46 protein-coding genes, 1 tRNA gene and 1 pseudogene (1 of these 48 running past the window's edge) are annotated in these 57,671 nt (G+C 38.4%); 28 read left to right on the top strand and 20 right to left on the bottom strand.

Annotated features, from left to right (window positions below; genetic code table 11):
• Positions 1–102: the end of a cold-shock protein gene (locus ME1_RS03630; protein ID WP_004863356.1), read on the top strand. The gene continues 108 nt to the left of window position 1, outside the view; 102 of the gene's 210 nt are visible here — the last part of the coding sequence; its start codon lies beyond the left edge, outside the window; its stop codon occupies positions 100–102.
• Between the two features lie 900 nt (positions 103–1,002).
• Positions 1,003–2,205: a pyridoxal phosphate-dependent aminotransferase gene (locus tag ME1_RS03625; protein WP_004863352.1), complete on the top strand. Its 1,203-nt coding sequence runs from the start codon at positions 1,003–1,005 to the stop codon at positions 2,203–2,205.
• 686 nt (positions 2,206–2,891) lie between these two features.
• Here the strand turns inward: ME1_RS03625 and ME1_RS03615 are convergent.
• A complete protein-coding gene (locus ME1_RS03615) occupies positions 2,892–3,797 on the bottom strand; it encodes a LysR family transcriptional regulator (protein ID WP_004863348.1) in 906 nt (301 codons plus the stop codon).
• Positions 3,798–3,808: 11 nt separating this feature from the next.
• On the bottom strand, positions 3,809–4,768 hold the full coding sequence (gene trxB, locus ME1_RS03610) for a thioredoxin-disulfide reductase (RefSeq protein WP_004863345.1): 960 nt from the start codon (positions 4,766–4,768) through the stop codon (positions 3,809–3,811).
• Between the two features lie 308 nt (positions 4,769–5,076).
• On the opposite strand from trxB, the gene ME1_RS03605 reads away from it, so the two are divergent.
• Positions 5,077–6,471 (top strand): TrkH family potassium uptake protein, encoded by a 1,395-nt coding sequence (locus tag ME1_RS03605; RefSeq protein ID WP_004863343.1) that lies wholly within the window; start codon positions 5,077–5,079, stop codon positions 6,469–6,471.
• A 542-nt stretch (positions 6,472–7,013) separates the two neighbouring features.
• Here the strand turns inward: ME1_RS03605 and ME1_RS03600 are convergent.
• Both ME1_RS03600 and greA read right to left on the bottom strand, forming a co-directional pair.
• The gene (locus ME1_RS03600; protein ID WP_004863339.1) at positions 7,014–8,072 is read right to left on the bottom strand and encodes a glycosyltransferase family 4 protein; all 1,059 of its coding nucleotides are present in this window, start codon (positions 8,070–8,072) and stop codon (positions 7,014–7,016) included.
• A gap of 6 nt (positions 8,073–8,078) precedes the next feature.
• Positions 8,079–8,552, bottom strand: coding sequence for a transcription elongation factor GreA (gene greA, locus ME1_RS03595; protein ID WP_035009226.1), 474 nt, complete (start codon positions 8,550–8,552; stop codon positions 8,079–8,081).
• Between the two features lie 324 nt (positions 8,553–8,876).
• On the opposite strand from greA, the pseudogene ME1_RS03590 reads away from it, so the two are divergent.
• From ME1_RS03590 to ME1_RS03580, 3 genes and pseudogenes are all read left to right on the top strand, one after another.
• Positions 8,877–9,179: pseudogene (locus ME1_RS03590) on the top strand (SH3 domain-containing protein); the annotation flags it as partial.
• A 237-nt stretch (positions 9,180–9,416) separates the two neighbouring features.
• A complete protein-coding gene (uvrB, locus tag ME1_RS03585; RefSeq protein WP_004863329.1) occupies positions 9,417–11,585 on the top strand; it encodes an excinuclease ABC subunit UvrB in 2,169 nt (722 codons plus the stop codon).
• A 674-nt stretch (positions 11,586–12,259) separates the two neighbouring features.
• Positions 12,260–12,988 (top strand): BA14K family protein, encoded by a 729-nt coding sequence (locus ME1_RS03580; protein ID WP_004863326.1) that lies wholly within the window; start codon positions 12,260–12,262, stop codon positions 12,986–12,988.
• 71 nt (positions 12,989–13,059) lie between these two features.
• Here ME1_RS03580 and ME1_RS03575 read toward each other — a convergent pair whose 3' ends face one another.
• Complete coding sequence (locus ME1_RS03575; protein WP_004863323.1) at positions 13,060–13,704, bottom strand: MBL fold metallo-hydrolase; 645 nt, start codon at positions 13,702–13,704, stop codon at positions 13,060–13,062.
• A 142-nt stretch (positions 13,705–13,846) separates the two neighbouring features.
• On the opposite strand from ME1_RS03575, the gene ME1_RS03570 reads away from it, so the two are divergent.
• Together ME1_RS03570 and ME1_RS03565 are read left to right on the top strand one after the other, a co-directional pair.
• Positions 13,847–14,551: a response regulator gene (locus tag ME1_RS03570; RefSeq protein ID WP_004863319.1), complete on the top strand. Its 705-nt coding sequence runs from the start codon at positions 13,847–13,849 to the stop codon at positions 14,549–14,551.
• Positions 14,552–14,558: 7 nt separating this feature from the next.
• Positions 14,559–15,899, top strand: coding sequence for an ATP-binding protein (locus ME1_RS03565; RefSeq protein ID WP_004863316.1), 1,341 nt, complete (start codon positions 14,559–14,561; stop codon positions 15,897–15,899).
• 52 nt (positions 15,900–15,951) lie between these two features.
• Here the strand turns inward: ME1_RS03565 and ME1_RS03560 are convergent, their stop codons facing one another.
• Positions 15,952–16,452: a type III secretion system chaperone family protein gene (locus tag ME1_RS03560; protein WP_004863314.1), complete on the bottom strand. Its 501-nt coding sequence runs from the start codon at positions 16,450–16,452 to the stop codon at positions 15,952–15,954.
• Between the two features lie 366 nt (positions 16,453–16,818).
• The gene (locus ME1_RS03555) at positions 16,819–17,076 is read right to left on the bottom strand and encodes an accessory factor UbiK family protein (protein ID WP_004863312.1); all 258 of its coding nucleotides are present in this window, start codon (positions 17,074–17,076) and stop codon (positions 16,819–16,821) included.
• A gap of 279 nt (positions 17,077–17,355) precedes the next feature.
• Between ME1_RS03555 and lgt the strand changes: the two genes are divergently transcribed.
• The 4 genes from lgt to ME1_RS03535 all read left to right on the top strand — a co-directional run bounded on the left by lgt (position 17,356) and on the right by ME1_RS03535 (position 21,497).
• Complete coding sequence (gene lgt, locus ME1_RS03550; protein ID WP_035011634.1) at positions 17,356–18,234, top strand: prolipoprotein diacylglyceryl transferase; 879 nt, start codon at positions 17,356–17,358, stop codon at positions 18,232–18,234.
• Positions 18,209–19,288 carry a class I SAM-dependent methyltransferase gene (locus tag ME1_RS03545; RefSeq protein ID WP_004863308.1) on the top strand — a complete coding sequence of 360 codons (1,080 nt, stop codon included), beginning with the start codon at positions 18,209–18,211 and terminating at the stop codon, positions 19,286–19,288. Before lgt ends, ME1_RS03545 begins: the two co-directional genes overlap by 26 nt.
• A gap of 83 nt (positions 19,289–19,371) precedes the next feature.
• Positions 19,372–20,142 carry a peptidoglycan editing factor PgeF gene (gene pgeF / locus ME1_RS03540; RefSeq protein WP_004863305.1) on the top strand — a complete coding sequence of 257 codons (771 nt, stop codon included), beginning with the start codon at positions 19,372–19,374 and terminating at the stop codon, positions 20,140–20,142.
• Positions 20,143–20,564: 422 nt separating this feature from the next.
• Entirely contained in the window at positions 20,565–21,497 is a 933-nt protein-coding gene (locus ME1_RS03535; protein ID WP_004863302.1) for a ribose-phosphate pyrophosphokinase, read from the top strand.
• On the opposite strand, the gene ME1_RS03530 is transcribed toward ME1_RS03535, so the two are convergent.
• On the bottom strand, positions 21,494–22,993 hold the full coding sequence (locus tag ME1_RS03530; RefSeq protein ID WP_004863300.1) for a helicase HerA domain-containing protein: 1,500 nt from the start codon (positions 22,991–22,993) through the stop codon (positions 21,494–21,496). The two genes, ME1_RS03535 and ME1_RS03530, sit on opposite strands and share 4 nt — an antisense overlap.
• A 285-nt stretch (positions 22,994–23,278) precedes the next feature.
• Here ME1_RS03530 and ME1_RS03525 point away from each other — a divergent pair, with 285 nt between their 5' ends.
• Complete coding sequence (locus ME1_RS03525) at positions 23,279–23,905, top strand: 50S ribosomal protein L25/general stress protein Ctc (RefSeq protein ID WP_004863297.1); 627 nt, start codon at positions 23,279–23,281, stop codon at positions 23,903–23,905.
• Between the two features lie 78 nt (positions 23,906–23,983).
• Positions 23,984–24,568 carry an aminoacyl-tRNA hydrolase gene (gene pth, locus ME1_RS03520; protein WP_004863294.1) on the top strand — a complete coding sequence of 195 codons (585 nt, stop codon included), beginning with the start codon at positions 23,984–23,986 and terminating at the stop codon, positions 24,566–24,568.
• Positions 24,569–24,701: 133 nt separating this feature from the next.
• Here pth and ME1_RS03515 read toward each other — a convergent pair whose 3' ends face one another.
• Complete coding sequence (locus tag ME1_RS03515; RefSeq protein ID WP_004863291.1) at positions 24,702–25,445, bottom strand: L,D-transpeptidase; 744 nt, start codon at positions 25,443–25,445, stop codon at positions 24,702–24,704.
• 273 nt (positions 25,446–25,718) lie between these two features.
• Here ME1_RS03515 and ychF point away from each other — a divergent pair, with 273 nt between their 5' ends.
• Entirely contained in the window at positions 25,719–26,822 is a 1,104-nt protein-coding gene (gene ychF, locus ME1_RS03510) for a redox-regulated ATPase YchF (protein WP_004863287.1), read from the top strand.
• Positions 26,823–26,959: 137 nt separating this feature from the next.
• Here the strand turns inward: ychF and ME1_RS03505 are convergent, their stop codons facing one another.
• The 4 genes from ME1_RS03505 to petA all read right to left on the bottom strand — a co-directional run bounded on the left by ME1_RS03505 (position 26,960) and on the right by petA (position 30,193).
• Complete coding sequence (locus ME1_RS03505) at positions 26,960–27,400, bottom strand: PRC-barrel domain-containing protein (protein ID WP_004863285.1); 441 nt, start codon at positions 27,398–27,400, stop codon at positions 26,960–26,962.
• Positions 27,401–27,511: 111 nt separating this feature from the next.
• Complete coding sequence (locus tag ME1_RS03500) at positions 27,512–28,390, bottom strand: cytochrome c1 (RefSeq protein WP_004863283.1); 879 nt, start codon at positions 28,388–28,390, stop codon at positions 27,512–27,514.
• Positions 28,384–29,640 (bottom strand): cytochrome b, encoded by a 1,257-nt coding sequence (locus ME1_RS03495; protein WP_004863276.1) that lies wholly within the window; start codon positions 29,638–29,640, stop codon positions 28,384–28,386. The genes ME1_RS03500 and ME1_RS03495 overlap by 7 nt, the downstream gene beginning before the upstream one ends.
• Before the next feature lie 4 nt (positions 29,641–29,644).
• Positions 29,645–30,193 (bottom strand): ubiquinol-cytochrome c reductase iron-sulfur subunit, encoded by a 549-nt coding sequence (gene petA / locus ME1_RS03490; RefSeq protein ID WP_004863273.1) that lies wholly within the window; start codon positions 30,191–30,193, stop codon positions 29,645–29,647.
• 823 nt (positions 30,194–31,016) lie between these two features.
• Between petA and ME1_RS03485 the strand changes: the two genes are divergently transcribed.
• A complete protein-coding gene (locus ME1_RS03485) occupies positions 31,017–31,493 on the top strand; it encodes a tRNA (cytidine(34)-2'-O)-methyltransferase (protein WP_004863267.1) in 477 nt (158 codons plus the stop codon).
• A 314-nt stretch (positions 31,494–31,807) separates the two neighbouring features.
• Here the strand turns inward: ME1_RS03485 and ME1_RS03480 are convergent, their stop codons facing one another.
• The gene (locus tag ME1_RS03480) at positions 31,808–33,061 is read right to left on the bottom strand and encodes a CCA tRNA nucleotidyltransferase (protein WP_004863265.1); all 1,254 of its coding nucleotides are present in this window, start codon (positions 33,059–33,061) and stop codon (positions 31,808–31,810) included.
• 235 nt (positions 33,062–33,296) lie between these two features.
• Here ME1_RS03480 and ME1_RS03475 point away from each other — a divergent pair, with 235 nt between their 5' ends.
• The 5 genes from ME1_RS03475 (at position 33,297) to ME1_RS03455 (ending at position 41,281) form a co-directional block, all read left to right on the top strand.
• Positions 33,297–34,328: an AAA family ATPase gene (locus ME1_RS03475; RefSeq protein ID WP_004863263.1), complete on the top strand. Its 1,032-nt coding sequence runs from the start codon at positions 33,297–33,299 to the stop codon at positions 34,326–34,328.
• On the top strand, positions 34,329–35,240 hold the full coding sequence (locus tag ME1_RS03470; protein ID WP_004863261.1) for a DUF58 domain-containing protein: 912 nt from the start codon (positions 34,329–34,331) through the stop codon (positions 35,238–35,240).
• Positions 35,237–38,044, top strand: coding sequence for a DUF4159 domain-containing protein (locus ME1_RS03465; RefSeq protein WP_004863258.1), 2,808 nt, complete (start codon positions 35,237–35,239; stop codon positions 38,042–38,044). The genes ME1_RS03470 and ME1_RS03465 overlap by 4 nt, the downstream gene beginning before the upstream one ends.
• Positions 38,041–40,137, top strand: a complete 2,097-nt coding sequence (locus ME1_RS03460) for a hypothetical protein (RefSeq protein WP_004863256.1) — start codon at positions 38,041–38,043, stop codon at positions 40,135–40,137. The genes ME1_RS03465 and ME1_RS03460 overlap by 4 nt, the downstream gene beginning before the upstream one ends.
• Positions 40,138–40,384: 247 nt before the next feature.
• Positions 40,385–41,281: a metallophosphoesterase family protein gene (locus ME1_RS03455; protein WP_004863254.1), complete on the top strand. Its 897-nt coding sequence runs from the start codon at positions 40,385–40,387 to the stop codon at positions 41,279–41,281.
• Positions 41,282–41,655: 374 nt separating this feature from the next.
• Here the strand turns inward: ME1_RS03455 and ME1_RS03450 are convergent, their stop codons facing one another.
• Positions 41,656–42,564, bottom strand: coding sequence for a cation diffusion facilitator family transporter (locus ME1_RS03450; RefSeq protein ID WP_004863252.1), 909 nt, complete (start codon positions 42,562–42,564; stop codon positions 41,656–41,658).
• Positions 42,565–43,348: 784 nt separating this feature from the next.
• Here ME1_RS03450 and ME1_RS03445 point away from each other — a divergent pair.
• Positions 43,349–44,164, top strand: coding sequence for a TrmH family RNA methyltransferase (locus ME1_RS03445; RefSeq protein ID WP_004863248.1), 816 nt, complete (start codon positions 43,349–43,351; stop codon positions 44,162–44,164).
• A gap of 71 nt (positions 44,165–44,235) precedes the next feature.
• Here ME1_RS03445 and mnmA read toward each other — a convergent pair whose 3' ends face one another.
• Entirely contained in the window at positions 44,236–45,444 is a 1,209-nt protein-coding gene (mnmA, locus tag ME1_RS03440; protein ID WP_004863246.1) for a tRNA 2-thiouridine(34) synthase MnmA, read from the bottom strand.
• 322 nt (positions 45,445–45,766) lie between these two features.
• Between mnmA and sciP the strand changes: the two genes are divergently transcribed.
• Positions 45,767–46,042 carry a CtrA inhibitor SciP gene (gene sciP / locus ME1_RS03435; protein WP_004863244.1) on the top strand — a complete coding sequence of 92 codons (276 nt, stop codon included), beginning with the start codon at positions 45,767–45,769 and terminating at the stop codon, positions 46,040–46,042.
• 132 nt (positions 46,043–46,174) lie between these two features.
• Here sciP and ME1_RS03430 read toward each other — a convergent pair whose 3' ends face one another.
• Positions 46,175–46,555 carry a hypothetical protein gene (locus tag ME1_RS03430; protein ID WP_004863242.1) on the bottom strand — a complete coding sequence of 127 codons (381 nt, stop codon included), beginning with the start codon at positions 46,553–46,555 and terminating at the stop codon, positions 46,175–46,177.
• Between the two features lie 567 nt (positions 46,556–47,122).
• Here ME1_RS03430 and ctrA point away from each other — a divergent pair.
• The gene (ctrA, locus tag ME1_RS03425; protein ID WP_004863240.1) at positions 47,123–47,824 is read left to right on the top strand and encodes a response regulator transcription factor CtrA; all 702 of its coding nucleotides are present in this window, start codon (positions 47,123–47,125) and stop codon (positions 47,822–47,824) included.
• Between the two features lie 193 nt (positions 47,825–48,017).
• On the opposite strand, the gene chpT is transcribed toward ctrA, so the two are convergent.
• Complete coding sequence (gene chpT, locus ME1_RS03420; protein ID WP_004863238.1) at positions 48,018–48,656, bottom strand: histidine phosphotransferase ChpT; 639 nt, start codon at positions 48,654–48,656, stop codon at positions 48,018–48,020.
• Between the two features lie 216 nt (positions 48,657–48,872).
• Here chpT and ME1_RS03415 point away from each other — a divergent pair, with 216 nt between their 5' ends.
• Positions 48,873–49,469, top strand: coding sequence for a DUF1134 domain-containing protein (locus ME1_RS03415; protein WP_004863236.1), 597 nt, complete (start codon positions 48,873–48,875; stop codon positions 49,467–49,469).
• A 26-nt stretch (positions 49,470–49,495) separates the two neighbouring features.
• Positions 49,496–50,143 carry a hypothetical protein gene (locus ME1_RS03410; RefSeq protein ID WP_035009306.1) on the top strand — a complete coding sequence of 216 codons (648 nt, stop codon included), beginning with the start codon at positions 49,496–49,498 and terminating at the stop codon, positions 50,141–50,143.
• Between the two features lie 196 nt (positions 50,144–50,339).
• On the opposite strand, the gene ME1_RS03405 is transcribed toward ME1_RS03410, so the two are convergent.
• Both ME1_RS03405 and ME1_RS03400 read right to left on the bottom strand, forming a co-directional pair.
• Positions 50,340–51,458 (bottom strand): DegT/DnrJ/EryC1/StrS family aminotransferase, encoded by a 1,119-nt coding sequence (locus ME1_RS03405; RefSeq protein WP_004863232.1) that lies wholly within the window; start codon positions 51,456–51,458, stop codon positions 50,340–50,342.
• Positions 51,459–51,494: 36 nt separating this feature from the next.
• Complete coding sequence (locus ME1_RS03400) at positions 51,495–52,460, bottom strand: Gfo/Idh/MocA family protein (protein WP_004863230.1); 966 nt, start codon at positions 52,458–52,460, stop codon at positions 51,495–51,497.
• A gap of 172 nt (positions 52,461–52,632) precedes the next feature.
• Between ME1_RS03400 and ME1_RS03395 the strand changes: the two genes are divergently transcribed.
• Both ME1_RS03395 and ME1_RS08235 read left to right on the top strand, forming a co-directional pair.
• Positions 52,633–52,709, top strand: a tRNA-Met gene (locus ME1_RS03395).
• A gap of 969 nt (positions 52,710–53,678) precedes the next feature.
• A partial coding sequence (locus tag ME1_RS08235; protein WP_004863228.1) for an autotransporter outer membrane beta-barrel domain-containing protein occupies positions 53,679–57,671 on the top strand: 3,993 nt, incomplete at its 3' end.

Genomic DNA, 57,671 nt, shown 5'->3' with positions numbered 1-57,671 from the left:
TCTGGTTTAAATAACCTTAATGAAGGGCAAAAAATTTCTTATGACGTTCTTCAAGATCGTCGTTCTGGGAAATTTGCCGCCAGCAACCTTGCAGCACTTTAATCTTTTAATTCTGCAATATTAAAAAAAACCTTCGTCTGTAAAGACGAAGGTTTTTTTACTTTTTATAAAGCGCAATTTACCTTTATAAAATCAAAAACAAATTCTCTATAATATAATGCTTTTTCCCTCTTTAATCTTCCATAATCACCGCGGTTGACTCTTTCTTGTAAAACCTCAAAAAGCTACAGTACACATGTTACTTTGAAACAAAAATTCCTCAGCTCACTCCATATATCACTCTAAACAAAAGGAGGACTGAAGCGTAATTCAAAAACCTCACAAAAGAAAAAACTTTTTTATCAAATCCCTAGAAAAAACGTTTAACCTGTCTGATTTTATTGCACAAACATCCAATAAAATATCCCTCTTTGTGAACGTATTCATTATAGTTATTCACTGTTTTTCATTTGAAGGAGAAAAAATGGTAGGCATGGTATAAACAAAAGGAGTATTAAACATTACAGTTTCACACTCACAGCTCTTGGTAACTTTTTCTAAGTCTGATGTCAGTCCTCTAGCCTTATACAAAGAGACATAACATGTCCTGAAATTATACCATATGCCAAACAAAAGAGAAAATTTAACCATTGATCTCTTGTTTTAAAAATCAAATGAATAACTTCAACAAAACAACAAGGAAAGTTTTCTGTCTGTACGCAAATTCCAGAATTTTTTTCAATAAACCATATCCCCTGTCAATCTTTACTCTTGAGATAAAATCTCTCTATGCTATCGCTCCTGTTATCCATAAATGGAATACATCACCCATTCACCTTTCTATCATTACTTAAGAGAAAAAAGTTTGAGAATTTTTCTGCAATTTTTTATTGCATACAACATAATCTCTTATAGAATAGTTTTAAATCAATAATTGTTTTCTGATATATAAGGATTGAAACTATGGCATTTATCGCCGACCGGCTTTCCCATATCAAACCTTCTGCAACAATTGCTGTTTCCCAAAAAGCACGTAATTTGAAAGCATTAGGTCGTGATGTTATTGCTTTAAGTGCTGGAGAACCGGATTTTGATACACCAGACAATATCAAAAATGCCGCTATTGAAGCTATTCGACGTGGAGAAACAAAGTATACTCCCATATCTGGTATTCCAGAATTGCGCCAAGCAATTGCAGCAAAGTTTAAAAGAGAAAATAATCTTATCTATCAACCAGAGCAAATTATTGTTGGTACCGGTGGTAAACAAATCCTCTTTAATGCGTTGATGTCCACTTTAAATAAAGGGGATGAAGTTATCATTCCATCTCCTTATTGGGTCAGTTATCCAGAAATGGTTACTCTCAATGGTGGAATACCTGTCTTTGCGGAAACAAAAGCCGAATTTTCTTATAAACTTCAACCACAAGAGCTAGAAGCTGCTATTACCCCCAAAACAAAGTGGTTCATCTTTAACTCTCCTTCAAATCCATCAGGTGCCGCTTATACGTATGATGAATTAAAAAAGCTAACAGATGTTTTAGTAGAATATCCTCATATTTATATTCTCACCGATGATATATATGAACATCTCACATACGAAGGTTTTACCTTTGTCACTCCAGCAGAGGTAGAACCAAAACTTTATGACCGTACACTCACAATGAACGGTGTCTCTAAAGCTTATTCCATGACGGGTTGGCGAATCGGTTACGCAGGGGGACCGCAAGAATTAATTAAAGCCATGGATACCATTCAAGGCCAGCAAACATCCGGCACAAGTTCTATTTCACAATGGGCAGCTGTCGAAGCACTCAATGGTCCACAAGATTTTATTACTCAAAACAAAAGTATCTTCCAAGCACGCCGTGATCTCGTCGTTTCTATGTTAAACCAAGCTCCTGGCATTCACTGTCCAACACCTGAAGGTGCCTTCTATGTTTATCCTTCCTGTGCGGAACTCATTGGAAAGAAAACACCTGAAGGTAAAGTAATCTCTCATGATGAAGACTTTGTAATAGAACTTCTGGAAGCAGAATCAATTGCTGTCGTTCATGGATCTGCTTTTGGACTCGGACCAGCTTTTCGTATCTCTTATGCAACATCAGAAAAGTTACTTGAAGAAGCTTGCTTACGTATCCAACGCTTTTGTAATAATTTACTTTAAAAACTTTGAGCATCATCTACTGTTATAGTTTTTTTTGTAGATCAGTTTATCTGAGAGATTTTCATCCGTAAGATTATGGCATGAATAAAGAGGCTTTTTAGAAAATAGTACTAGTGAAGCGATATATCTATCGAAAACAGAAACAAAAAATGAAATATCCTATTTCGCCTTGTGAAAAACAAGAAATTTTAAAAATGAGTCTCTTATATAACGTACTCTTTCAAAGCTTTTTATAGCTCGTAAAGTCCATACTTATTCATTAAATTTGTATAGCTAAAGAAACTGTGGTCACTTACTAAGTACTATGCTTCCTTATCAAACCTTACTTATTGCGCAATGATCATCATAATTCAAATAATCTTCAAAGCTATCATACCTTGATGTACCTAGAAAAAACGTTGGATATCCATAAAAGTTATATTTTTTTTATCATCTGCCAAGAGATCTGCATTTTGGGATACTATTCTAGAATCAAAAAAAAAGCCGGACAAACTGCCCGGCAAATTTGGAAAATCCCCAGAGATAAAATCAATCTGACAGACTTTCGTAAGGGAACACTCAAGAAAATGCAATGGGAGGCAACATAATCAAGAGATAATACTCTATGTCATTTTATAAGAAAAAGCACAATAAAGACTTCAGCGTATCTGCTATGCAATAAACACATAGCTTAAAATGTTACACCATTAAAAAGACCACTGACGCGCTTTTAAAAAAATATAATCTCGAAAAGCTTTCAACTTAGCCAAATTTTTTAAAGCGTAAGGATAACAAAAAAAAGTATCAAAAGAAGGAATATCAACTATATCAGGGAAAAGACGTACGAGTCGTTCATCATTATTTACAATATAATCAGGAAGCACAGCAATACCAAGATCACACATAATTGCATTCTTGATTGAGATGATATTGTTGATTCGTAATACTGAAAGACGCAAAGACCCATCATTTCTACCAGCCTTTTCCAACCAATTTAAACCAGATAAATAAGATGGAACAGGTTCACCGAATGAAATAATACGATGCGCATCCAGCTCAGACAGTGTTTCTGGCTTGCCATAATTTGTAATATAATTTTCCGAAGCATAAACATGCATATGAATTGTAAAGAGCTTTCTTTGTATAAGATCAGGCTGTTGAGGCTGATGTAAACGAACAGCACAGTCTGCGTGCCCCATTGTCAAATCAAGTTCTTTATCATCAAACAAGAGTTGAACTTGTATATCTGGATAAAGACTCAGAAATTCTGGCATACGCTCCACAAGCCATCCTGCCCCTACTCCAAAGGTCGATGTAACACGTAAACTCCCTGTTGGCTTTTCACAACTTTCACTTAATTGCGAGCGTGCACTCTCAAGCTTCATCAAAACTTCATGGGTTGTACGATAAAGAATTTCTCCTTGCTCAGTTAAGATTAACCCACGAGCATGACGCTGAAACAAGGATACACCCACCTCCTGCTCTAAAGCGGAAACCTGCCGTGAAATCGCTGATTGAGATAAATAAAGCTTTTGGGCTGCATGGGTAAAAGAACCTGCCTCTGCCGCAGCATGAAAAACCCTTAGCTTATCCCAATCCAACGGTGATGTCACAATTTAGCCTCCTATTTTTGCGCTTGCAAATCTAAAAAACGTTCCGCTTCCAACGCCGCCATACATCCTCTTCCCGCCGCGGTTACAGCTTGACGGAATACCTCATCTGCAACATCCCCTGCAGCAAAAACACCAGCAATGCTTGTTGCTGTTGAATCTGGTACAGTCCATAAATAGCCCCCTTGTTTTTGTTTCAATTGTCCTTCAAACAAAGAAACAGCAGGATCATGACCAATGGCAATAAATATTCCCTCGGCATTTACCTTAATTTCTTGACCAGTCTTAACATTCTTAAGCCGCGCACCTGTCACAACAGCCCCTCTTGAATCTTGCGCTGGCAAACCAACAATTTCTTCTACCACATGATCCCAAAGAACACGTACATTATCACGAGCAAGCAATCTATCTTGCAAAATTTTCTCTGCCCGAAAATAACCTCTCCGATGAACCACACTTACACTCTTTGCCAAATGTGATAAATAAAGCGCTTCTTCAATAGCTGTATTTCCCCCTCCCACCACAATGACATCCTTATCACGATAAAAAAATCCATCACACGTAGCGCAAGCAGAAACACCACCGCCCATAAAAGTCTGTTCACTTTCCAAACCAAGCCAACGTGCCTGCGCCCCTGTTGCAATAATGAGGGCATCACAACAATATTGCGTTCCTGAATCTCCATATAAGATAAAAGGGTACTTTAATAAATCAGCCTTTATAATACTATCATAGACAATTTTTGTACCCATATTTTCAGCTTGTTTTGCCATTTGTTCCATCAACCATGGTCCTTGAATTGAATCAGCAAAACCTGGATAATTTTCAACATCCGTTGTAATCGTCAACTGTCCACCTTGCTGCAAACCAGTAACCAAAACGGGCTTGAGCATTGCTCTTGCTGCATAAATCGCCGCTGTATAACCAGCTGGACCTGAGCCAATGATAAGCAAACGAATATGCGACGGTACCATAGAATCCCCTTCATTTTTTCTTATTTAATTATTATAAATTACAACGAAATGGAGCTTTTTTAAAAAAACATTTTTCAACAATTTAAATTATTGTGTATATGTAACCCTTTTGAAGTTTAGTAAAAAGATCATCGTCAATTCATCAAGGCACGTATAATATAGAAATTAATCTTTATCCTATAAAGAAAAAAACGTAAATTCTTATGAACATAAAATCTTAACAAAAAGTCATACAAAGATAGGTAACGGTCATTTTTCAGTTTATTATCAATGTCTGTGCACGTTTTGCATTAATCATGGGAGGAGCAATGCTTCTGCCAATTTTTGTGGATTTGCACGACAACAATCATAATTGGGTAATCTTTCTCTACTCTTGTGCCATAACTACCATGCTAGCAACGCTGATTCTTTTAGCAACGAGTGGTGCTACCTGTCGTTTTTCGGCACGGCTTGGCTTTATGCTTACCGTTTGTCTTTGGCTAACAGGGAGTGTCGTAGGCGCCCTTCCCCTTTATCTTTCTCCTCTACCAATTTCGCTAGCAGGAGCAATCTTTGAATCCGTCTCTGGAATTACAACCACAGGCTCCACAGTACTCACTGGTCTTGACAATTTATCACGAAGTATTTTGTTATGGCGTTCACTTATATGTTGGATTGGAGGTATTGGCTTTATCGGTTTAGCATTGTTGCTTTTGCCTTCACTGCGTGTTGGTGGAGTGCGACTATTTCATATGGAATCATCAGATAAATCTGAAAAAATATTGCCGCGCATCAACCAAATTGCTAACGGAATTATCATAGCTTATGTTGGGCTAACATTGGCTTGCATGCTTTCCTATTTTGCTTCAGGCATGAGCTTATTTGATGCCATCAACCATGCAATGAGCACAGTAGCGACAGCTGGTTTCTCAACCCATGACGCTTCTTTTGGCCATTTTTCTGATAAACCAGCTATCTTGATTGTTTCAACAATCTTTATGTTACTCTCTGCCTTACCCTTTGTGCTCTATGTTAAATTAGTGCTTCCAGGTCACTCCAAACGCTTCATTGATCCCCAAGTAATTGTTTTTCTCAATATCGTTTTTTTCTTCAGCTTTGTCTTAGCAGCATGGTTGCGTCTTCATGACCATCGCACCTTTCACTGGATTTTCCTCGATGTTATTTTTCACCTTTCATCTATTATAAGCACCACTGGCTATAGCGCAGAAGATTACCAACTTTGGGGACCTTTGGCACTTGGAATTTTTTTCATTATTTCTTTTACAGGGGGATGTGCAGGCTCTACCTCTGGTGGTATGAAAATCAATCGCCTCATTATCCTTTGGCGTATCACACAAACCAATATAGCAAAACTTCTTTCGCCTAATGTTATCGTAAAAACGCACTATGATCATTCAAATATATCGAACGACGTTGCCAAAGCAGTTTTGTTTTTTGTATGCCTTTACATGTTCTGTCTTGTTATCGGCACTGCGCTTTTGCTCACAACTGGTCTTGATTTTACGTCTGCATTTACCGGAGTTTTAACCGCCCTTTCAAATATTGGTCCAGGTTTTGGAGATATCATTGGTCCTGCTGGTAATTTCTCTACAATTAATGATAACGCACTATGGATTTTAAGTTTTCTTATGCTCGCTGGACGTCTTGAAATTATAACCATATTCGTACTTTTTATCCCCGCTTTTTGGCGTGAACAATTTTAATGAATAGCATTTGTTTCTGTAATGATCAGAAATTACACGATAAATAATGTAGATTATAAACTTCGGCTTCAATTCAGTTTATTGAATAGTCTTTAAAAACTTCACGCACTTCAGCTAAATTATTTTAACAATGGCTTCTTATTTAGAATAACAATCGATTATTTTACAAAGACTTCTTCTACTATGGCACACTTCATAAAATTTTTATTATTGAAAAATGCACGACCATTGCTCTCTAGGAGCAATACAAAACAGCTTCAAGAGTCCAGCCCCATAGTAAAGAACACCACTCTCTCTTTTTAAAAAACATTAAAAAGTAAGAAATAACCACCTTTTTACCTGTAATCCCCATCACTCTAAAAGCATAAAATGGCAGCTCTTTTGTGAAAAACTTTGAGAGTTTATCATTGCATTACTTCAAAAACACATCTCAATCTTGTGACACAAGATTTGTTATTAAACTGTTATCTTGATAAGATTTTTTATAGAAATTTTTAGAGCTACGCATACTCTGAGCTTCTCAGGAAGATTTCTTTATATATTTAAAATGTTTTCTCCGCAAACATTTCCGCGTAAACACTTCCGATTGCTGCCGCCTCCTTTTCCAAAGGGAAATGGGTGCGAACATGCGTTAATGCTTTTTGTCCTGCTTTTAAGGTTTTTTCTAAATCAGCAAAATAAGGTTCAATCGCTTCTGTTAAAGCATCTCCATCTCCTACTTTAACAACCGTTCCTGTTCCCTCTACCACCAATTCTTTAAAGATTCCCACATCACTGGTCACTACAGCTGTTTGCGACGCCATTGCCTCCAATGGAGTTAAACCAAAACCTTCCATACGAGAAGGCGCCACATAAAGCGACAAGCGACGATACCACACAGGTGTATTCAGCACCTCACCAAGAAAAATAATACGGTCATTCAAACCGGCTTCAGTAATCTTCTGACGTAATTTTTTTTCAAACTGATAATGTTGTTCCGTCGTACGACCAGCAATAAGTGCTGTCCACTCAGGATAGCGTGGCAATAATGTTATCATTGCATCGACAAACAAATCGATGCCCTTTAAATAACGCACACGCCCAAAACACCCGACAGCATATTTTCCGGGAAACCCCGACGAAGCAAAATGATCTTCAACAGTTTGTGGTGGAGAAAAACGCCTAACATCCACCCCATGCATAATAACTTGGTGAGGCACCTCTAGGTAAGTCCCCGTGCATGCACTGGTAGCAATCACCTTATCCATACGACGCAACAACCATTTAGTAAAAGGCTTATGATGACGTCGAGAAGCTGATGTAAAGATGAGCTTTAGCTTCATCCGCAAAACATCACGTAAAAAGACTCCACAAAGCATTTCAATATTGCGTCGTGCATGCCAAATACGAAAGGGCCTGCCCTTCGGACTTTTCCAAAGTCCGAAAAGATCTTTAAAAGCAAGAGCGGGCAAATTTTTAGGTAATCCAAAACCAAAAGTGGATATACACACACCTTGCTTACGCTGTAATGGAATAAGCTGAATAACTGTAGACGTTACGCCCGATAAACGCTTTTTAAAATGAGGAGCAATGATCTCAGTCTCTTTTAAAGATACACGCATAACAGTTTAGATATACTGAACTTCAATAATTTCATAATTATGCGCTCCACCAGGTGCATTCACTTCAATCACATCCCCCTCTTGCTTCCCAATAAGTGCACGTGCAATAGGTGAGGAAATAGAGATTTTACCGGTTTTTACGTCAGCTTCTTGATCACCAACAATCTGATAAACCTTTTTTTCTTCAGTATCCTCGTCCAAAAGCTTGATAGTGGCACCAAATTTAATTTTGTCGCCTGAAAGACGCGAGACATTAATAACTTCCGCCCGTGCAATATAATCTTCAAGCTCATTGATACGCCCCTCATTATGACTTTGCGCTTCTTTAGCGGCATGATATTCAGCATTTTCTGAAAGATCCCCATGCGCACGCGCCTCAGAAATTGCTTCAATAATTCGTGGACGTTCCTGTTGCTGACGCCAACGCAACTCCTCTTTAAGACTTTCAAAACCAGCTGTAGTCATCGGAACTTTTTTCATAATCCGTCCCTTTCTGTTACACGGAAGGCTCAATAAAAACATAAAAAACGGCTCCCAAAATCACTTTTGGAATCCGAAAACCACAATTTATAATTATATAGTACCGCATCCTTATTTTCCATATAAAAATAACAAGGAAGACAAAGCACTCACCAAATTTTGTTTAAATAATTCCAATATTGGTAAACTAAAATATTCAACTAAGCTCCTATAATCAAAAGCTTAAAGAAGAAACAATTGTATTTTTTTTACTTTATCATAATATAGTGAAGGAGATCTCATAGGAAGTGAAGAGAAATCTCTGAAGGGACCCTCTGTGGAAAAATGAAAAACTTAATATTTTTTTTTGTGTTTAGCTTTCTCTCTCTCAACACAACGGTATCCAGAGCAGCAGATGCTTTTGTTGTAAGCAATCTTAATTTTAGAGCAGGACCAAGCATACAACATGCACTTCGTGGTCTTATTCCCGCAGGAAAAGTGGTCTTTGTCCGAACCTGTGAAGGAAACTGGTGTCATATCAGATATAACGCTCAAACAGGTTGGGTATCATCTCGTTACCTCTCCTTTAAAGAGGGAAATGATCTTTATCATACATACGCAATGCCTCTAGAAACAAATTGTAATATGTATGGCCTCAATGTCCGTAATCAGCGTGGTGAAGATCTTTATGGTATAAACGAAAGAAGCTGTCATCACACTAAAAACGTCAAAAGAAACGCTTCAGAGAACTAATAAATATCCTATGAAATACTCAATAAGCCGAAATAGAACTGCTAAATAACGCTTTATCGTTCTTTTAATCAAACTGGTGAATGGGATATTTTCTTAAAAAAAACATATATTTCTATATCCAAGGAAGAATGAATGAAAAATGGTGTTACAGCAACAGTTGAAGCTCTTTCCGCACTGATTGCCTCGGGCAATCCTCTTTTTAAAAATGGAGCCTTATGGACACCCCACCGTCCTGTTCGTCCTGAAAAATCTGAAGGTGGCATTTCCTTTCAACTCGAGACATCCTTTAAACCAGCAGGAGATCAGCCTAAAGCAATCAAAACTCTGGTTGAAGGAATTGAAAAAAATGAACGTACGCAAGTGCTTTTGGGAGTTACTGGATCAGGAAAAACTTACACAATGGCTAAAATCATTGAAAAAACGCAGCGTCCAGCTTTGATCTTAGCCCCCAATAAAACTCTAGCAGCACAACTTTACGGAGAATTTAAAAACTTTTTTCCCCACAATGCCGTAGAATATTTTGTTTCCTATTATGACTATTATCAGCCAGAAGCCTACGTTGCACGCTCTGACACCTATATTGAAAAAGAATCCTCAATTAATGAACAAATCGACCGTATGCGCCATGCTGCAACACGCGCTGTCCTTGAACGTGATGATGTCATTATTGTTGCATCTGTATCCTGTATTTACGGGATTGGTTCAGTAGAAACCTATACTGCTATGACTTTCAAAATAGAAAAAGGTGACAAACTCAATCAACGAAAATTACTGACTGATTTAGTTTCTCAACATTATCGTCGACAAGATATCAATTTCATTCGCGGTTCCTTTCGTGTCCGAGGGGATACAATCGAAATCTTCCCTGCTCACCTTGAAGATCGTGCCTGGCGTCTCTCTCTATTTGGTGATGAAGTGGAAACAATTACCGAATTTGATCCTCTCACAGGTCAAAAAACAGATAATCTTCAATCTATTAAAATTTATGCCAATTCGCACTATGTAACACCACGACCAACGCTCAATCAAGCGATGAAATCAATCAAAATGGAACTCGTTCAACGTCTTGATGAGTTGAATGCTGCTGGACGTCTTTTAGAGGCACAACGTTTAGAACAGCGTACAATTTTCGATTTAGAAATGTTGGAAACAACCGGATCTTGCCCCGGAATTGAAAATTATTCACGCTACTTAACAGGAAGAAAACCCGGAGAACCACCACCAACCTTGTTTGAATATATTCCAAACAATGCTCTTGTTTTTATTGATGAAAGCCATGTAACGATTCCCCAAATTGGAGGCATGTATCGAGGAGACTTTCGAAGAAAAGCAACCCTAGCAGAATACGGATTTCGCCTCCCTTCCTGTATGGATAATCGTCCTTTGCGCTTTGAAGAATGGGATGCCATGCGCCCACAAACTATTGCTGTCTCCGCAACACCTGGACGCTGGGAAATGGAACAATCTCAAGGCATTTTTGCTGAACAAATTATTCGTCCAACAGGCCTTATTGATCCCTCAACAGAAGTTCGTCCAGCAGGCAATCAGGTTGATGATGTTGTGAACGAAATTCGCAAAACAACTCATAAAGGCTACCGTACATTGGTAACTGTTCTGACCAAGCGTATGGCCGAAGATTTGACAGAATATCTCCACGAACAAGGTATCCGCGTACGCTATATGCATTCTGATATTGATACATTAGAACGCATTGAAATTCTACGTGATCTTCGGCTTGGCACCTTTGATGTCCTCATTGGCATCAACCTGCTTCGAGAAGGTTTAGATATTCCAGAATGTGGTTTTGTCGCCATTCTAGATGCCGATAAAGAGGGTTTTTTGCGCTCTGAAACTTCACTCATACAAACAATCGGACGTGCTGCACGTAATGTAGATGGGCGTGTTATCCTCTATGCAGATACAATGACGGGTTCCATAGAACGAGCTTTACATGAAACACAAAGACGTCGACAAAAACAAATCGCCTATAATGAAGAACACCATATTACACCAACCAGTATCAAAAAAAATATCAGCGATATTCTTAATTTAGGATGCGAAAATGACCGTACTCCTACAAATATTTCTGATTTTATGATGCAAAATAATAAGGTTGGCAACAATTTAGCACTTCAGATTCAACAACTCGAAAAATCAATGCGTGAAGCAGCAGCTAACCTTAACTTTGAAGAAGCAGCACGCCTTCGTGATGAAATCAAACAACTACAGAAAATCGAATTGGCAATTGCGGATGATCCCTTAACCCATCACAGCGAACAATCCATCCATGAAACTACATGATAAAATAAAATCTTTTTGCCCAAAAATATTTTTCTAAATAAGATGACAATAAAACAAAGAAAATTTTACCCAATCCATGACCAAAAGATCTCAAACTGTCCAAAATAAATCTTATCTGAAATCACTGAGAAAATGATCAGGAAACAGCATTTTCTATAAATGGTGCCCTAAACATCAATCATGCTTCAATTAAGCTAAAAAATAAGTTAAAGAGAATATTTCTTATATATATTATCCGTATACAACTGCACTATGATAGCTTATCAACCCAAAAGCAATCAAACAGGACAGTGCGCTATAATGCAAAGAGGTAAAATTAAGATTTTATTACCATTCTATAAGTCTATGATGATAAAACCAATGCTCTTTGTTCACACCTCTTTTTTCCAGTCTATATTTTCCTAAATGATATGAAGAAAGTATTTATGCAGAGAATTTTTCCTTCATAATAAAAAATCAGTTGCTATCTATAAAAGCTTATAACTTAATCTGAGCAGAATATATTTTTAAAAAACAAATTTTTGTCACGATATTATTTTATGATTTTGTAATATATACTCAACTAAATGGCTTTTTATTCGTTTGCCACAGTAAAGCCTAAAATTGTTCAGGCTCTATTCAGTTTGATACGTGTAGGATGTGAAAAAATACGAATTTATATAAGGAATATCGCTATGCAAAAAGTGATTAGGCTAACAGTATTATCCGCAATATCAACAGCAAGTGTTTTGATGCCACTAGAAACAACACTTGCAGATATGTCATGGACTAATGGTGACCATATTTCAAGAGAAATAGATAGACGAATGCAGAGTGTCAATAGAAGAATAGATGATACGATGAGGAACATGTGGGCAGGCACCCCTTCTCACAACTCTAGCATCCGTTCTAATCATTCTAGCTCTCATGCAACTCTTCAAAAGTCTCACCCTTTTCATTCTTCTGTGAAACATCATCATCACCATAATGTTAACCATGTTGGCCATAGAAGGACAGAACAAAGTCATTATCATGTTGAACGCAAGACACATCATTATGTGGAACGTCATACGACAACGCAGCGTAATGTTCATGTGAATTCCGGAAACTCAGGTGAAGCTTTAGTTGTAGGTGTTTTAGGGCTTGCGGCAGCTGCAGTTTTAGGTAAAATGCTCACAAAATCAGAACAGCCTAAAATTATCTATCAAACCCCACCACAAAATAAGATAATTTATCAAAATAGTCCACAAAAGCAGGTGATTTATAACGTACAGCCATCAGTGCAAAATCTGCCACTCGACCAAGCTTCGAAAGCTAAATGGCTTGAATATTGCACAAAAAAATACCGTTCATTCAACCCTAAAACAGGAACTTTTCGAGGTCATGATGGCTTAGATCATCCCTGCTATGCTCCGATAGATTGAATTAACTTGGTAAATTAAATTAACATTCTAAAGAAAACCCGCTCTAAGGCGGGTTTTTATGCATTTCTCTCTTAAATTCCTTGAAGAAAAGGATTATTTTGACGCTCATAGCCTATACGGCTTCCTGGACCATGGCCGCAAATAAAACAAACATCATCACCTAAAGGCAAAACTTTTTCTCGAAGAGATTTCATTAACTTTTCATGAGAGCAGAATGGAAAATCAGTGCGTCCAATAGAACCACGAAAGAGGACATCACCCAAGAGGGCAAAACGTTCTTTTTCATTGAAATAAATAATATGACCAGGAGAATGTCCGGGTGTATGAAAAACCTTGAAGATATGTTCAGCAAAATGAACGCACTCGCTATCTTCTAACCATTGATCAGGAACACAAATGCATGTGTCAGTAATGCCATATTTTTTTGCACTTTCTCTTGCCGCATCCATCACAGGCTTATCATCACGATGGGAACCAATAATTTTAACACCAAGCACTTGTTTTGCTTGCATCGCTGCTCCCACATGATCAAAATGACCATGTGTTATCCAAATAGCTTCAACAATAACACCACTCTTTTCGATCACTTCTTGAATGCGAAACCAATCACCACCAGGATCAACGAGAACACCCACTTTTTTTTCATTATCAAAAAGCAAAGTGCAATTTTGTTGAAAAGGCGTAACCGGAATAATATATGTGCTAAGCTTCCCCATGATATCCTTTTCAAAAGTAAGATTTCTCAACTCACAAGGAGCATTCCTCTCCTTTGTAGGAAAATAGCCTTCTCGACAGCTTTATGCAAGTTATGTAAAGTTGGGCTTTATGTAAACTAAATTTTTGTCAAGGTTTTGAAGAATGACCGATCACATTCAAGTTTTATGTGACGACGCCCCTCACCTTCTTGTGATTGATGATGATACTCGTATTCGCAATCTTTTATCTCAATTTCTCATGAAAAATGGATTTCGTGTTTCAGTCTCAGCCAATGCTGATGAAGTAAGACGACAGCTCGCAAGCTTAGATTTTGATCTTCTGATAGTTGATATCATGATGCCCGGCGAAAATGGCATCGATCTCACCTCCTCACTGCGTCAAACAAAAGATGTTCCCATTCTCATGCTCACAGCTTTATCAGAAATAGACAATCGTATCGATGGCCTAGAAGCCGGAGCAGATGATTATCTCGCTAAGCCGTTTGATCCTCGTGAACTTCTCCTTCGTATCAATGCCATTTTGCGTCGTGGTTTTCCCCTGAATCAACCCAAAATTGAGCAGATCGTTTTTGGACCTTACATATTTTCAATTTCACGGCGCGAACTTAAAAAAGGAGGAGAAATTATTAAATTGACAGAGAGAGAACAAGACATGATGGTCATTTTTGCCGAAAATGCGGGTAATACAATTCCACGCCATAAATTTGCAGCGGATGACAGCAATATCAGTGAACGTTCTATTGATGTACAAATCAATCGTCTTCGCCGTAAGATCGAAAAAAATCCAACAATCCCCATATGGCTCCAAACTGTGCGAGGAATAGGTTATAAACTCACAATTGAATAGACATATAATGATCAAATCTTTAAGAAAATTTGTCCGATGGTTAACAAAGAAAATGCCTAAACGGCTTTATGCCCGCTCTTTGATCATTATTATCGCTCCTATGGTACTCCTGCAAACAGTGATTGGCTACATCTTTATGGAACGTCACTGGCAAATGGTAACTGAACGCCTTTCAACCGCCGTTGTCCATGATATTTCCGCAATTATTGATATTATTGAAACCTATCCGCAACAAGATAACTATGAAGAGATCAAGCGTATTGCACAACAGCGCATGGGGTTAAACATATCTATCCTACCCCCAGCTCCTCTTCCCTCTCCAGGGCCTAAACCATTTTTTGCCATCCTTGATTATTTTCTCAGTGAGGAAATTACCCACCAAATTAACCGTCCCTTCTGGATTGATACAGTAGGCGATTCTGATCTTGTAGAAATCCGCATTCACCTTGGTCATAATATCTTACGTGTCTTTGCATTGCGCAGCCAAGCCTACGCTTCTAATACCTCTATTTTTTTAAGTTGGATGGTAGGCACAGCTCTCGTTTTATTGCTGATAGCTATTTACTTCTTGCGCAATCAAATTAAACCAATTCAACAATTAGCTGAAGCAGCAGAAAGTTTTGGACGTGGTCGTCCTTTACCAAAAGGATTTCAACCACAAGGCGCTGATGAAGTCCGTCGTGCTGGCATTGCTTTTTTACGCATGCGTGAACGTATTGAACGCCAAATCGAACAACGCACGATGATGCTCTCAGGTGTAAGTCATGATTTAAGAACTATTCTTACACGTTTTAAACTTCAACTAGCGTTAGCAAATACTGATTTTGATATGAAACCACTTGAGCAAGATGTGAGCGACATGCAAAATATGCTAGAAGATTATCTTGCTTTTGCTCGTGGCGAAGGAAGTGAAAGTGTTAAAATCTTTGATTTAGATGCTCTTATGCAAAAATTCTCCGCCGATGCCCATCTCCACAAACGTCAATTTTCCTATAGTATTGAAGGTCCTACACACATACAAGTACGCCCTCGTGCCTTCACCCGCCTCGTCAACAATCTTGTATCAAATGCATTTTGTTATGCTAACACTGTCCAACTAACAGCCATATCCAAACAAGAATCCTTTATCATGACTATCGACGATGATGGTCCTGGAATTCATGAAAATATGCGTACAGAAGTTTTTAAACCGTTTTTTAGAATCGATAAAGCACGCAATCAAGATGCAAGTGGAACGGGTCTTGGACTTTCTATTGCACAAGATATAGCACGTAGCCATGGAGGCAACATTCAATTAAACGATAGCCCTCTAGGGGGATTGCGCGCCATTCTTGATATCCCCCTCTAAAAATATTAGACAAATTGTCTATCCCCAAAAACTGTAAAACAAACTTGATAATTTAGGCATTTCCTACAGTTTCAAACAAAGTGTATTGCAGTGCCTTACAAGCACTTTCCCCGCACAAAGCAACCATCTGAAATGCAACATAATAGCTTTCACAGACTTTAAGCGCATGTATCAACAATGTTTCAACCTGTACATGAGATGGATGCACCCCACCAGCCAGAAGAAGCCCCTGCCGATAAATAACCGAATTATTCCCTTGCCAGTAATCAAAATGTCCCAGCAGCAATTTTTCATTAATTGTCAGCAATAAGCGATGCATTTCTGCTGTCCGAGCACTTTCAATAGAAAGATCAAATGCACAAGCTAAATGAAGTGCCTCCTGCTCTTCCATCCATGAAAAAGCGAGGCGATAATTTGTCCGCTTTCCTTCCACACAAACACTGATCTCATCTTGTGCATCCCGCTCAAATGACCAATCATATTTGCAGGCAATCTGTTCAATAAAATCAACAGGATGCTCTTCCCTTTCTGTGGCGCAAAATGCAAGCCTCATCATAAACCCTCAATTATATTAAAACATTGTCAACAGAACATAAAGCGCCTAAATTGTAACAACATTTTGCTACAACCAAAGCTTTTACACCAAACAAATACACATTAAAAACAATCGACAGTACACAACTACCCAGAACACAAGAGTGCTCTCTAAGGCAGCCTGATAATAACAAAACGAATCATCAAGCTCTTCCAGTGTATTGATACAATTTCAGAGTACTAGCCCCCCTGATTGAAAAAAAATGTTTTCTACAAAAAACAAATCAAAAAATAAAGGGTAAATCTGCTCTAACAGACTCAGGATTAAGCATTTTTTAGTTTAACGCATCACATTGAAAAATTGGGGATATTTTTTCTAAGTTTCTTATTTTTTTTGTTTCTTTACTTTTTCTAACGCATCAAGACGTTTTTTCAAATCAGCATTATCGGCATGTGCTTTCAGTACCATTTCCTTAAAAGTCTCAAACTCTTCACGTGAAACAAGATCAAGTTTATTAGCTATCTTTTCAGCTTGCGAACGAAAAGCTGTTCCTGCTTCACGTTGTATACCTTGTACAACGCCAGCTGCATCAGTTGCTAATTTTGCTAATTCATCAAGAATACGATTTGATCCGTTACGCATGAGATTTTCCTTTAATTGAAATGACTGACACACGCATTATAGCGTATTTTTATAACATTTAGATATGATTTTTGTTCCTTTGTATCTTACAGATTTTATTTTACCACGCAGATTTTACTCTAAGTTTTTTTACACTTCTTTTACCATCATAAAGCTGTAGCTCTAAAATCCAGTGGAAACCTACTACTCTCCTAGCTTGACCATTGCGCATTCATCTGTCATTCCTGTGTTATTCCTAACTACCATCTATACTCTATATAATGTGAAATGCTTAACTCTATGAACAATCTTTCTTGTCCAGCCATTGCTTTTCCATCTTTTCTCGATCCCGTCATTATACATTTAGGCCCCGTATCGCTCCATTGGTACGGACTTGGCTACGTAGTAGGCATTCTTTTTGCTTGGTGGTATGCACAAAAATTATTAAGAAAACAATCTCTATGGTATGCAAATCATCCTCCTATGAATGAAGAAAAAATAGGGGACTTTGTTGTCTGGTCTGCCATCAGTGTCGTTGTTGGTGGTCGCTTAGGACAAGTGCTTGTATGGGATCCCGTTTATTATTTTAGCCATCCAAGCGCCATCGTTGCAGTATGGGATGGAGGGATGTCCTTTCATGGAGGATTAATAGGCATTATCATTGCGATGATCTGGTTTGCCAGCAAAAACAATATCAATATACGCGCAATGTTTGATATAGTTGCTGCAGGTGCTCCTATTGGTATTGGTATTGTAAGAATATGCAACTTCATTAACCAAGAACTATGGGGCAACACTACCACAATGCCTTGGGCGGTTTGCTTTCCCCTAGATCCCCGCTATCTACCGCGCCATCCAAGTCAACTTTACGAAGCATTCATGGAAGGGTTTCTTCTTTTTACCATTTTATCCCTTATTATTTTTGCTTTCAAAGCATTAAAACTCCCTGGCACAGTAGCAGGGACATTTATTATAGGCTATGCAATAGCACGGAGTATTTCAGAAGTTTACCGCGCGCCTCAAGAAGATCCAGAATGGTTTTCTACCCTGTTTCATTCTACTGGATTTACCTATGGTATGGCTTTATCTCTTCCTATGCTTTTTATAGGATTTTATCTGCTTCTCAAAGCCTTTAAACACAAGTCTACAAAAAATGGTTACCCTCAAAGAAAAAATTAAAGAAATTATTGCACACAATGGACCAATCACAGTCAGTCAATATATGACCTTAGCCCTGACTGATTCCCAATTTGGCTATTATCAAACACAAAAACCCTTTGGACGTAACGGTGACTTCATCACAGCACCTGAAATAAGCCAATTGTTTGGAGAGATGATTGGCATTTGGACCCTTGCAAGCTGGAAAGCTCAAGGTTGCCCTCAACCTTTCATTCTCGCTGAAATAGGCCCAGGACGTGGAACGCTCATGGATGATATTTTGCGTACCATTCAAAAATTATCTCCAGAAGCATTTCATGCTGCTGAAATTTTTCTTATTGAAATAAGTAAAAAGCTCGCCGAAGAACAAAAAAAGCGTCTTTCTTCATATCAAAAAAAAATCTATAGCATTAAAAACTTTGACCAAATCCCCTTAAAACCTCTCTTCTTAATTGCCAATGAATTCTTCGATACACTTCCCATCAACCAATATATTAAAATCAATGGAAAATGGAAAGAACGCCGTATTTCAGTAAATCAAGATGGAGACTTCATCTTTATTGCTGCTCCAGATAAACTTCCCTCTTCTTGCTTACAGTCCTATTGTTCTGAAATCCCTGATGGAACAATTTTTGAACACGCGCCTACACGACATCAATTAATGCAACAGATAAGTCACCACTTAGTCCAAGTAAAAGGTTCTGCTTTGCTTATCGATTATGGCGCTTCTGATCTCGCATTTGGTGATACACTACAAGCCGTCTCAAAACATAAATTCCGTGATATTTTTGACGCTCCCGGCGAACATGATTTAACATCCCATGTTGGTTTTTCTTTTTTAAAAAAAATAGCCCTTGAAGAAAGCTGTTTTGCTGAAATTCTAGAACAAGGAGAATTCCTTTTAAAAATGGGGTTACTGGAACGCGCAAAACAGCTTGGAGCAGGTAAAAGCGCTACACAGCAAGACAAAATCCGCCAAGATATCGAACGATTAGCTGGTCCAGATCAAATGGGCAAATTGTTTAAAGTCTTATATGTCTGTGATAAAAATATACCTTTGCCTCCTCAATTTTAATGACCCACAATAATGCTTATTGACAAATGCATCTCACACACCATTCTTACTTTGAAAATAGCTATCCTTATTAAGGCACTTTTATGAATCCCGTCCCTGTTCCTATCCTTGCAAAAGATCTTTCTGCTTTACGCTTGCACGGGATAAAGCATGGTTTTTTCACACGTCAAGGTGGTGTTTCACAAAGCCTTAATGTTGGCAAAGGTTCAAATGATCAATCTGAACATATTGCACAAAATCGTCTTTTGATTGCTGATTATTTTGGTGTTGAAGTTCAAAATTTAGTGACTGTCAATCAAATACATTCTTGTGACGTTGTCGTCGTTAATCAAGCTTTTATTGGTGCACCTCCCAAAGCAGATGCTCTTGTTACCACCACACAAGGGCTCCTTATCGGCATTCTGACAGCAGATTGTGGTCCAGTTCTCTTTGCTGATCCACAAGCAGGTGTCATCGCTGCAGCACATGCTGGTTGGCGAGGAAGTTTAAATGGCATTATAGAAAAAACAATTTCTGTTATGGAAGAACAAGGAGCCAAAAGACAATCAATCACAGCAGTCCTTGGACCTTGTATTGGTCCTTGTCACTACGAAGTAACAAGCGAATTTTACAACCAATTTATTGATTGCCACAGCAAGTTCGAAAAACATTTTTTAAAAACAGACGATCACCTTCGCTTTAACCTATGGGCATTCATTATGGAGCAATTAAAAGAAGCAGGAGTTCATGCTTCTTGTGTAGAGATTTGTACCTATCAAGAGGAACAGCGCTTTTTCTCCTATCGTCGTGCAATACACCGCAACGAACCTGATTACGGACGGCAAATTTCTGCTATTTTACTGAAAAATGGATGAGCGCCTTTTTGACCAAAAAAACAAAAACTGCACAATGTTTTTTTATCTCAATAAAACAAGAAGCTCTCTTATACTGTGCCTCTTTATAAAAAATGATCTCTTAACTTATAGAATCCGAATACTTACATTTGTATGATTTTCAGTATTGAGTTGTGATAGCAAATAAAAAAATCACATATTAAGACAATACACATATTGAAACCATTCTTTTTAAAGCAAAAAGCTTTATACAGATGTATTTCTTTCCCTCATGATCAAAAAACTTTTCTCTTAAAATAACAAAATTTTGGAAAAAGCAAAAACCCAACGCATAACTCTTTAACAATGAGAGATAAAATTGTAATGCTTTTGTAATTGTTTCCTTGGCTTTGGTAACAAGAAGTTAAAAACTGTCTCTACCGTGATCATTCAGAGGTTCTACTATGAAACTTTTCTGCGGCAATTCCAACCCACGCCTTGCTGAAGATGTTACAAATTATTTAAATATTCCCTTAGGCAAAGCAACCGTGAAACGCTTTGCTGATCAAGAAATCTTCGTAGAATTGCATGAAAATGTACGCGGACAAGACGTGTTTGTTTTGCAATCTACATCTTATCCAGCAAACGATCACCTGATGGAATTGCTCATCATGATTGATGCTCTTCGCCGTTCTTCAGCACGTCGTATCACAGCTGTTATACCCTATTTTGGTTACGCCCGCCAAGATCGCAAACCTGGACCACGGACCCCCATTTCCGCAAAACTTGTGGCCAATCTCATTACTGAAGCAGGAGCACATCGCGTTTTAACATTGGATCTCCATGCAGGACAAATTCAAGGTTTCTTTGATATTCCAACGGATAATCTCTATGCTGTTCCGGTTATTGCACGGGATGTCAAAATGCATTACTCTCTTGAAAATGTTATTGTTGTTTCTCCTGATGTTGGTGGTGTGGTACGTGCGCGTTCCCTCGCTAAACGATTGAACAGTCTGCTCGCCATTGTTGATAAACGTCGTGAGCGTCCTGGTGAGTCAGAAGTTATGAATATCATTGGAGATGTATGCGGAAAAGATTGTCTTTTGCTCGATGATATTGTTGACTCAGGTGGAACCCTCTGTAATGCAGCAAGCGCTCTCCTTAAACACGGTGCCAATAGTGTTACGGCTTACATTACACATGGTGTTCTTTCTGGAAGTGCTATCGAACGCATTACCAACTCAGAAATGAAAGAATTGGTTATTACAGATTCAATTATGCCAACAAAAGCAATTGAAAATGCGCATAATATTCGTGTTTTACCAATTGCTGACCTCATTGGAGAAGCAATTGCAAGAACAGCAGCAGAACAATCTGTCTCAAGCTTATTTGGTTAAGCTGGTTCCTTGGGATCTCCTGGCGCCGTTTCTACACCAAGTTCAGGGAAAGCTATAATGCGCTGACCGTTAAAATGTGTATGGATAACAATAAATCCGCGTTCTTCAAAATAAGTTAAAAGTCGGCGGGCACGACTTAAAGAATGTGTCCCATAAAGGCGTGCCAAAAATGCGTCTGATGGGCATGGTTTTCCACCTAAAGCAGCCTGTGCTACATTCAAGAAAACGCCTTGGACATCATCTTCCAAGCTTTCTGATAGATGCAAAATGCGTTTCCAATTTTCACTTACCGCGGTTTCTTCGTCAACGAAAGCCTGAGCAATAGCCAATTTGCGCCGAAATTGCGAAAGATTTAAAAGATTCCCTGAGAGACCATGAATACGACAACGAACCAAGAAATCTTGATAAAGCACTGCTGTTGAACGATAAAAAGCTTCAGGATCATCAAGAATCTCTCGAATAACACGTTCTGCTTGAATATCACGATCAACAACAGAAAGTTCAGGAAATAAGCTTGGTTCTTCTTCTAACACTTCTTGTTTTTTATGAACAGCCTCTTCTAGCATCTCATGAATTGATTTTTCTCTCACCGGCTCTCGTGATTGCTTAAAAGGAATTAAAACCTCTTCCGGCGAAGCAGTAAAAACGAGTTCCTTTGCATCAGCCCGCTCTGTTGGAAGAGGCATTAATTTGGGGCTAGAAGACCGTGCCAATGTTTCGACAGCACCAATGATAATTGGTAAAGGACGTCGTGATAAAGCGGGACCTAAAGCTATAAAATGCCCTCGCTCAAGATCTCTAAACATTTCCGCTTGGCGTCGCTCCATTCCCAAAAGATCAGCCGCACGCACCATATCAATATCTAAAAAAGTCCGCCCTATTAAAAAATTTGATGCTTCAGCAGCTACGTTTTTGGCAAGTTTAGCTAAACGCTGAGTCGCAATGACACCAGCAAGACCACGTTTGCGCCCCCGACACATAAGATTGGTCATAGCACTAAGTGAAATCTTACGCGCTTCATCAGAAACCTCTCCTGCCGCAGTTGGAGCAAACAATTGTGCTTCATCGACAACAACAAGCATGGGATACCAATAATCACGTTCCACATCAAACAATGCACCAAGAAAAGCACCCACAGCGCGCATCTGTTGTTCAGTCTCCAAACCTTCAAGATTGAACACCACCGAAACCCGATGTTGGCGAATGCGATGGGCTATACGTGTCAATTCGAGTTCGCTGCGTTGTGCTTCAACAATAACATGACCAAATTTATCTGCTAAAGTTACAAAATCACCCTCTGGATCAATCACACAATGTTGCACCCATGAAGCACTTTGTTCAAGAAGACGACGAAGAAGATGTGATTTTCCTGAACCGGAATTGCCTTGAACAAGAAGACGAGTCGCTAATAATTCTTCCAGATCAACAAATGCTGGCGCAGCTTTACGCAAAGCATTACATTCTGCCGTCTCACCCAAGGCAATCTCAACCTTCATAACATCTCCAGTATTTGATTTTGAATATATCGGCTAGGATTTATTTATTCTCCATCACAACCATGCTTGTAACATTTCCTTTTATTCAACGATAGAAATCATAGATTTTTCCCACAACTCTTGCATCTGTGAAGAGTTTGAATTATAGAAAAACCTTCTGCGTAGACACCCTTGGAGGCAGCGCAGGATGGAGCAATCGCTACTTAACAGCGTATATCTTCATATTCATACAAAAACTGCTGTTGGTTTTTGATGGATCTCCAATCATATAAAAGGACTTAAATTATGAGCAAAAGCTATACTCTTAAGGCCGAAATACGCGAGCGGGTTGGTAAGGGGTCCTCCCGTGAACTTCGTCGCAACGGTCTTATTCCTGCTATCATTTATGGTGAAAAGCAGCCCCCTTTGGCAATCACAGTTCCCTATAAAGAAATTTTCTACAAAATTCATGCTGGTGGCTTTCGTACTACCATTGCAACTCTTGTCATTGGCAAACAAAAAATTACGGTATTACCAAAAGATTACCAACTCGATCCCGTGCGTGATTTTCCCCTCCATGTAGATTTTCTACGTATTTCAGCGAAATCTGTTGTGGAAGTGAATATTCCTGTGCACTTCCTCAATGAAGACACAGCTCCCGGACTTAAAAAGGGAGGCGTTCTCAATATTGTCCGCCACGAAATTGAATGTACCGCTCCAGCAAATGCTATTCCTGAAGCGATTGAGATTGATCTCGCCAGCTATTCTATTGGTGATTCTATCCATATTTCAGCGGTGCAGCTGCCAGAAGGGGTTACTCCAGTCATCCAAGATCGAGACTTTACCATTGCAACTATTGCAGCGCCTGCTGGTCTGGATATCGGTGATGAGGCTCCTGAACAAGAAAATGAAGAAAACAACGAAAAAAGTTAATAATTTCAGCAGGCGGGAATTTTCCCGCCTTACCTTATAAGACATTTATTAATCCCTCACACTTTATTGAAGGTGCACATGTGGCTTATTGCTGGTCTTGGCAATCCTGGTTCACAATATCAAAATAACCGCCATAATATCGGTTTCATGGCTATTGATGCCATTTATCAGACCTTCTCTTTTTCTCCATGGTCAAAAAAATTTCAAGCCGAAATCTCCAATGGTTTTATAAATAATGAAAAAACCCTTCTTATAAAACCTCAAACTTTCATGAATCTCTCTGGCCAAGCCATTGGTGAAGCCTTGCGGTTTTATAAATTAGATTTGAAGAATTTGATCGTCATTTATGACGAGTTAGACTTACCACCGGGGAAAATACGTGTAAAAATTGGTGGAGGAAATAATGGACATAACGGTATAAAATCCATTGATGCCCATTGCGGTACTGATTATTGCCGTATACGCTTAGGAGTTGGACGCCCCAGTTCAAAAGAACTTGTTCATCAGCATGTTTTAGGAAACTTTACAAAATCCGACCAAGAATGGCTTCCCCCTCTTTTAGAGGCAATTGCAAAAAACATTACTCTTCTCATAAAAGGTAATCAATGCCTTTTTATGAATGAAGTTGCACAAGTGATCAAAAACAAAGATTCGCTCTCATAGCCCATTCTCTAGGAGAAAAATAAATCACATTGTGCAATTGTTGTACACTGTGCTCTCTTTATTTTGATAAAAAGAGCCTTGAAAAAAAACAAAAACCATCAAATGACGCTAACCGAACGAATCCTACTTGGAATTAAAAAAATCCATCTGGATTAATAGTAGACTGTAGCGGATCATACATATTTGATTGTTGACTTAAAACTTTTGATGAAGCGTCATTATGTTGCAATACCACCACGCGCGCGCCAGCAGGAACACGATCATAAAGATCAATGATATCTTGATTAAGCAAACGAATACATCCGCTTGAAATAGCACGACCAATTGACCATGACTCATGTGAACCATGAATGCGGAAAAGTGTATCCTGCCCATTTTTGAAAAGGTAAAGTGCTCGTGCCCCCAATGGATTATCAGGTCCTGGTGGCATTCCTTTCCCCAAATGACCATAACGTTCTGGCTCTCGCGCCATCATTGCTGCCGTAGGAGCCCAATTTGGCCACCGGCGCTTGCGCTGCACAACCCCCTCACCTTCAAAAGCTAGTCCTTCCTTACCAACCCCAATACCGTAACGCAAAGCTCTTCCATTTTCACCAATAAGGTAAAGAAAACACTCCTGAGTATCTATAACCAATGTCCCAGGTGGATAAGACGTATAATAAAGCACCTCTTGACGCCAAAATTTTGGATCAATAGTTGAAAGATCGATAGCAGGTAATAAGTAAGGCTCATTGGTTACAGGTCCATACAAAGCCAGCATTTCTGCTGGAATATATCGAACTTGTTGAGAAGGAGCAAACGACATATCTGAATGACGTGTAGCACATCCAATTAAAGCCAAAGGTACTGCAATTAAAAAAGCATGACGAGATAACACTCTTATATTTTCTCCAATTAATTCTTTATGCAGATTGGCATACTATGAAAAACTTAGCGTATTATTAACGTTAATTTTAAAATCCCTTATTATGAGAGAGAGGGTCTTTAAACATGATAAAAAAAGCAAAATCTCTTTTTAACATAGACTTTTTTCTTCTCTACAGCAACAGGAGACTATGACTCTTCTTAAAATGTGCTATAAAAACACCTTATCTTGACAAAAAAATCAATAGCAATCTCGATCATAAAATTAATAGAAAAGAAGACAATCATGGGTTTTAAATGCGGTATTGTGGGATTACCTAATGTTGGTAAATCAACTCTTTTTAATGCATTGACAAAAACAGCTACAGCACAAGCTGCCAATTATCCTTTTTGTACAATCGAACCCAATACCGGTGAAGTCGCTGTTCCAGATTTACGAATGGAAAAAATTGCATCTATCGCTGGTTCAAAAGAAATTATTCCCACACGCATCAGTTTTGTTGATATTGCTGGACTCGTACGTGGTGCTTCAAAAGGTGAAGGTTTAGGTAATAAATTTTTAGCCAATATCCGTGAAGTAGACGCAATTGTCCACGTTTTACGCTGCTTCCAAGATGATGATATTACCCATGTAGAAGGACGCATTGATCCTGTTTCTGATGCCACAACTGTTGAAACAGAACTTATGCTTGCAGATCTTGAAAGTCTTGAGCGACGAATCGTACAAATTCGTAAACGTGCAACCGGAAAAGATAAAGAAGCTCTCACAATTCTGCCCATGATGGAAGCAGCATTAAATCTATTGCAGAAAGGAAGCCCTGTCCGATTACTCCTTAAAGAAATTTCTTCCGATGAACGTCGCATTCTTGATAATTTGAATCTGTTAACCTCAAAACCCGTACTTTATGTATGCAATGTGAGCGAAAATGACGCTGCTCACGGAAATAATTTTACAAAAATGGTTGAAAAAATGGCAACAGAGCAAAATGCTCAAAGCATTATTATTTCTGCTGCTATCGAAGCTGAGATCACCCAACTTAATGATGTAGAAGCTTCCGAATATCTTCATGCTCTAGAGCTCTTTGAACCGAGTCTCAATCGCCTCATTCGCGCTGGCTACTCTTTGCTTGACCTCATTACTTATTTCACCTGTGGACCTAAAGAAACACGAGCATGGACAATTACGCGTGGTACTAAAGCTCCCCAAGCAGCTGGTGTTATCCATTCAGACTTTGAACGTGGCTTTATTCGTGCCCAAACTATCAGCTACGATGATTATATTGCTCTAGGTGGAGAAAACGGTGCAAAAGAAGCGGGCAAAGCCCGTGATGAAGGAAAAGAATACATTGTACAAGACGGCGATATCATGTTGTTTAAGCATAATACTTAAACCCCACCTTGTCTCAATATTTCCATCTTAAATGATTATAACAATTTCATAGGGAAAGCTGTTGTATGACTATAAAAAACAGTGCCATCATATATTATGGTAGCACTGTTCTCTTGTTAGGGAATGAAAATACAAAGTTAGCGCGTCCAACGTCCTTCATACTTAAATGTTGGAGCTTCCTTTAAAGAATCCTTTGTTGCATTGGTAATAAGCTTCCATTTGCCATAATCATTGATCATCTGGATTGTTTCTGGAGAAATAACCACATAACTCTCTCCTAAACCAAGGAAACCACCAACAGCAATAACAAATCCTGCAATGTTATTTTCACGCAAGATAATATCTTTTACTTCGCCAATATTTTCATTTTCTATATTGTATATATTCGCACCAATAAGGCTTGAAGCAACAAAATCCGTTGCTAAAGGTGTAACATAACGCACAGACATATCTGACCCCACCTGTACGATACCCGTCGAAGAAATCATTTCAGATTCAGAAGGTACTGCAAAAGACTGAGCATACGCACTAGAAGCCATCAAAACCGACATAAGAGTAGCACATACAATTTTCTTCATGTTTAACATCTCCGTTTTCATTTTGCTTTTATTTTTATAAAACTCAATGCATCATAAAAAGATTTGTTCCCTCCGCTCTTTCAAGATCAGTATCTCTAGCCTTTTCTTCTTTCAGTCTTTCGTCTTTTCTCCCAATTTTTCTTCTAAACCACGCCAGATTCGGACTTTTAAAATATAAATAAGCCCTCCAAAAATGATTAAAAATAAAATAACACGAAAACCCGTTTTTTTCCGAACTTCCATATGGGGATCAGCAGCCCACATTAAAAAAGCAGAGACATCACGCGCATAATGTTCAACCGTTTCAGGTGTTCCATCCTCATAAGAAACAACACCATCACTCAATGCAGGAGCCATAGCTAAAGAAGTCCCTGCAATAAAATAAGGATTATACCAATAACCCTCAGCAATTTTTGTGTTCTCTGGCGCCTTTTGATATCCTGTTAAAAGAGCTGTAATATAATCTGGACCAGCAGTATTATAATGATTCAGCATATCGAAGATAACAGCAGGAAATGGCAAAGATATGGCACGTGCACGTGCCATGAGTGATAAATCTGGAGGATAAGCACCATGAAGAATAAATCTTGCTTCTTCTTCATTAACAAAGGGAGAAGGAAAACTATCTGTTGCAACACCAGCGCGTTTAAAAAATTTTCCTTCTCGATTAGGGCCATCGCTCACTTCATATTGTTTAGCAAAATCTTGAATCTGTTGCTGATCATAGCCTAGTGCCTTTAAATCACGAAAAGCCACATATTTCAGCCCATGGCAACTGGAACAAACCTGTTTATAAACCTTTAACCCACGCCGCAGCTGTGCCTTATCATAAAGCCCAAATGGTCCTGAAAAACTCCATTCTTGTTTTTTAGGAACCTGTAAGGGAAAAGAAATAAACTCTTCTTCTTTATCAGAGGTATGGTTAGCAACACTCTGAAAAGAAAAGCTTATCACTGCAAGAAAAATCAAACCAATAAAAGCATTCACCATAACTTATTTTTTTTCTGTTTCAGATCTTCAGTAATTGAAGAAGGAAGAGAACGCTCCTTTTCAAAAGTCGGTAGAACTGGCAAAACAATTAAAAAGAATATAAAATAATAAGCCGTGGCCAATTGCGTCCATAAAAGAGTGTTGTCACTGATTTCTCTTGACCCAAGCCAACCAAGAAAAACGACATCAATAATGAATGCCCAAAAGAAAATCTTATAAACAGGCCTATATCTTGCGGAGCATATTTTAGAGCGATCTAACCATGGAACAAAAATCAAAACGAAAACTGAGCCAGCTAATATCACAACGCCCAAAAAAGTTGATGAAAAAGCACCAATATTAAAAGTGATAGCACGCAGCATCGCATAAAAAGGTAAAAAATACCACTCTGGCACTACACGAAGAGGAGCCCTTAAAGGATCAGCAACACTATAATTTTCAGCCTGTCCCATATAATCGGGCATATAAAACAAAAACCAAGAAAAAAAGATTAAAAAAACAATAATGGCAAAAATATCTTTGATAAGCGCATAAGGTGCAAAAGGAACAATTTCCTTCTCTGATTGTATTGCAAGACCGGTTGGATTACCCTGTCCAACTTGGTGAAGTGCCCAAATATGCAGCCCCACTAGAAAAAGCAAAACAAATGACAAAAAATAATGAAAAACATAAAAACGGTTCAACGTCGGTTGTCCTACGCTATAACCACCAAGAAGTGCCTCATGTAGCCCCGTTCCTACCAAAGGAATAGCTTTTACAAGTCCAGCAACCACTGAAGCCGCAGAAACAGACATCATCCCCCAAACCAGCACATAACCAAAAAATGCTGTTGCCATCATGACTATATAGATACAAATGCCTGTAACCCAAACCATTTCTCGCATATTCTTATAAGAACCATAATAAAGTCCACGTGCTAAATGGATATAAACAGCAATAAAAAAGAACGAAGATCCTACACAATGCCATGGACGAAAAAGCCAACCAAACTGCCCCTCACGCCTAAATCGTTCACCAGTTTCAAAAGCCAAATGAACATCTGGCACATAATGCAGTGCCAAGACAATACCGGTCAAAAGTTGTGATAAAAGCATAACGGTCAAAATACCGCCAAATGTATAAAAATAATTAAGATTACGGGGAACAGGAAAAATAACAAATGCATTGTAAAAAAAACGGGGAATAGGTAAACGCTTATCAAACCAACGGGCAACAGCATTTTTAGGAACATAGGGAGAAAATTTGGGCATCCTCTTATCCTATTTTCAGCAAAGTATCAGAAAGGAATTGATAAGGTGGAATAGCTAAATTACGGTTAGCTGGCCCTGAGCGTACTCTTCCAGCTGTATCGTAAACAGATCCATGACATGGACACAACCACCCTCCAAATTTCCCTGATTGCCCAAGTGTTACACAACCTAGATGCGTACAAAGATTAATAATAATAAGCCAATTCTCACGCCCTTTCCCTGCTGAACGCGCGAAATCCGTCGCGTCTTCTTCACTTTCAAGATTAGGGTTGCGCGCTTGACGATCTCTCAGAATACTCAATTCAGTAGCACGCGCTTCAGCAATTTCTTTTGCAGTGCGGTTGCGGATAACGACAGGCTGTCCCCGCCACTTAACCGTCACCGACATACCCTCTTCAATTCCCGAAAGATCCACCTCAACAGAAGAAGATGCCAAAACAGCCTCATCTGGAGACAGCTGACGAATAAAAGGCCATGCAACGGCACCCAATCCAACTGCCCCTGTAAGACCTGTTACCAAAAACAGAAAATCGCGCCTTGTTTGCTCACTCATTACCTTAACTAAAGAGCTCTTTCTCCAAAATATTCTTTTACTACACCCTCCTTCATTGCACAATCCCTGATCATTCAGTTCTCTGAATCATGAAAAAATTCCCCCAAAAAAACTTCCTACCATTTTTGTGTTCTGCCTTCTCTCATAAAGAACTTTATGTCGCTCACTCCCCAAAATGGTGCCTCCTCTCCCCTATTTCTTATGCTTTCCGACTTCACCCTCCTCAAATATAAGAGAATATCATCAAATATATTCTCTACTATCACTTATTTTGAAAACCAAAAATCTTTTAACTCAAGCAACGTTTCAACCATCCATTCTCAACCCAAAAGTCTTTGTTCATAGAAAACGATTACAAACCCCTTTCACAACCAAACCTCTACAAACAAGACTTAAATTTTGCATTCAATGTAATGCCTCGTCGAAAGCATAGAGTTTAGGCTTCCATTGGTACTGGTAAAGAAAAATGCTTATTTTAAATCGCTATTCCCCCACACGTTATTTTAATTACAATAGAGTTCTTGCTCTCATAAGCATTCTCCCCATGCAATAAAGTTGCACAAATAAAATAGTTCTGAATACTTTTTAAAGAGAACGCGTTCTTCTAATAAATTATCATTTGTATCGAAACGCATTAATTCCTGTCATCTTTCATTGATGACATTCTGTGCATCTCATAATAAACTTTGGAGCGTAACTTTTCCCTACAATCCAGAATAAAATGGTTGTGAAAAGCAAAAACTCCGCGCTTCTCAATTATATTTTTCGAATAAGCAACACAGCTTCTTTACAAACATAAAGAAAAAATCATACCATAGAGCATATGACACTTCACATTGCTCTTTTTCAACCTGATATTGCTGGTAACACAGGAACAATTTTGCGTCTTAGCGCCTGTTTTGGTTTACATGTACATATTATTGAACCAGCAGGCTTTAATCTGTCGGACCGCAACCTTAAGCGCGCGGGGTTGGACTATCTTGAATACGCTTCGCTAGAAAGACACATGGATTGGCAACATTTTATGCACACCATGAAATGCTGTAACCGTCGTCTTTTGCTTTTAAGCACAAAAGCACAAACATGCTATACGCAAATATGCTACCAAAAAAATGATGTTTTACTTTTTGGTCGTGAATCAGCAGGGGTTCCCGATTATGTTCATGAAGCTGTTGATGTCGCATTGAAAATTCCCATGCAACCCCATACGCGCTCTTTAAATTTGGCAATGAGTGTAGCTATGACGACAGGAGAAGCACTTCGCCAAATTGGTTATTATGAAAAAAGAGAAACTTTATAAAAAAGACAAAAATCCTATTAAAGAATTCAATCTATTGATAGAAATGCCAATGCTCTGCATATAAGAAAGAGTTTTTAAAAGAGTGAAATCATCATATTTTTAGAATTTGAGAATAGCATTAAAATCTTACACTTCTCAATGATGCTTCTAGAATAAGTGACTGAACGCCTTTATAAACCATCAGGAAAACTACGAAGAGTTCAATAAACTTAGAGTTTGCAATACTTCATCGCACCATTTCCACTACCAATAATCAAGATACTATAAATACCCCTCCTATAAAAATGACAAAAGCTTTTTTATAAAAGTCTATATTACACATTAATTTTTTCTAACAATGCATTACGATCCATTAAAAATCCACTTTCAATCCATATCATCTCTAGTTCTTTAAGCTTTTTTCCTAAAAGCACTCCTTTAGACAAACCTTTCTCCATCAAATCCTTGCCATTAATAGGAAAAGTAGGAACCTGCCATTTTTGAGCAAGATGATAAAGCCTTGTATAATTTTCTGCTTTTCGCAAAGCCTCCTCTCTTTCCTGAGCATCCACATGTGCTGCTGCCATATGCAAGGATAATTGATCCAAAACTGGCTGACGACCATGAAAATAAATTAGTTTTTTCACCTCCCCCTCTGAACAGTTTTGGTGAATTATTTTTAACTCTGCCCATTCCTTTAATCGCGTTGTTTCCTTATGAGAAAAACGCAAACGCTGTGCCATTTCATGAAGACGTATAGGATCAGGAGGAAGAAGACTTTCCAATCGTAACAATGGATCGATTTTCCAGCCAAGAGCCTTCTCTGCTTTTACCAATGAGTGAATTGCATCAATGCCCCATTTTTCTGTTTCCGGAAAAATGCGTGTTAAAACTCCACTTTGCCGCATCCATAAAAGAGCACGTGTTGGATCTGAAGCAGCGAGAAGTTTTTTCATCTCAGCCCAAATACGCTCAGAGGAAAGTTTTTGTAGACCCTCTTTTAAACTAACACATGCTTTTAATCCTTGCACATCGGGGCGTCCGGCTCCATACCAAGCAAAAAAGCGAAAAAACCGCAAAATACGTAAATAATCTTCGCGAATACGATTTTCTGCAATACCGATAAAACGTACTGTTCGGCTGGCAATATCATTCAAGCCTCCAACATCATCATAAAGACAGCCAGCAGCATCACAATAAAGTGCATTAATCGTAAAATCCCGCCGTTCAGCATCTTTTTGCCAATCACGACCGAATGCCACTTTTGCATGACGACCATCCGTTTCAATATCACAGCGAAGCGTTGTTACCTCATAAGAACATGAAGGAGAGACGACTGTTACTGTACCAAATGCAATCCCTGTAGGAATGGCCTTAAATCCTGCTTCTTCTACACGCATTATAATCTGTTGTGGCAAACAGGTTGTCGCAATATCAATATCACTAATAGGTTGCCCTAACAGCTGATTGCGTACAGCGCCTCCAACAATACGGGCCTCTTCATCACCCAAAGATAAAACACGAAGAAGTGTTTGGATGTCACTATGCTGCAACCATTCTACTTGTTTGAAATTTTGTCTTCTATTCACCCTTTAGCCTTTCAAAAATTGCTTTCATTGCTTTAAACAGATACTCTCATGAGAATTTTCTAAGAGAGTCTTCAACATACCTGTTTATTCCCCCAAAAAATGCTCTGTATATGAGAATATGAAAAAACAACATATTACACTTCTTTTCTTCTCATTTTCTGCTACAAATTATAAAATATTCATTATCATGCAGAAAAAATTACCGATTTTGCGACAAACGCCTTAAGGAAGCAATATGAACCAACGTGATACATCAACCAATTCTCTTAAAAAGGCCAATATCAAGGATGAAGCCCAAGCGATCATTGAAGATATTGATGCAGCACATAAAGAATTGAACATTCTACAACAGGAAATTGACAAAGTCATTTTTGGGCAAAATCATGTAATTGAATATGCTTTAACAGCTATTTTTGCTGGTGGACACGCTCTGCTTGTTGGTGCTCCAGGACTTGCTAAAACACGTCTTGTCCAAACATTGGCAACAGTATTGGGACTTGATGAAAAACGCATTCAATTTACCCCAGATTTAATGCCTTCAGACATTATCGGTTCTGAGATTATGGATTCGGATAAAAGCGGTAAACGTTCTTTCCGCTACGTTAAAGGTCCTATTTTTACCCAACTTCTTATGGCTGATGAAATTAATCGTGCCTCTCCTCGAACACAATCCGCTCTTTTACAAGCCATGCAAGAATACCATGTCACCGTTGCTGGTACTCGTTACGATTTGCCACAACCTTTTCATGTGCTTGCAACGCAAAATCCTCTTGAACAGGAAGGAACCTATCCCCTTCCGGAAGCACAATTAGATCGCTTTTTGATGAAAATTGATATTGATTATCCTGATCTAACAACAGAACGTCGTATTATTTTAGAAACAACAAAAGAAAAAAACCAAAATGCAAAACCAATTTTGTCAACAGAAAAACTACAAAAAATTCAAAAAATCGTTCGTAAAATGCCCCTCTCAGAAAATGTTGTAGAAGCCATTTTAAAGATTGTCCGTTTGGCCCGCCCTCATAAAGAAAACACTCTTGCAAATACTTATGTGACTTGGGGGCCTGGCCCACGTGCATCACAAGCACTTTCACTTTGTGTGCGTGCACGTGCACTTTATTATGGGCGTTTAGCACCTTCACTTGATGATGTTAAAGCATTGGCTTATCCCGTATTACAACACCGCATGGCACTTAATTTTTCTGCACACGCAGAAGACATCACCGTAAAAGATATTATTAATAATCTCATGAAAGACGTTCTCTAAATGGCTATTGGCAAAAAAGTTTCCCCAAAGCCTCCCATATCACTTGCTGCTAAACTGCATGAAGATGTTGCAAAAATGCCGTCTTTTCTTCTACAAGCACGTCGGATTGCAAATACACTCATCACTGGATGGCATGGACAACGTAAACGGGGAAACGGGGAAAATTTTTGGCAATTTCGACCTTATGTTGAAGGAGAATCTATTACACGCATTGACTGGCGTCGCTCCGCACGTGATGAACATACTTACCTACGCGAAAATGAATGGCAAGTAACACAGACAGTTTGGCTTTGTCCTGATCAAAGTGCCTCTATGCATTACTGTTCACGCTTTTCTAAAATCCCTAAGGGAGATTATGCCATCATTCTTACCCTCATCTTGGCATCACTGCTTACACATAGCGGCGAACATATAGCTATCCCTAACCTCATGCCTCCCACAAGAGCATCCAATGTATTAGAACGCATGGCACTAGCTTTAGCAAATCATCAAAGTGAAAATCCATTTGCAAATTTTTCAACTCTTACGCGTTTTTCACACGCCATTATAATAAGTGACTTTCTCGATCATCCTGAAAAAATCATCGAACATTTAACCCTTTTATCCACAAAACAGGTCACGGCTCATTTAATTGAAATTGCTGATCCTGCAGAAGAAAACTTTCCCTACACAGGCCGTACAGAATTTTTTGATCCTGAAACAAAAGAAAAGCATATTTTCGGCAAAGCAGAGAATCTTCGTAAACACTATCGCAAGCTATATCAAGCAAGACGACAAGAATTAGCAAACTTTTGCACACGCCAAGGATGGACTTATCACGTGAGTGAAACAAATCAACCCTTCACAGAGGCCATTTTGTATCTTGCAAACAAAATGGGGAGCTCTCCATCTCACTCTAGGAGGTTGCCTTGAGTTTTTCTGCTCCCTTGCTTTTACTAGGACTTTTATTTTTACCCGTCATTTGGTGGTTGTTACGGATAACACCTCCATCCCCGCATAAAGAACCCTTTCCTCCTTTGCGCTTTCTACCAAAACCAACGCATCAACAGGAAAACGCAAAACATACACCTTGGTGGTTACTGTTATTACGCTTAATCATAGCTGCGCTCATTATCATCGCTTTGGCACGCCCCACTTGGAATCAAAAACCAATTATACTTTCTGGCTCTCAACCACTTGCACTCATTATTGATAACGGATGGGCATCAGTGAAAGAATGGAAAAAACGCCTTTCTATTGCCGAAGTCCTCCTTACACAAGCAGAAAGACAGCAAAAAGATATTTATTTTCTTGCCACAGCTGAAAATGACACCTCCAATATAGGTCCCCTTCCTGCAAAAACCATAAAACAACATTTAATGCATTTGCAACCTCGTCCTTGGCCTGTCAATCGTACGGATGCATTAAAAAAACTGATTGAAAGAACCAAAGGAAAACCTCTTGATATTGCATATTTAAGTGATGGGTTACAAACAAATGAAAATGATAAAACTTTTGCACTGATTGAACAATTAAAACCCAAAACATTTTTATGGTACTTATCTGATATTTCTGATTTAACTGCCATAACAGCCATAGAAAACAACAATGGAAATATGGTAGCGCGTATCATCCGTTCAACAACATACGGCAAGGCTCCCGTCACACTGAACCTTTACGATGCAAACAATCAACTTCTTGGTCATTTTACAAAAGACTTCCCTGAAGGAGAAACAACGACGCTTGTTCCTTTTAATGTACCACTTGAACTGCGCAATGACATTGCTTGGATAAAAATTAACAACCAAAACCATGCTGCTGCTACCTTCTTAGTGGACAGCCATAATAAAATGAGTCGCGTTGCTCTCCTTTCACCCAATACCAGTGAAATGGCACAACCTTTGCTTTCTCCATTTTACTATATTATCAAAGCGTTACAAGGCACTACACAGCTTATAACAGCTGGAGGAAGAGAACTTTCAACTGATCTTGATCATTTACTCAAACAAAATCCTTCTGCTATCATTATAGGTGACATTGTAAACATGTCAGAAAAAGCAGAAAAAAAGCTGTCTGATTTTGTCAATGAAGGGGGAACACTCATCCGCTTTGCAGGAGAAAATCTGAGTACGGCAGAACACTATGATAGTCTGCTTCCGGTACCACTGCGTCAGGGTCAACGTTCACTTGGCAGTATTATGTCTTGGACGAAACCACAAAAACTTGCACCATTTGCAAAAAATAGCTTATTCTTTGATCTTCCTTTTCCAGAAGGAGTCACTGTCTCACGCCAAATTTTAGCAGAACCAAGCCAAGATCTTTTTGAAAAAACGTGGCTCAGTCTTTCTGATGGTACCCCCCTCATTACAGCGGCTAAACGTAGCAAAGGAACACTCATTCTTATTCACGTTGCTCCCGACCCCACATGGTCAAACCTTCCACTTTCTGGTTTTTTTGCACAAATGTTGCAAAAACTGATCACATTGAGTGCCTATCAAAATACAAATCCAACACACATAAAAAAAGAAACAACAATACAAAACCCTTGGCGAACAATAACCACTGATGGACAATTACAAATGCCTCCCTCTTCTGTTGTTCCACTAGTCCTTGATACCCAAAATCCACCCCGTCCCTCCTATCGTACTCCACCTGGACTTTACGGTGCAAAAAATAATTTTTATGCGCTTAACCTCCTCAACGATTCATCACACTTGATGAAACAATCATCGCTTTCCTCCTCCTTAAGTAAGAGTCCTTTATCTTACGATACAAAAGAAAAGCATCTTATTGGTCCACTTTTAGGATTAGCTATCTTATTATTTGCTTTTGATAATTTTCTCATTTTATGGATGGGGGGTGCTTTTTTCCTTAACCGCCAGCGCAATGTGCTTCTTTTCCTCCCCCTTGCAATAGGTTTCATTGCCTTTTTTCTCCATGACTCAAGAGTTTATGCACAAGGTATAGAAAATCATAATGAAGACATAATTCAAGCAGCTGGCACAACGCATCTTGCTTACGTTGTCACACATAATCACGAAATTGATACAACGAGCAAGAGTGGCCTAGAAGCACTCAGTCAATTTATCGCAGAACGTACAATGCTCTCGCCCAGCTCAGTGAAAGCACTTGATCTCGATAAAGATGAACTTGCCTTCTATCCTCTCATTTATTGGCCCATTGATGAGAACAGTCCTCTCCCAACACAAAAGAGCCTTGAAAAAATAAATAGCTTTATGAAACACGGAGGCACAATTTTATTTGACACGCGCGATCAGATAAAGAGCAACCTTAATCTTGAAGGCGCAGCAACCCCAGCCACACAAAGACTACGGATCATTTTAAAGGGATTAAATATTCCAGCCATTGAACCAGCATCAACAGATCATGTTGTTGCACGCTCTTTTTATATTATGCCAGATTTTCCCGGTCTCTATCGTGGTTCCCCTTTGTGGGTTGAATCATCATCAACCAACAAAAAAGAAAAAAATTCTCTCGGCTTCGGTGATAATGTAAGTTCTCTCCTGATTACCGCAAATAATTTTGCTGGTGCTTGGGCCTTAGATGAAAAAGGCATGTGGAAATACCCCCTTATTCCCAATGACCCAATACAACGCCTATGGGCATTTCGTGCAGGATTAAATATTGTTATCTACGTGCTTACAGGAAACTATAAAGCTGACCAAGTTCATGTTCCAGCACTCTTAGAACGTTTTAAAAGAGAAAGAAGGCAATGATATCATTTTTCACTTTTCAGCCTTTTTTGCCTCTCTCTTGGATTCTCTTCTTAGGGGGAATATCTGCCCTTTTTGTCATTATTGGTCTCATTACACAGCGTAAAGGATCTTTATTACGCCTCATGGCACTGGCGTCACTCATCCTTGCTTTGCTGAATCCAATGATTATAAAAGAGCAGCGTGAACCACTTAAAAGCACGGTAGGCATTGTCATTGATCGCAGCAAAAGCCAAACATTTGCTACACGCACAAACGATACTGATAAAGCACGCGCGCAATTAACCAATACCTTATCGCATTATCCACAATTTGAACCACGCTTTATTGAAGCTGGAAAACTTGCCGATCATCAATATGCACCCTCAACAGATTTATTTCATGCTTTAACACAAGCACTCTCTGACGTCCCACCGTCACGTTATGCAGGAACAATTTTGATCACCGATGGACAAGTACATGACATTCCTCAAATTTCAGACCTTCATCATAAAGCGCCTGTCAATGCTCTTATAACAGGGAGAGCAGATGAATTTGACCGCCAAATCAAAATCATTTCTCCTCCTCGCTTTGCCCTTGTCAATAAACCACAAATGCTCTCCATCTTGGTAGAAGATAAAGGGCACCCTCAAGAATCCCTACCAACGCAAGCAAATGTTACTGTAAGTGTCAATGGACAAGAAGTTGGCCACTATTCTGTAACCCCTGGTATTATTTTTCAAACTGAAATCACTCTTCCCCATGCTGAAAAAAATATCATTCAAGTTGCTACTGATGTGCATAAAGGTGAATTAAGCTTTGAAAACAACCGCGCCGTAGCAATTATTGAAGGAATCAGAGAAAACTTACGTGTCCTTCTTATCTCAGGCGCGCCTTACAATGGTGAACGGACATGGCGTGATCTTTTGAAAGGTGACTCCAATATTGATCTTATTCATTTTACTATCTTGCGTCCCCCCAACAAAGCAGACAATACACCAGCAAGCCAATTGTCACTTGTGATCTTTCCCACAAGAAAGCTTTTTGTCGAAGAGATTGATAATTTTGATCTCGTCATTCTTGATGGTTACCAGCATTCTAGCGTTCTCCCATTAATCTATTATGATTATATTGCTCAATATGTCCAAAAGGGTGGTGCTTTGCTGATAGTAACCGGACCCGAATTTACCAAAGAAAACTCGCTGGCGAAAACACCTTTAATCAGTGTCCTACCTGCATTACCGGATGGTGTTATTCTTCAAAAGCCTTTTCGCCCTCAATTAACCAAAGAGGGTGAACGTCATCCCGTTACAAGAGATCTTGCAACCCCTGCTTATCCAGCTTCTCAATGGGGACAATGGCTACGACAAATCGCCATTCAAAATCCACACAAAGGCACTGCTCTCATGAAAGGTGCTGACGAACAACCACTCTTACTTCTTTCCCATGTTGGTAAAGGGCGTGTAGGCATGCTACTTTCCGATGAAAGCTGGCTTTGGGCAAGAGGTTTCGAAGGTGGCGGCCCTTATGCAGCGCTTTATCGCCGCATTGCTCATTGGCTTATGAAAGAACCGGAACTTGAAGAGGAAAAATTAACTGCTACCAGCAACCATAATCATTTAACGATTCGTCGCCAAACACTCAAAGATCAACCAGAACAAGCCGAAATAACTTTTCCTTCTGGAAAAAAAGAAAATATCATTCTTACAAAAGAGCAGGAAGGCGTCTTTACAGCGGCTATTAATACTGATGAAATAGGGATTTTTACCATCCAAAACGGTGATTTAACAGCACTTTCTTCTGTAGGGATCGTTGATAATCTCGAATTGTTTGATTTAATTTCAACGACAGAAAAACTCACTCCCATCAGTAAAAACACGGGGGGATATACCATGCGTTTACACAACAAAGAAAAAGATGACTTTTATCTTCCTCCACTTAAAGTTATTCAATCGCAAACAGACCGAATATCTTCTCTTACTCATTCAATTGTTCTGAAAGACGCAACAGAAAGCCGTTTAATCGATCGTTTCTATTTTGCGATCTTTTCTGGTTTTTTTGCGCTCATTTGTTGTCTTCTACTCTTGAACAGCATGTGGTATCGTGAAAGCCGTTAAGAAACCTTGAGAATTTATGCCACCCTTGTTAGAATACAGCGTATCTTACAAAAAATTATACCCTGATAAGATAAAGAATAACGTAGTGCATGATGCCATCTTTTGGTTATTCAAAACTATGAAGCATAAATTTCCCTCACGCTTTCTTACATTTTCGACAAATTGTTTTTTATTTTACAATTCTCTCTTGTTTCAAAAATGCTCTCACTTGTCTTATATTCTTATTGCCTAAATCGTTTTCAACGCTATGCTATCGTCTATGTTTTACCTTGCCCATATATCAGATGTGCACCTTTCACCTCTGCCACAACCTTCTTTATTTGAACTTTGTGGGAAACGCCTTACCGGCTATCTTAATTGGCAAAAAAAACGCAAACACAAAATGGCAACGAATGTTCTTGAAACTTTAATGGATGCCTTAAAAAAAACAAATCCTGATCACCTTGTCATCTCTGGGGATCTTGTTAATCTTGCTCTAGATAAAGAATTTGAACAAGCACACAATTGGTTGCTTACCCAAGGCCAGCCTCAAAATATTTCTTTAATTTTTGGCAATCATGACGCCTATGTTCGTGGAACATTTCAAAAAGCCTGTACTTTCTTTCAACCGTGGATTACAGATGATTTCCCTCAAAATCCTCTCTTTCCTTACATGCGCATTCGCAAAAATGTCGCCATTATAGGAACTTCCTCAGCTATTGCTACACCACCTTTTCTAGCTTCTGGTTATTTTGGCAAAAGGCAAGCGCAAGCTTTATCAAAACTTTTAAATGAGGCAGCAACACGCAATCTTTTTCGTGTCGTTATGATACATCATCCTCCCTTTCACCACGCAACGCCTTGGCATAAAAAATTATGGGGCATCAAGCGTTTTCTAGATGTTATCAAACACCACGGTTGTGAACTCGTTCTTCACGGACATACCCATCTGCCCACATTGCATACTATTAAAGGAACAATGGGAACAATTCCCATTGTTGGTGTTTCTTCTGCATCGCAAGCTTTTGGTGATAAAAAACCACCTGCAGGCTTCAACTTATTTGCTATTGAAGGCTCTCACCATCAATGGAGCTGCCAATTACAACGTTATAGTCTTATCAATCAAAATAATGAAATAGCCTGCACTGAAACAATTAATCTTTAAACGCTTTGTAAAAATAATCCCAAAGCTACCAAAATAATCAAAAAAAAAATATTTTTGCTTTATATCCCTTTAAATAATAGCTTTGTCTCCCCCTTATTCTAAGGTAAAAAATCTTAAACCACCAAAATCATGACGGATCAATTTCTCTCGAGATTATGTTCCATCTTCTGGACACTGATGTGATTCACGCCATAAGCTCACTGAAAAAGTCCTGATCAAAAATATTCCATTTAACTTCACTTTTCTCTGCTTAGTTGATGCAAAAGAACACAAAAACGAGATACAGACAGCCATTATTTACATATGATGTATCCTTATATCTCTCTTCCGCAACACAATATTTTACAGTGCTACAGACAATGAGAAGAAATTTTTTATATAAAAGGAACAACCGTTGTACCTAGAGGCAACTTAGCCTCATTTTCAGGCTCAACATGAATAGAAATACGCACATTATCAAATTCTTCTTGAAGAACAGCTTCAATTTTATCACAAATCTGATGCGCTTCTCCTACAGACATTGCAGCTGGTACAACCAAATGAAACTCTATAAAAGTGACTCTCCCAGCAACACGTGTAAGCAAATCATGGACTTCAAGTGCACCCTGTGCATTTGCAGAAATAAGTTCACGAATCCGCATGGTTTCATTCAACTCAACTCCAACATCCATCAACCCTTGTACGGCACTCCTAATCACCTTCCACCCTTGCAAAAGAATATTAACAGCAACAATGATTGCTAAAATCGGATCTAAAATACTCCATCCCCCCATAAAACCAGCAACCAAACCAATTAAAATGGCAACAGAAGTAAAAACATCCGTTATGAAATGCACTCCATCAGCTTTAAGAGCCGGTGAACGGTGGATATTTCCCTGTCGAATTAAAACCCACCCCCATAGATAATTAATGACACTTGCAACAAGATGAATAACCAGCCATATACCGGGTTTTTGTAATAATTTAACGGTCGAAAGAGCTATCCATGCTTCTCTTAAAATAATAATTGCCGCAATAATGATCAGGATTCCTTCAAGAATCGCAGAAAAATATTCCGCCTTATGATGTCCGAAAGGATGATCATGATCCGCCGGCTTCATACTTACTTTAACAGCCCACCACGCTGCCAATGTAGCAAGTATATTTACGATTGATTCCAATGCATCAGAATAAAGCGCAACTGAACCGGTAATGTGATATGCCCAATATTTCAAAGCAAAAACGATACAAGCAACGAAAATAGAGTATAAAGTTAAGCTTTGTATATTGGTTTTTACATTCATAACCATACCCTCTTCTTCACTCAATAAGAAAGAACACTTTCAACCACATACTCTATGATATTTTTGAAATGTTACCAATATTTTCTCAATATCACAAAAGCTGACTATACAATAAACGGCTCCCGCAACGCATCATTGTTTCGCAAAAACAGCCAAGCTATAAGATATAACATAACAAATAGAGTAATGTGGATATGTCTCAAACAAGAAAAAAATTCTCTAAAAGAAAACAACCCCACTACCCTCATGATTAATAAATTTTTGAGTGGCTTAATACCGATAGGTTCCTATAATCGCAAAAATATCTGTTATCTTTCCTCAACCGTATTTATTCATATACCGTTTATCAAACTTTTATGCGTATCAAACGCATCAAGAGAGCAGTATAATTGCACACAGCAAAAAAAATCGCTTAGACAAGCTTATACTTTAACGTGTCAAAAAGTATGACCGCGAAAACAATATGAAAACTATTTTCAGAAAAAAAGAAAGACAATCACTCCCCAAAAAGAATCTGGGCATTGGGGACCCAGATTCTTTTCCCTTAGAAATTTAAGGATATGCAGAGTTTAGGAAATAGCGGGGACCTAAAACCCTGCACCCGACACGAGAACAAAACTAATTGCATCGCACTCGGTATCTCATTAGTATACTAATAGTTGCATTGTGTCAACATAAATTCTACCATAGGTTTAAATAATATTTTTTTCGTTTTTCTTATTCAAAATAAAGCAAACATTTAACATCTAGCAATTTAAAAAAAAGAGCACTAAAAATTCCCCCTATGCATTTGAATATTACAACAATCTCCGAAATTGATGACACACGTTTGAGAGACTATCAGAACATCCGTGAAAAAGATCTTGTTGGTCGGCAACGACAATTTATTGCTGAAGGTAAAGTAATATTGTCAGCATTACTGCATTCGAAAGAATTTTCTACTCTCTCCCTGTTAATAGTGACAGAACGCCTTCCTGGACTTATGCCCCTTTTAGAGCAAACACAGCCAACATGTCCTATTTATTGCGTTCCGCAAAAAATTATGGACAATATTGTAGGCTTCCATGTTCATCGTGGTATACTCGGTATAGGCAAACGCAGAATATTACCGTCATTACAAAAATTTTTACACGATTTACCAGAAGAAGCTTTGATTCTCATTTTATGCGGTATCTCTAACCATGATAATATGGGCTCTATTTTTCGCAACGCAGCAGCCTTTGCTATTAATGGTATTATCGTTGACAAAACCTCATGCGATCCGCTTTACCGTAAATCAATCAGAGTTTCTGCTGGCGCAGCTCTAAAAGTACCCTATACGCAAGGTGCTGATATTAATAACATTCTAGAAACTCTCCATGATGCAGATTTTCATACTTATGCACTTTCCCCCTCTGCTTCATGCACTCTCAAGCAAGCAAAAACATCCAAAAGAACAGCGCTTATTTTTGGAACCGAAGGTGATGGTTTGCCATCCCATGTACTAGAAAAATCAGAAACCTTACGTATTCCCATGGCCCGCGGTTTTGATAGCCTCAATGTTGCCACAGCCTCAGGTATTGCACTCGCTCACTTTTGTGATTTTGCTAAACTTCACTAACAATAATAACAATTCAAGTGGAGGAAAATATCTCCCACCCGAGCATGTCATTTTTATTTATAAAAGGCGGTTTAAGTTTGAAAAGTAACGGCCGTTTTTGTTTCCAGATTACACAAAACGCGCTTTAACATCATTTCAGTATCAGCAGCACGTTCCGAATGAGTTACAAATCCACCGCCCAGAACACGTGCGGCATCACCATTCCCATCATAAAGAACACAAGCTTGCCCTGGTGCTACACCATTCTCACGTTCCAACAAGTCAACGGAAAAAACACCTTCTTGATAATGTAAGCGCGCAAGATGTGGAGGGCGCGTTGAACGAACTTTTACAGCCACTTCAACACCATCGGGAGGAAAATTATCCAACCGCTCATCCCCAAGCCAATTTACATCACGCAAAAAAAGCTTATGTGTTTCCAGCATTTCACGCGGACCAACAATAACACGCGCATTTTCTACATCGAGATAAACCACATAAAGTGGTTCACCCGTTGCAACACCAATACCGCGACGTTGACCAACAGTATAATTAACAATCCCTGAATGTTTTCCTAAAACCTGCCCATCAATATGCACAATAACTCCAGGATTAGCAGCTTCCGGACGCAATTTTGTGATAACATCAGAATATTTGCCTTGTGGAACAAAACAAATATCTTGGCTGTCATGTTTATTAGCAACAACAAAGCCCATTTCTGCCGCTATTTCACGAACACGTGCTTTCGGAAGATCACCAAGTGGAAAACGCAAATAATCAATCTGCTCTTGTGTTGTTGCAAAAAGAAAATAACTCTGATCACGATCATTATCGAGAGGACGAAACAGTGCCCGATGCACACCATGGGGGCGCGAACGAATATAATGTCCTGTTGCCAAAGCATCTGCACCTAATTCGCGCGCAGTCGCTAATAAATCAGCAAACTTGACAGTCTGATTGCATGCAACACAGGGCACTGGTGTCTCCCCATGTGCATAACTTTCTGCAAAAGGATCAATCACCGCTTCACGAAATCGCTTTTCATAATCAAGAACATAATGAGGTATCCCCAATGTCTCTGCTACACGGCGGGCATCTTCAATATCTTGCCCAGCACAACACGCCCCTACCCGATGTGTTGCAGCACCATGATCATAAAGCTGTAACGTGATCCCAATGACATCATACCCTTCCTTTTTCAAAAGGCCTGCAACAACTGATGAATCAACTCCTCCCGACATTGCTACAACAATGCGAGAATTCTCAGGTTGTCCTGGTAAATCAAGACTGTTTAAAAACATATATTCATTCTCTATTAATGGATACCCATTCCTTCATGTTCTTATGGGTGCTCTTCATTATCCGCTTATATTGTTTTTTTATCCTTTTCACAACCAAGAGCATCATTTTCTTAAAAATGCCTGCAAACAAAAAAAGAGTGATAGAAATAAGGCATAATAAAAATCCGATAAAATATTGCAATAAGCTCTTCTATGCACTTCACTTTGCACTCATTTTTATACGCTGACTTACTTTATTAATTTTTTTTCAACGGGTTTAGTTCTTTTTTAAATTTCATGTTTTACAAACGAATCAAGTCCTTGACTCAAGGTAGAGGATACAATGACCAATTTGATAAAAACACAAATGAAATATGTTATTGGGCCAGATGGAAGTCCACTTACAATCGCCGATCTACCGCCGAAAACAACAAGGCGCTGGGTAATCCGTCGCAAAGCTGAAGTTGTTGCGGCTGTTAGAGGTGGATTGTTAAGTCTTGATGAAGCGTGTCAGCGCTATACTTTGACCGTAGAAGAATTTCTTTCATGGCAAAGTTTAATTGATGAACACGGTTTAGCTGGATTGCGAACGACCAGAATCCAACATTACAGGCACTAGTTGCCATTGATAATGTTTCGATAGCGGCTCAAAAACACTTTAAAAACAGCCAAACTTTTAAAAAGTTTGGCTGTTTTTTGTGCTTTCAGTATTAAGCATCTCAAAGAACTTATTTCTAAAATCTCACTTTTATTATCCAGTCATTGAGTGAGAATGAATTGAATCATCATCTGCAATTGCTTTCTTTTCCCGTGCCTCAAGAAGCTGTGCATGTTGCAACTCTGTATTAATTTCATGGAGAGCAATTTCAGCATTTGTTTTTTGAATCTGCAAATCACGAATCGAATTTATAAGATTATCACGCCTTTGCCGCGCCGCACGGGCAAAAGCAGAATAAGCAAAATGGTGCACATCATTGTTTCCAGATTTGCGCTCTTCGTTAATAATTTGTGCTTCCAGTTCTAACACCATTCGCTCAAATTCTGCGATCATCATTTCAAGCTGTGCAATTTCACGACGCTTTCCACGCGCTTGAAACATCCTTAATCGCACCATACTTTCCCGTGGCTTCATACTCACTACTCCTCGATTGCGCCAACTCAAAACGCGTATTCGCATTCTTACATGAACTTCTCGTTATGCTCTTTCTAACGAAAACAGTCCTTTTGGTTATTTAAAACTATAATTTCTCGACATCCTTAAAGCGTTTGTGAACACAACTTACTTTAAAAAGATATAACTCTTTCTTTACTTTTCACCTGCACTATAGAGTGAAGAGGTTTAAAGCTCAGTAAATAAAAACTGAAATTGTAAAAAAGTAATTTAAAATGATCTCTTATAAGATTTTTTTTAAGTTAAAGATTAAGTAAAAAAATGCTGCATTTTTCATTAAATGAAAAGATATGCGGTTATTTCTAAAATAATTTTTTAACCTCTTTCAAAAATAAAAATATTTTGTTAACCACTATCGCAGATAGTGGGAAATGCAGTAGTGATTGTTACGCGTACTACTGAAATATTCATAGACACTTTATATTATAAGTGTTTGATTTCATGAATTGTTTTTATCACGGCTGGTAAACCCGCTATTGATAAAAAAATGCTCCTTTTGATTCGGAGGAGCAAAGTGAGGGATCTAAAATGCGCGTATTATTAATTGAAGACGATAAAGCGATGACTCAAAGCATTGAATTAATGCTAAAGTCAGCAAACTTTAATGTTTATATCACTGATCTAGGTGAAGAAGGTGTCGATTTAGGTAAGCTTTATGACTATGATATTATTTTGCTTGATCTCAATCTCCCTGATATATCAGGTTATGATGTCTTAAGGACTCTAAGATTAGCAAAAATAAAGACCCCTGTCCTCATTCTTTCCGGTATGAATGCCATTGAAGATAAAGTTCGTGGTTTTGGCTTTGGTGCAGATGATTATATGACGAAGCCATTCCATAAAGATGAGCTTATTGCGCGTATTCATGCGGTTGTTCGTCGCTCGAAAGGGCATGCGCAATCAGTTATTGTTACCGGCGATCTCACCGTTAACCTTGACGCAAAAACAGTAGAAGTTGCTGGGCATCCTGTGCATTTAACTGGTAAAGAGTATCAAATGCTAGAGCTTCTCTCTCTACGTAAAGGTACTACACTCACCAAGGAAATGTTTCTCAATCATCTCTATGGTGGAATGGATGAACCAGAACTTAAAATTATTGATGTCTTTATCTGTAAACTGCGGAAGAAATTGGAAGCAATCTCTTCTAATGTAAACTACATTGATACCGTTTGGGGACGTGGTTATGTGTTACGTGATCCAATTGAAGAGAACGTTCGTAAAACCGCTTAAGCAGTGAAATGCACATTGTAAAATCTCGGAGTGTAGCGGGCCGAGATTTTTTCTCTGTTATAATAAACGGCTCGCACACAAATAATCTCTTGTATATAGAGAATGCTTAAGGCTTTAATAGTCCAAACGTCCGGTTTGCAGATACAATCTAAGCCGTCTTTTCTTTAGCATGGTTTAAGTGCTTCTCTTTTTTTCAAAGCTTCTTTATACTTTCTAAAATAATACAGCCTTCAGTTTCATCGATATTTATTTGCATATCTGTTATCTCAGCAAGTAACAGTGTGTAATAAAATTGGATGGCATGAGCATCGACAAATTCTTCTTGAACGTCTCCTTTATATAACGCAATAAAATGAGGCGGAAGACGTAAAATTTTACCGCAAATCTCAAATCGAAAAGAACGCTTCTCTTCATCTTGCAAAATCATAACAACGATTTCTCCCTCACGAAAAACTGTTGCGTTTGCAATCAATAATAAATTAAGCAAAAGCTTAACTTCATTTTTTGGTAAAAGCAGAGAGGGTGCTTTCCATTTTAAAATTGCTTTTTCTTCTTTCATATATTGTTGTGCAACTTGCTCAGCAGAACGTGTATCTATTTGTCCCCCACTTGCTCCTGCAAAACCGAAAGCCAATCGCGCAAATTGTAGACGCGCAGAGGCACTCGCAACAGACAAACGCACCAATTGCAAAGCATCTTCTTCAGCTCCTCCTTCATCATAGAGCTCCATTGCATTTTGAATAGCGCCAACAGGTGAAACCAAATCATGGCAAATACGACTACAAAGCAAAGCAGCAAGATCAGTAGGATTTAAAGAAATAGCTAAAGTCATAATTATTGAGAACTCCTCGATTTAAAAATAAACTTCATTTTAAAGAAAAACTCTTAACATCCAATGCATACATACAAGGAAACTTTAACAATCAGGATATTTTTTTCAGAAACAAATTCAAAAATCGAAATAAATTTACTTCTTATTTTTTATTTGAATAGAATAAAAATCCTAATATTATCTTTTTGTTTCTAACTAATAAAAGGGAAAAACTCTATGGCTCTCTCTCTTCTCATACGCTGGTACAAAAATATTGTATCTGTCATCTTCCTTTTATTCGTCATCATAAATACTGCAAATGCTCACCTCCGACCAATAGAACAAAATGAACCCCACTATTCGTTGCAAGAAATTATCGATTCTGGTCATACTTTTTTTGGAAAAACTGCCAGCGGTATAGCAGTAGCAATTCAAAATATTTTTTCACAATACGGTTATCCCAATGCCTATATATTAGGAGAAGAAGCTTCTGGTGCTTTTTTTGCTGGCTTAACCTATGGTGAAGGAAAACTTTTTACCAAAAACTACGGTCAGCATAAAGTTTTTTGGCAAGGTCCCTCTGTGGGATGGGATCTTGGCGGACAAGGTTCTCGTTTAATGGTGTTAGTTTACGATCTTAATACTATAAATAATTTATGGGGACGCTATGGCGGTATTTCAGGTTCGGCCTATTTAATTGCAGGTGTTGGTTTTCATGTTCTTAAACGCCACAATGTTTTATTAGTTCCAATACGTACAGGCATTGGCGCACGTCTTGGTATTAATGTGGGATATTTAAAATTAACGCCCACACCAACATGGAACCCGTTTTAAATGAACTTTTACTAAAAAGAGGTTTTATGCTTATCCAATCGTTTCTTTTTTTTATTTTTGGAGTTGCTTTTACCTCTTGGTTACTCGTGCTTTTTGCTCCTCTTATTTGGCGCAGAGCTGTTCATTTTGCGCATAAAGATATTTCTGCACAAATCCCGTTATCATATACTGAAATACAAGCGAACTACGATTTTCTTCGCGCACAACATGCTGTGGAACAAGCGCACAATGAACAAAAATACGACTGTTTGCAAAAAAAATATGCTCAACAGAAAATACAACTTAGCCAAGTAACAGAACAGCTTTATCGATTATGTCTTCCCATACCAGATACATCTTCCTCCCCAAAAGAAGCACTCATAATCGAACAAAGTTCTGATGCGACAAATATTTTTATAATGGAAATGAAAACTATGCATGAAAAAATTGCACATTATCAGCAATGTTTAGAAAAAATTCAAACCAACGAGCTTGACAGCACAAAGAACCAAAAACTCCTAAATGAATTGCGTGAAGAAACAAAGGAATTAGCAGCAATGTTAGCTGCTCAAATAGCATTACAAGAGGGTGAATCATCCCCTATCAACATATTGACAAAAAATTCTAAAAGTAAAAATGACCTAGCATCGCTTATTCAGAAAAAAATAGCCTCCACCAAAAAAATACCTCTTTAAATTGTCTTTTAAAACCACTTAAGTGAAGATCTAGAATAATAAACACTGACGATCTTTATAGAGAGGTAAGCTATTCTCTTAGCAAAAGAACTGCTCATTCTGACTTTATTTTTTAATCACAAATCAAAAATACTTTCCAAGATAAAACCAAAAACAAAATTCATTCTTAAACAGCTTTAAGAAATAAAACATTCCATCAAGAATGATAAAAATCCCTTATTTTCTGAATAACCATATCCTGATCAGTGTGCGTTAAATAAGGGTGCATCGGTAAACTTAAAACACAGTTTCCCAAAGATTCAGAAACAGAAAGAGAATTTTTTACAGAAGGGAAGTGTTTATAAGCGGGCTGTTGATGCAATGGAGTTTTATAATAAACCATTGTAGGAATAGATTCTTTCTGTAAATAATCCTTTAATTTGTCACGTTCTTTCACCTTAATCGTATATTGTGCATAGGCACACCGCACATCCTCTGCCACTTCTGGAACTGTGACAATATCTCTTAAACCCTCGGAATAACGTCGAGCAATTGCCACTCGCTTTTCCATTTCATCTTCAAAGATCTCAAGTTTTTCTAGCAAAATTGCAGCCTGAATAGTATCCAGACGTGAATTCATGCCGATACGTATATTATCATATTGCGTTTCACCTTTACCATGAAACAAAATAGAACGTAAAAGTGTTGCCAAATTATCATCATTGGTCATCATAGCACCTCCATCGCCATAACATCCCAATGGTTTTGCAGGATAAAAGCTTGTCGCGGCAACATTACCAAAAGCTCCGCACATAATATTACCGCTTCTTCCCCCCATCGATTGAGCAGCATCTTCAATAACAAAAAGATTTTCCTTTACTGCTACTTTAGCAATTTGTGCATAATCAGCAGGAAGCCCAAATAAATCCACAGCAATAATTGCCTTTGGTTTAAGACGCCCCTCTTTTTTAATCATTTTGATTGCTTCACAAAGTTTTTCAACATCAATATTGAATGTGTCAGGCAGAACATCAATAAAAACCGGCTCAGCTCCTACTAAAGCGACAACTTCAGCGGTTGCGGAAAATGTGAAACTAGGACAAAAAACAGCATCCCCTGGACCGACATTATGAGCCATAAGAGGCATTTTCAATGCATCAGTTCCATTAGCGCATGCAACCACATGTTTAACACCAAGATAATCTGCTAATCGTTCTTCAAACTCTGTTACTTTTGGCCCTAAAATATACTTACCACTAGCGACCACATGCGCGATTGCAGAATTAATTTTATCTTTAATGCGCACACGCTGCGCTTCAAGGTCGATGAATTGCATATTAACTCCATTGATCATCACAATAATGTACGAGCATTACTTATCTTCTTTAATATAATTGAAACTAGCAGCAGTTAAAATCCGTAAAACAGCAATAGCATCATCACCATTTGTGCGAGGCGATTGACGCGTTTCAACACAATGAAGGAAATGTTGCAATTCGCAAGTAAGCGGCAAATCTTCACAAACATCAATGTAATTCAACGCATCAGTGCTAAAAGCCCACTCTTGATTCTCTTTCCAAACAGCAAAACGGTGTAATGCCAATTTACGGTTCCATGGTTCCATATCATCAAAAACGAGCATAGCTTTTGTCCCAACAACCGTTAAGCGCCTCTCGCGATAAGGACTAAGACGTGAAGTAAAAAGATGACTCCGTATACCATTTGGGAAAGTCATATGAATATGAGCAAAGTCAGAAATCTGATCAATGACAGCAGCCCCCTCGCCACGAACCTCAGAAGGTTCACATCCTGTTAAAGCCAAAATCATTGAGAGATCATGAGGAGCAAGATCCCATAAAGCATCGCTTTGTGTATGAAATTTTCCAAAACCTAATCGGTGAGAATAAATATAACGTACATCACCCAGATCTCCTTTTGCTACCAACTCACACATTTTTTCAAAAGCAGGATGAAACCGCAAAATATGACCAACCATAAAAATTCGTTCATATTCACCAGCAACTTGGACTTGATATTCAGCATCCGCTACATTCAATGCAATTGGTTTTTCAACCAAAACATCCTTACCATTTTTAAGAGCACACAGTGCATTTTCTGTATGAAGTTGTGGAGGCAATGCCAGAATCAATGCATCAATATCTTTACGAGTAAAAAGATCTTCAGGCGCAATAGCTTCAACCCCATACATGCAAGCAAAGCTTGCAGCACGCTCAACATTCATATCAGAAACTGCTGCTAAAGCTCCAAGTTGTTGGAGTGTTCGTATATGATTCCCCCCCCAATGACCGCATCCTAAAACCGCTACACGTGGCACCATTTTTATGCTTTACCCCTACCCATCAATAAAAAAAATATACTTTCATTCATTCCATATCGAGGATGAAATAGAATGACAAGAGAAAAGCTTAAAAACGATGCTTGACATCTTACTATTCTACCTCTTATATCCGCAAAAGATAAGATGAATTGCAATGATATTTATCTGTTTTGGCGGAGTAGCTCAGTAGGTTAGAGCAGAGGAATCATAATCCTTGTGTCGGGGGTTCAAATCCCTCCTCCGCTACCATCTTGTTTTTCAGAATGCTTTTTAAAGAGTTTTATTGTTCGTCTGTTTGCTTTGTCAGCGTGTTTTGTACAAAACTCTAAAAACGACAAATTCACATTAAGAAAGCACCAACAATTACACAAAAACAGTTTAGCAGCCATCTCATAAAAAGAGCATAATTCTTTTTACAGGGATATAATCTCATGAGTATAAAAATCTTTATTATGACTTTTTGCTGATTTTGAAGCGAATTTCATTTTTGATTTTTTGGTATCAAACTTTCATTTGGAAATAATGCCTTTAATGATAAAAATACACATAAAGACAATATATTATCAAGTATTCCTCTCTCATCCACCTCTTTCCACTTAGCACAAAAGCGCATGTTACAGTTGAGCCTTTTTAAGGGACACTCAAAAGTTCTACAAAAACCTTTCAAAAATTATTTTAAATCTCCTGATATTTTTATAAGAACCCCCTCAAATTTCTCCCATTCTGATTCTGAGGTGGCACCATAAAAACATTTTCTATTGCATGATTATAGCTGCACAGACACCATCATTCTCATTCATCATTTTTTCTTTTTGGTTTTTTAGCTACCATTTCATTATTTTCTCTTTGTGTCTTAAATCTATTAAGATTATTATAAGATAATATGCACTATTTATGAATAATAACAGCATAATAATAGACAATAAGTTAAGTTTATAATTTAAATATATTATCAATTTTATTTTAACACAAATATAATAAATTATAAATTTAAATAAAAATATTAATTATTAGTATATATTAAAAATATACACATTATGTATTAAATAATAAAAATGATTTATTTTACCATTTAAAGTAAATTATTAATATTTGACAAACAACAACAATTAACTCATGTTATATAAATAAATATTATTAATGATAAGACATCCATTGTTTAGCCTTCTTATAAGCGGGGGAATGACACTGGCCGCTTATGAGTATCGGAAAATACAAATGTCTAAAAAATTCCTTTTGTCCTGCACAACAGCTGCAGCAGTTGTGCTGTTTGGCACCCATCATAACCTACAAGCTTCTGAAAAACTTGAAGCTGGTAAAGGAGCAGTAAAAACAGCTACAACAGGAGCAACCTACGAAAAACTCCAAGCATTAGATGGCGGCAGAATCTTTGGCACTAATTTAGAAATCATTGGAAATAAAGATATAAATAAAATCACAATGGAATTTGCTGTAGCAGCTAAAGACAAAGGCAGTTATATTCAATTATCTAACACAACCATTAAAGGAACTGGTTCTGATATTTTCCGCGGGCTTGAAGCAAAAAATGATGCCGCAATTAAAATGACTGGAGGATCCATTACAGCTACTGCATTTGCTGTTTCTTTTTTCAACAGCAGACCTTATGGTGACAAAAACATACTAGAAAATGTAAAAATTTCAGTCATTGGCAGCGAGCCGCAATACACCGCGATAGATGCCTATAACAGCTTCCTCACTTTGAAAAATGTAACTGCTTCAGCTAGCATTGCTTTACAGGCAAGAAAGAATGCCAGTGTAGCAGTATCAGGGGGATCCTTTAATGGACAAGTGGGTGCTGAGAGCGGCAGCTTTATTACTCTGACAGACAATGTTAAAATAACCTCTAATCAATATGGACTCTGGGCAAAAGATCCACAATCACTAATCCAGATGATAGGAGGAAAAATCACCGGAAAAGAAACTGCAGTAGTAGCAACAAACAATACGCGCATCATGCTCACAGATGTTTCTATAAAAGCAGGTGGTAATGGAACCGGTGTACGTTCCGCCGATAGCACAATTGAGCTGTATGGGAATACAGAAATTACAGATACTTCTATCGGGCTCGAAGTAGCAGGCTACAACAACAGCAAAATCAACGTATATGGCTCAAAAGATAAGCCTATCAAAATTACCGGAAAAAAAATCGGAGTGAATGCAGCAAACTCCGGGCATATCTTTGCCGAAAATGTCACTATAAAAGCAAATGGAAGCGGAATTGGCGCATATTCCTACCGCCCACAGCGTAACGATAACGAATCACCTTCCGATTCCCCAAGCAGCTTAATTGAATTGAGTGGAAATACAGAGATTACAGATGCCTTAATCGGGCTCAAGGCAGAAGGTAGTGGTGAAATCAAGGTGCTTGGATCAAAAGATCCCTTTATAAATACGCCTATCAAAATCACCGGAAAAGAAATCGGAGTGAATGCAGCACATGCTGGGCATATCACTGTTACGGATGTTCTTATCAAAACAGATGGCAATGGAATTGGCGTACAAGCTACTGACCAAAACAGCATGATTGAATTGGATGGAAATACAGAGATTACAGATGCCTTAATCGGGCTCAAAGCAGAAGGTAGTGGTACAATCAAAGTAACGGGATCAGAAGATAAACCTATCAAAATCACTGGGCAACAAACTGCTATGGTAGCAGCAACGTGGGGACACATCACTGCCACAAATGTTCTGCTTCAAACAAATGGCTACGGAATCGGCGTACAAGCCGTTGGAAGTAGCATTCTTGAATTGAGTGGAAATACAGAGATTAAAGATGCTTTAATCGGGCTCTGGGCGCAAGCTAATAGCCAAATCAAAGTAACCGGATCAACAGATACACCTATCAAAGTCTCTGGGCAACAAACTGCTGTGTTAACAGGAACATCATTAAATGGATCTACTACTGGTGGGCGTATCACTATCACAGATGCTGTTCTTAAAACAGATGGCAACGGAACGGGTGTAAGTGCTAATTTCCAAAACAGCATGATCAATTTGCAAAATACAACGATTGAAGATGTTTTAATCGGGATCGAGGCAAACGACGGTGGTATCATCAAGTTAAAGCAAGGAGTTATTACCGCAATAGGAACTGGTGCTTCTTTTAAAAACAGCAAAAGTAACGAAAATACGTTGGAAAATCTCGTAATAACAAGCCATAACTATGAAACCCTGACAAAAGTAGGAATCAATACTTCTGAAAGTAAAGTCACCTTAAAAAACGTCACTGTTAAAAACGCAGAAAATGGTATAAATGCAGATAGTCATTCTGAAATAACAGTATCAGGAGGAACTTTTGATACTGAAATAAATAGTATACAAGCTCAAAATGGCAGTACCATTACTCTAGACGACAACGTTACAGTAACATCTTATGGTGATGGGCTCTATGCAGATGGTGAACAATCTAAAATCACAATGATAGAAGGAACTGTAAAAGCAAGAGAAGCTGCATTTGTTGTAAAAGATGGCGGACAGATTAATGGAAGAAAGATCACTGCAGAAGCAGAAAACAATGGCATAAGGTTTGATAAATCTCAGAAAGACAAAACCTCACAGATCAATTTGACCAATACAATATTACAAGTTGAAAATGCTGTTGGGATCAGTACACAGGGATCAACAGGAAAAGTTAATCTTAAAAACGCAAAAATCCTTGCTGATACGCTACTTACAAACACAATGAATGAAACAAAACCCGATAGGGCTTTCTCACTGGTTACCGATCACACAACTTTACAAGGTAGAGTAAACAATGACAAAAATGGCAGAATACTCTTTGATCTAAAAAATGGTACAACATGGCTCTTAAAAACAAGCATAAACGAAAAAAATAATGATGGCATTCCACTTCATATCACTCAAAGATCACGTTCCGATATTTCTGTGCTTAATCTCGATGACAGTGAAATTGTTTTTCAAGGACCAATAGAAGAGCATTATCATACATTGCATATAGGAACAGGCAAGCCTGATACCACAGAAGTTTACAATGCCTCTGGGAATGCCAAGATTGGCTTTAACATGGCATGGAGTGATGGAGTTGCAAGAGATGAACAAAAAACAGACCGCCTCCTCATCCATGGAGATGTCTCTGGCACCACAACAGTTTATGTCAAAAGCGATTTAGGGAATAAAAAGAATGGAGAAAATACTGCTGATCCCTCAAATACAGGAGGCCTTTCTCTTATCCAAGTCTCTGGAACAGCAAAAGAAGACTCTTTTAAACTGGTAAATGGCTATACCACATTAGGTGGTTTACCTTATAAATACACGCTCACTGCCTATGGACCAACATCAAGCCAAGGCAAAGCCGATATTGCACAAAACCTCTTTGATGAAAAGAATAAAGATTTCTGGGATTTCCGCTTACACAAGGCATTTCTTGACTCTAACACTGAAACAGGGGCGGGTTCTGGCTCTGGTGGTGACATACCTGCTCTCGTACCGCAATCAGCAAGTTATATAGTGATGCCCAATGCTCTCTTCTATGCTGGCTTTACCGACATTGCTAAACAAAGTGCACTATTAGCTGATATATCCACAACACAGAATTATTCTTTCTTCTTTTCAGCCTATGGCAGTACTGCAACCTTAGCTTCCGCGCGGGGTCATTTCCAATATGGCTATGGCGCTGATATTCGCTATGCAACCACACAAGCAGGAGCTTCTTTGGTAGAAATAGAAGGCCAAAACATTACCACGCATTTGGGACTTATGGGTACCTATGGGCAACTGTCTTTTACCCCCAAAGAGATGGAGGATGCTGATAAGAGCACACTCAACAAATGGGCTCTCACAGCTTACGGTAGTCTAGAACATAACAATGGCTTGTATGTCAATCTCTTAGCATCCTATGGCATGGTAAACGGAGATATTGCCACGGCTCTTGTTAAAAATGCTGCGAAATTAAAGGATACAAAAACCTTGAGCGCTTCTGCCACCGTTGGTAAAAAATTTACTACAGGGATGGTAGGAATAGAGTTTGAGCCTCAAGCACAAATTGTTTATCAAAATTTAATGTTTAAACCCATTGAAGATGCGAATGATATGACCATTGATATGAACAATCCTTCTCAATGGTTAATCCGTGTTGGTGGGCGTCTGACCAAAACCCTTTCCACTGAAAACAACCGTCTGATGTCTTTCTATGGAAAAGTCAACTTGATCAAAACATTTGGTGATGAT

Source organism: Bartonella vinsonii subsp. arupensis OK-94-513, assembly GCF_000278235.1.
In the GTDB taxonomy this organism is placed as follows: Bacteria; Pseudomonadota; Alphaproteobacteria; order Rhizobiales; family Rhizobiaceae; genus Bartonella; species Bartonella arupensis.
This window is presented reverse-complemented; position numbering and strand designations above follow the sequence as displayed.

Coding starts and splice junctions, on each gene's coding strand:
- ME1_RS03625 (WP_004863352.1), top strand. CDS start 1,003: ATGGCATTTATCGCCGACCGGCTTTCCCATATCAAACCTTCTGCAACA.
- trxB (WP_004863345.1), bottom strand. CDS start 4,768: ATGGTACCGTCGCATATTCGTTTGCTTATCATTGGCTCAGGTCCAGCT.
- ME1_RS03605 (WP_004863343.1), top strand. CDS start 5,077: ATGCTTCTGCCAATTTTTGTGGATTTGCACGACAACAATCATAATTGG.
- ME1_RS03600 (WP_004863339.1), bottom strand. CDS start 8,072: ATGCGTGTATCTTTAAAAGAGACTGAGATCATTGCTCCTCATTTTAAA.
- greA (WP_035009226.1), bottom strand. CDS start 8,552: ATGAAAAAAGTTCCGATGACTACAGCTGGTTTTGAAAGTCTTAAAGAG.
- uvrB (WP_004863329.1), top strand. CDS start 9,417: ATGAAAAATGGTGTTACAGCAACAGTTGAAGCTCTTTCCGCACTGATT.
- ME1_RS03580 (WP_004863326.1), top strand. CDS start 12,260: ATGCAAAAAGTGATTAGGCTAACAGTATTATCCGCAATATCAACAGCA.
- ME1_RS03575 (WP_004863323.1), bottom strand. CDS start 13,704: ATGGGGAAGCTTAGCACATATATTATTCCGGTTACGCCTTTTCAACAA.
- ME1_RS03570 (WP_004863319.1), top strand. CDS start 13,847: ATGACCGATCACATTCAAGTTTTATGTGACGACGCCCCTCACCTTCTT.
- ME1_RS03565 (WP_004863316.1), top strand. CDS start 14,559: ATGATCAAATCTTTAAGAAAATTTGTCCGATGGTTAACAAAGAAAATG.
- ME1_RS03560 (WP_004863314.1), bottom strand. CDS start 16,452: ATGAGGCTTGCATTTTGCGCCACAGAAAGGGAAGAGCATCCTGTTGAT.
- ME1_RS03555 (WP_004863312.1), bottom strand. CDS start 17,076: ATGCGTAACGGATCAAATCGTATTCTTGATGAATTAGCAAAATTAGCA.
- lgt (WP_035011634.1), top strand. CDS start 17,356: ATGAACAATCTTTCTTGTCCAGCCATTGCTTTTCCATCTTTTCTCGAT.
- ME1_RS03545 (WP_004863308.1), top strand. CDS start 18,209: ATGGTTACCCTCAAAGAAAAAATTAAAGAAATTATTGCACACAATGGA.
- pgeF (WP_004863305.1), top strand. CDS start 19,372: ATGAATCCCGTCCCTGTTCCTATCCTTGCAAAAGATCTTTCTGCTTTA.
- ME1_RS03535 (WP_004863302.1), top strand. CDS start 20,565: ATGAAACTTTTCTGCGGCAATTCCAACCCACGCCTTGCTGAAGATGTT.
- ME1_RS03530 (WP_004863300.1), bottom strand. CDS start 22,993: ATGAAGGTTGAGATTGCCTTGGGTGAGACGGCAGAATGTAATGCTTTG.
- ME1_RS03525 (WP_004863297.1), top strand. CDS start 23,279: ATGAGCAAAAGCTATACTCTTAAGGCCGAAATACGCGAGCGGGTTGGT.
- pth (WP_004863294.1), top strand. CDS start 23,984: ATGTGGCTTATTGCTGGTCTTGGCAATCCTGGTTCACAATATCAAAAT.
- ychF (WP_004863287.1), top strand. CDS start 25,719: ATGGGTTTTAAATGCGGTATTGTGGGATTACCTAATGTTGGTAAATCA.
- ME1_RS03505 (WP_004863285.1), bottom strand. CDS start 27,400: ATGAAGAAAATTGTATGTGCTACTCTTATGTCGGTTTTGATGGCTTCT.
- ME1_RS03500 (WP_004863283.1), bottom strand. CDS start 28,390: ATGGTGAATGCTTTTATTGGTTTGATTTTTCTTGCAGTGATAAGCTTT.
- ME1_RS03495 (WP_004863276.1), bottom strand. CDS start 29,640: ATGCCCAAATTTTCTCCCTATGTTCCTAAAAATGCTGTTGCCCGTTGG.
- petA (WP_004863273.1), bottom strand. CDS start 30,193: ATGAGTGAGCAAACAAGGCGCGATTTTCTGTTTTTGGTAACAGGTCTT.
- ME1_RS03485 (WP_004863267.1), top strand. CDS start 31,017: ATGACACTTCACATTGCTCTTTTTCAACCTGATATTGCTGGTAACACA.
- ME1_RS03475 (WP_004863263.1), top strand. CDS start 33,297: ATGAACCAACGTGATACATCAACCAATTCTCTTAAAAAGGCCAATATC.
- ME1_RS03470 (WP_004863261.1), top strand. CDS start 34,329: ATGGCTATTGGCAAAAAAGTTTCCCCAAAGCCTCCCATATCACTTGCT.
- ME1_RS03460 (WP_004863256.1), top strand. CDS start 38,041: ATGATATCATTTTTCACTTTTCAGCCTTTTTTGCCTCTCTCTTGGATT.
- ME1_RS03455 (WP_004863254.1), top strand. CDS start 40,385: ATGCTATCGTCTATGTTTTACCTTGCCCATATATCAGATGTGCACCTT.
- ME1_RS03450 (WP_004863252.1), bottom strand. CDS start 42,564: ATGAATGTAAAAACCAATATACAAAGCTTAACTTTATACTCTATTTTC.
- ME1_RS03445 (WP_004863248.1), top strand. CDS start 43,349: ATGCATTTGAATATTACAACAATCTCCGAAATTGATGACACACGTTTG.
- mnmA (WP_004863246.1), bottom strand. CDS start 45,444: ATGTTTTTAAACAGTCTTGATTTACCAGGACAACCTGAGAATTCTCGC.
- sciP (WP_004863244.1), top strand. CDS start 45,767: ATGACCAATTTGATAAAAACACAAATGAAATATGTTATTGGGCCAGAT.
- ME1_RS03430 (WP_004863242.1), bottom strand. CDS start 46,555: ATGAAGCCACGGGAAAGTATGGTGCGATTAAGGATGTTTCAAGCGCGT.
- ctrA (WP_004863240.1), top strand. CDS start 47,123: ATGCGCGTATTATTAATTGAAGACGATAAAGCGATGACTCAAAGCATT.
- chpT (WP_004863238.1), bottom strand. CDS start 48,656: ATGACTTTAGCTATTTCTTTAAATCCTACTGATCTTGCTGCTTTGCTT.
- ME1_RS03415 (WP_004863236.1), top strand. CDS start 48,873: ATGGCTCTCTCTCTTCTCATACGCTGGTACAAAAATATTGTATCTGTC.
- ME1_RS03410 (WP_035009306.1), top strand. CDS start 49,496: ATGCTTATCCAATCGTTTCTTTTTTTTATTTTTGGAGTTGCTTTTACC.
- ME1_RS03405 (WP_004863232.1), bottom strand. CDS start 51,458: ATGCAATTCATCGACCTTGAAGCGCAGCGTGTGCGCATTAAAGATAAA.
- ME1_RS03400 (WP_004863230.1), bottom strand. CDS start 52,460: ATGGTGCCACGTGTAGCGGTTTTAGGATGCGGTCATTGGGGGGGGAAT.